At 42.7% G+C, this 50874-nt stretch carries 41 protein-coding genes; 2 read left to right on the forward strand and 39 right to left on the reverse strand.

Annotated elements, in window-relative coordinates:
• On the forward strand, nt 1–200 hold a 200-nt coding region (locus ACTNB8_RS11300), incomplete at its 5' end, for a hypothetical protein (RefSeq protein ID WP_441054728.1).
• Nucleotides 194–919: a LytR/AlgR family response regulator transcription factor gene (locus ACTNB8_RS11305; protein ID WP_441054730.1), complete on the forward strand. Its 726-nt coding sequence runs from the start codon at nt 194–196 to the stop codon at nt 917–919. The genes ACTNB8_RS11300 and ACTNB8_RS11305, both read left to right, overlap by 7 nt.
• Before the next feature lie 231 nt (nt 920–1150).
• Here ACTNB8_RS11305 and ACTNB8_RS11310 read toward each other — a convergent pair whose 3' ends face one another.
• From ACTNB8_RS11310 to ACTNB8_RS11500, 39 genes are all read right to left on the reverse strand, one after another.
• Entirely contained in the window at nt 1151–2542 is a 1392-nt protein-coding gene (locus ACTNB8_RS11310; protein ID WP_441054732.1) for an alanine/glycine:cation symporter family protein, read from the reverse strand.
• 214 nt (nt 2543–2756) lie between these two features.
• Nucleotides 2757–3422, reverse strand: coding sequence for an energy-coupled thiamine transporter ThiT (locus ACTNB8_RS11315; protein ID WP_441054734.1), 666 nt, complete (start codon nt 3420–3422; stop codon nt 2757–2759).
• A gap of 87 nt (nt 3423–3509) precedes the next feature.
• Nucleotides 3510–4145, reverse strand: coding sequence for a ribonuclease H1 domain-containing protein (locus tag ACTNB8_RS11320; RefSeq protein WP_441054736.1), 636 nt, complete (start codon nt 4143–4145; stop codon nt 3510–3512).
• Nucleotides 4146–4247: 102 nt separating this feature from the next.
• The gene (locus tag ACTNB8_RS11325) at nt 4248–4622 is read right to left on the reverse strand and encodes a RidA family protein (protein WP_441054738.1); all 375 of its coding nucleotides are present in this window, start codon (nt 4620–4622) and stop codon (nt 4248–4250) included.
• A 151-nt stretch (nt 4623–4773) separates the two neighbouring features.
• Complete coding sequence (locus ACTNB8_RS11330; RefSeq protein ID WP_441054740.1) at nt 4774–7119, reverse strand: transglutaminase domain-containing protein; 2346 nt, start codon at nt 7117–7119, stop codon at nt 4774–4776.
• A 10-nt stretch (nt 7120–7129) separates the two neighbouring features.
• Entirely contained in the window at nt 7130–8305 is a 1176-nt protein-coding gene (locus ACTNB8_RS11335) for a DUF58 domain-containing protein (protein ID WP_441054742.1), read from the reverse strand.
• Between the two features lie 7 nt (nt 8306–8312).
• On the reverse strand, nt 8313–9254 hold the full coding sequence (locus ACTNB8_RS11340; protein WP_441054744.1) for an AAA family ATPase: 942 nt from the start codon (nt 9252–9254) through the stop codon (nt 8313–8315).
• Nucleotides 9251–14647 carry a leucine-rich repeat protein gene (locus tag ACTNB8_RS11345; RefSeq protein WP_441054746.1) on the reverse strand — a complete coding sequence of 1799 codons (5397 nt, stop codon included), beginning with the start codon at nt 14645–14647 and terminating at the stop codon, nt 9251–9253. Before ACTNB8_RS11345 ends, ACTNB8_RS11340 begins: the two co-directional genes overlap by 4 nt.
• A gap of 6 nt (nt 14648–14653) precedes the next feature.
• Nucleotides 14654–16375 (reverse strand): hybrid sensor histidine kinase/response regulator, encoded by a 1722-nt coding sequence (locus ACTNB8_RS11350; RefSeq protein WP_441054748.1) that lies wholly within the window; start codon nt 16373–16375, stop codon nt 14654–14656.
• A gap of 61 nt (nt 16376–16436) precedes the next feature.
• On the reverse strand, nt 16437–17561 hold the full coding sequence (locus ACTNB8_RS11355; RefSeq protein WP_441054750.1) for a nitrogenase component 1: 1125 nt from the start codon (nt 17559–17561) through the stop codon (nt 16437–16439).
• On the reverse strand, nt 17558–18943 hold the full coding sequence (locus ACTNB8_RS11360; protein WP_441054752.1) for a nitrogenase component 1: 1386 nt from the start codon (nt 18941–18943) through the stop codon (nt 17558–17560). The genes ACTNB8_RS11355 and ACTNB8_RS11360 overlap by 4 nt, the downstream gene beginning before the upstream one ends.
• Entirely contained in the window at nt 18937–19704 is a 768-nt protein-coding gene (locus tag ACTNB8_RS11365; RefSeq protein ID WP_441054754.1) for a nitrogenase iron protein NifH, read from the reverse strand. The genes ACTNB8_RS11360 and ACTNB8_RS11365 overlap by 7 nt, the downstream gene beginning before the upstream one ends.
• 18 nt (nt 19705–19722) lie before the next feature.
• A complete protein-coding gene (locus tag ACTNB8_RS11370) occupies nt 19723–19983 on the reverse strand; it encodes a TM1266 family iron-only hydrogenase system putative regulator (protein WP_296156595.1) in 261 nt (86 codons plus the stop codon).
• 19 nt (nt 19984–20002) lie between these two features.
• Nucleotides 20003–21016, reverse strand: coding sequence for a hydrogenase expression/formation protein HypE (gene hypE / locus ACTNB8_RS11375; protein WP_441054756.1), 1014 nt, complete (start codon nt 21014–21016; stop codon nt 20003–20005).
• A 126-nt stretch (nt 21017–21142) separates the two neighbouring features.
• The gene (gene hypD, locus ACTNB8_RS11380) at nt 21143–22192 is read right to left on the reverse strand and encodes a hydrogenase formation protein HypD (RefSeq protein WP_441054758.1); all 1050 of its coding nucleotides are present in this window, start codon (nt 22190–22192) and stop codon (nt 21143–21145) included.
• Nucleotides 22189–22401, reverse strand: coding sequence for a HypC/HybG/HupF family hydrogenase formation chaperone (locus tag ACTNB8_RS11385; protein ID WP_296156600.1), 213 nt, complete (start codon nt 22399–22401; stop codon nt 22189–22191). The genes hypD and ACTNB8_RS11385 overlap by 4 nt, the downstream gene beginning before the upstream one ends.
• A gap of 17 nt (nt 22402–22418) precedes the next feature.
• On the reverse strand, nt 22419–24797 hold the full coding sequence (gene hypF, locus ACTNB8_RS11390) for a carbamoyltransferase HypF (protein WP_441054761.1): 2379 nt from the start codon (nt 24795–24797) through the stop codon (nt 22419–22421).
• Complete coding sequence (locus tag ACTNB8_RS11395; protein WP_441054763.1) at nt 24787–25848, reverse strand: nitrogenase component 1; 1062 nt, start codon at nt 25846–25848, stop codon at nt 24787–24789. Before ACTNB8_RS11395 ends, hypF begins: the two co-directional genes overlap by 11 nt.
• On the reverse strand, nt 25845–27131 hold the full coding sequence (locus tag ACTNB8_RS11400) for a nitrogenase component 1 (RefSeq protein ID WP_441054765.1): 1287 nt from the start codon (nt 27129–27131) through the stop codon (nt 25845–25847). The genes ACTNB8_RS11395 and ACTNB8_RS11400 overlap by 4 nt, the downstream gene beginning before the upstream one ends.
• A complete protein-coding gene (locus tag ACTNB8_RS11405) occupies nt 27128–27889 on the reverse strand; it encodes a nucleotide-binding protein (RefSeq protein WP_441054767.1) in 762 nt (253 codons plus the stop codon). Before ACTNB8_RS11405 ends, ACTNB8_RS11400 begins: the two co-directional genes overlap by 4 nt.
• 354 nt (nt 27890–28243) lie before the next feature.
• On the reverse strand, nt 28244–29803 hold the full coding sequence (cls, locus tag ACTNB8_RS11410; protein ID WP_441054769.1) for a cardiolipin synthase: 1560 nt from the start codon (nt 29801–29803) through the stop codon (nt 28244–28246).
• Nucleotides 29804–29940: 137 nt separating this feature from the next.
• Complete coding sequence (atpC, locus tag ACTNB8_RS11415; protein ID WP_441054771.1) at nt 29941–30342, reverse strand: ATP synthase F1 subunit epsilon; 402 nt, start codon at nt 30340–30342, stop codon at nt 29941–29943.
• A gap of 12 nt (nt 30343–30354) precedes the next feature.
• Nucleotides 30355–31749, reverse strand: coding sequence for a F0F1 ATP synthase subunit beta (gene atpD, locus ACTNB8_RS11420; protein ID WP_296156613.1), 1395 nt, complete (start codon nt 31747–31749; stop codon nt 30355–30357).
• 21 nt (nt 31750–31770) lie between these two features.
• Nucleotides 31771–32628, reverse strand: coding sequence for an ATP synthase F1 subunit gamma (gene atpG, locus ACTNB8_RS11425; RefSeq protein WP_441054773.1), 858 nt, complete (start codon nt 32626–32628; stop codon nt 31771–31773).
• Nucleotides 32629–32651: 23 nt separating this feature from the next.
• Nucleotides 32652–34181, reverse strand: a complete 1530-nt coding sequence (atpA, locus tag ACTNB8_RS11430) for a F0F1 ATP synthase subunit alpha (protein ID WP_296156616.1) — start codon at nt 34179–34181, stop codon at nt 32652–32654.
• A 65-nt stretch (nt 34182–34246) separates the two neighbouring features.
• Nucleotides 34247–34786 carry an ATP synthase F1 subunit delta gene (gene atpH, locus ACTNB8_RS11435; protein WP_441054775.1) on the reverse strand — a complete coding sequence of 180 codons (540 nt, stop codon included), beginning with the start codon at nt 34784–34786 and terminating at the stop codon, nt 34247–34249.
• Nucleotides 34783–35286: a F0F1 ATP synthase subunit B gene (atpF, locus tag ACTNB8_RS11440; RefSeq protein WP_441054777.1), complete on the reverse strand. Its 504-nt coding sequence runs from the start codon at nt 35284–35286 to the stop codon at nt 34783–34785. Before atpF ends, atpH begins: the two co-directional genes overlap by 4 nt.
• Before the next feature lie 57 nt (nt 35287–35343).
• Nucleotides 35344–35622: an ATP synthase F0 subunit C gene (atpE, locus tag ACTNB8_RS11445; protein ID WP_441054779.1), complete on the reverse strand. Its 279-nt coding sequence runs from the start codon at nt 35620–35622 to the stop codon at nt 35344–35346.
• A 91-nt stretch (nt 35623–35713) separates the two neighbouring features.
• Nucleotides 35714–36472 (reverse strand): F0F1 ATP synthase subunit A, encoded by a 759-nt coding sequence (locus ACTNB8_RS11450; RefSeq protein WP_296156623.1) that lies wholly within the window; start codon nt 36470–36472, stop codon nt 35714–35716.
• 44 nt (nt 36473–36516) lie between these two features.
• Nucleotides 36517–36933 (reverse strand): hypothetical protein, encoded by a 417-nt coding sequence (locus ACTNB8_RS11455; protein ID WP_441054781.1) that lies wholly within the window; start codon nt 36931–36933, stop codon nt 36517–36519.
• A 42-nt stretch (nt 36934–36975) separates the two neighbouring features.
• The gene (locus tag ACTNB8_RS11460) at nt 36976–37239 is read right to left on the reverse strand and encodes an AtpZ/AtpI family protein (RefSeq protein WP_296156625.1); all 264 of its coding nucleotides are present in this window, start codon (nt 37237–37239) and stop codon (nt 36976–36978) included.
• Nucleotides 37240–37527: 288 nt separating this feature from the next.
• A complete protein-coding gene (locus ACTNB8_RS11465) occupies nt 37528–40125 on the reverse strand; it encodes a zinc ribbon domain-containing protein (protein ID WP_441054784.1) in 2598 nt (865 codons plus the stop codon).
• 314 nt (nt 40126–40439) lie between these two features.
• A complete protein-coding gene (locus tag ACTNB8_RS11470; RefSeq protein ID WP_296156627.1) occupies nt 40440–41318 on the reverse strand; it encodes a methylenetetrahydrofolate reductase in 879 nt (292 codons plus the stop codon).
• A 75-nt stretch (nt 41319–41393) separates the two neighbouring features.
• Nucleotides 41394–42017: a methylenetetrahydrofolate reductase C-terminal domain-containing protein gene (locus ACTNB8_RS11475; protein ID WP_296156628.1), complete on the reverse strand. Its 624-nt coding sequence runs from the start codon at nt 42015–42017 to the stop codon at nt 41394–41396.
• A 1-nt stretch (nt 42018) separates the two neighbouring features.
• A complete protein-coding gene (gene rsxC, locus ACTNB8_RS11480) occupies nt 42019–43983 on the reverse strand; it encodes an electron transport complex subunit RsxC (protein ID WP_296156629.1) in 1965 nt (654 codons plus the stop codon).
• 330 nt (nt 43984–44313) lie between these two features.
• The gene (locus ACTNB8_RS11485; RefSeq protein ID WP_441054787.1) at nt 44314–46752 is read right to left on the reverse strand and encodes an RICIN domain-containing protein; all 2439 of its coding nucleotides are present in this window, start codon (nt 46750–46752) and stop codon (nt 44314–44316) included.
• A 108-nt stretch (nt 46753–46860) separates the two neighbouring features.
• Nucleotides 46861–47088, reverse strand: a complete 228-nt coding sequence (locus ACTNB8_RS11490; RefSeq protein WP_441054793.1) for a hypothetical protein — start codon at nt 47086–47088, stop codon at nt 46861–46863.
• A gap of 36 nt (nt 47089–47124) precedes the next feature.
• Nucleotides 47125–48900: a S8 family peptidase gene (locus ACTNB8_RS11495; protein WP_441054789.1), complete on the reverse strand. Its 1776-nt coding sequence runs from the start codon at nt 48898–48900 to the stop codon at nt 47125–47127.
• 94 nt (nt 48901–48994) lie between these two features.
• A complete protein-coding gene (locus ACTNB8_RS11500) occupies nt 48995–50689 on the reverse strand; it encodes a carbon starvation CstA family protein (protein WP_441054791.1) in 1695 nt (564 codons plus the stop codon).
• Nucleotides 50690–50874 lie beyond the last annotated feature (185 nt).

Below are 50874 nucleotides of genomic sequence, written 5' to 3' on the forward strand. Positions count from 1 at the left end.
CTTTATTCAGTTTTCAATGTGCAATTTTAATTTATATTGAACGCTCACAAGAGCATATCAATCTTTTTCTCATCAGATTAGATTATCCGAGTTTTCGGACAGTCTCCCCCGAAAAAAAAGTTTATAATAGTATAGACATTCAAAAGTTTTTTGAATTATTATATGAAAAAGAAAAATATTTTGGAGGAAGCGTATGTTAAAGATTGCAATCTGCGATGATAATACAGTTCAACTGCAGATCATTCAGGAGGAACTGAAGAAAAATATCGGCGAAGACCTTTCATATTCTGTAGATACTTTTGACGGTGAAACTGCTTTTGATAATATGCTACAGTCCGGTAGCTGCCCTTATAACATTGTTTTTATGGACATCGTTCTCGGTGACAAATCAACTTCAGGAATTGAACTTATACATAAAGTTAATTTTCTGAATCCGGCATGTCAGGTTATTTATATCAGTCAGTATCTGGAATTTGCAGCTGATGTTTATGATACACAGCATGTTTATTTTCTAAATAAAGACAGGATTTCTGAACTGCTCGGAAAGGCATTGACAGCTGCGCTGAAAAATATCTCACAGACTTCAAATGACAATTACTTATATTTCAATATCCGCAAAAAACAGTACAAGATTCCTCAAAACGATATCCTGTACATGGAGCGTAATCTCCGTGAAACCACGATCGTAACACGTACTGAAGAATTCAAAATCTCCGAGAAAATCGACCTGCTGCTCCAGCGGCTTCCGTCTTGTTTTGTTTCCTGCCACAGAAGTTACGCTGTAAACCTGAGACTTGTCAGTTCCATCCATCAGTATGCTGTGACTTTTCCAAACGGAAAATCCATTCCTGTCGGACGTACACACTACGCTGATGTGAAGAAATCTTTTGCTCTGATGAACAGCTATATAGGCTCATAAACAGAACAAAGCGGACAAGTCCGCTTCAAACTCCCTGAATCCCTCAATCTTTGAGGGACTTGTTACGCTTTGCGCGCCAGATGCAGTCTGCTTCAGCAGACACGTTCCTCATGCATCTGGTCGCATCCTCGCGGAGCGTTTTTATGTAATAGGAACATTACGGAGTAATTTCCTATTACATAAAAATACTCCCACAGGTCACACCTGCCGGAGTATTTTTCTTTTCTCTATTTATGCTTTTTTCTTTGATTTTTCGTATTTTTTCAGTTCTATCAGTGCCTTTTCTCCCTGTGGATAAAGTATGATAATATTAAATATAGTCATCAAGCCGATGCCCACATCTCCCAGATCCCATACAAAGGTATATGCGGCAAGTCCACCGATAAAAAGCATCACAAGTGCAAGAACTTTGTATGCTGTCTGCCATTTCCATTCATCGCCAAACAGATAGGCTACGTTACTCCTTGCATAAAACAGGATTCCAAGAAATGTTGAAAAACTGAACATAAACAATGTCGCCGCAATAAAAACAACTCCGAATTCTCCCAGATGATATTTCATGGCCGTCTGAAGAAGATCCATGCCGGAAAGCCCTGCTACCAGATCTTCCGGAGCAAGGAGCATGATAAATGCAGTACAGCTGCAGATCACAATTGTATCAATAAAAACACCCAGTGCCTGTACCAGCCCCGCTTTTACCGGACTGCTGCATTCTGCTGCTGCCGCCGCACATGGTGCAGAACCAGAACCTGCCTCATTTGAAAAAAGGCCTCTTTTTACTCCGTTCATAAGAACAGCCCCAAAGCCTCCTGCTGCTGCCTGTCTGATGCCAAATGCCTCCTGGAAAATTCTTGCAAAAACTCCCGAAAGACTTCCTATATTCATTATTATAATAATGACTGTAATTGCAAAATAAAGGACTGCCATCACAGGCACCAGAAGATCCAGAACTTTCACTGTCGCATTTCTACGAAGAACGATAACTGCTGCCAGTGCAACCAGTACTATAGTTGTATAAATCGGTGGAATTGAAAACGCATTTTTAAAAGAAGACACTACTGAGTTACTGATAACCTGGCTGATTCCACACCAGCAGATCAGGCCAGATATTGCAAACAGTACAGAAAGCACAACCTTTTTACGTTTTCTCCGCTGTTTTTCTTCCACATATGCATGAATATAATATGCAGGACCTCCATGGTAACCACCATACACAAGGTCTTTTTCTTTATATAGCTGTGCCAGAGTTGCTTCTATAAACGCTGTAGATGAACCAATCAGTGCTGTCACCCACATCCAGAAAACAGCACCAGCTCCACCTATCGAAACTGCCGCAACTACACCTACCAGATTTCCCATTCCAACCCGGGTTGCAGTGGACACGATCAGTGTCTGAAAAGATGACAGGCTGCTTTCGTTTTCTTTTTTCTCTACCAGAGCTTTCACCATATCCGGAAACAGACGTATCGGCAAAAAACGTGTCCGTATGGTAAAATAAATGCCTGTAGGTATCAGCAGGATGATCAGCAGTGATATTCCCAGGCTGTTCCCTCCAGGCAGGGGAATATGTATTAAATCTCCCCATAGAAATGAATAGATTTTTTCAATTAAAGTTACGATCATTACAAATATTTCCTCTCCCAATATTTATACATATAATATCTTATATCTGACAGGATTTCATACCTGACAGCTACGTATTCAGTATACCTGTGTCAGACTGTAAACACAAGCACTTTTGGGATTTAAAGGCCAATAACTTTAAATTCCTGAAAAACTTTTTCCACATTCAAAAAGGCACCCCATTTCTGAGATGCCTTTCGTCATATGTTCTGTCTCACTGCAGAGCAGCACGTTTTACCTGTGTCAGTGCCTTCGCAACCGCAGGTATGGAAATGATGATCACCGTGATGATTCCTTCTGCCAGAAGGTAGCTGTAGTTGTATACGATCGGGTATACAGCTGTCAGGGATTTCGGGAAGTTTTCCGGCATGTAGCTCATCCAGTAGAGATATCCGCCAAGTGCATGGAAAGCACCTCTGGCTATTACCGCCACTATGTATCCTTTCAGAAGTCCGTGGCTCTGTTTTGCAAAAAATCCTGCCACTCCAAGCGCAGCAAATGCAAGAATGTAGTCACAGCATACCTGGAAGAAAGACAACACATAAGGTTCCTGGATAAACTGCAGGATTCCGTAAGCAAGTCCTGCCATGATTCCTGTTCCCACACCGTACCAGTTGGCGATCAGGACAATAAACAGCATGCTGCAGAGTGTCACGCTTCCGCCCCATGGCAGTTTGAACAGTTTCAGATAAGAAGTAACAAAGGCAAGCGCGATCGCCACAGCGCAAAATACCAGCTGTCTTGTTGTCATTTTCTTCCTGTCTGAATTTTTGCCGGCAAAATAAATTGCAAGCAGAAACAGGATAATTCCTGCAATAATACTGACGGCATATCCGGCAGTTGTAAGTCCACCTTCTGTGTTTACCATAAACTTGAACATAAAAAGACCTCCCTCGTTTTCAATTGAAAATAATTTCAAGCAAAGCAATTATAATCGTCTTATCATTATTCGTCAATGTTGAATAATCTAATTAATTCCCAATGCTTCTTTTGCAAGCCTGTCTACCATATCATTATATTTATTGTTGGAATGACCTTTTACCTTGCGAAACTGAATATTTACTTTCTGCGATGCCTGTCTGTAAAAATCCCTGTACGCAATGGTACCCGGTTTGTTTGCTTTCCAGTCCCCGTTACACCAGCTTGCGATTCCCTGATAGTCATGATATATGATAATTGATGGAATCTCATGATCCAGTGCATACTGCATGGCTGCTTCGGAACCTTTGATCTCACCTGCTACATTGCGCATCTGTGCAAGTTCCGAATCTGTCATCTTATGTGAAAATTTTTCTTCTTTTCCGTCAATAAGAACCACCATTCCATAGGAAAATTCTTTTGTTGCTGCATGGTAACTTCCATCCACATAAATTTCCACAGCATCTTCTGCAATGCTGTATTCTTTATTTTCTCTGACTGTATCTGCATTTTTGCTGGTTCCGTCTGCTGTGATCCCCAGATATTCCTCTGCCTCTTCTTTTGTCCCGAAGCTTTTGTATATCGCTCCCGGGTATCCCATTACCTGTTTCTTACAGTCATCCCATGTCAGGAACATTCCTGTTTTTCGCCCTTGTTTTACCGCATAAAATTTCTTCTTTGCCATGTAGCCTCCTGGTTTTAATTTATCACCTCTGCCTTAGAAAAAAGGGGAGAGTTCGGAACTCTCCCTTCGCTTATCTGACTGTCTTCAGTTTCTCAGCTGTTTTTATTCTGCTACAGCGATTGCTTCTACTTCGCACAGAACGTTCTTCGGAAGCTGTTTTACAGCAACGCAGGAACGAGCCGGTTTGCTTGTGAAGTATTTTTCATAAATTGCATTGAATGCAGCGAAATCTGCCATATCAGCCAGGAAGCAGGTAGTCTTTACGACATTATCAAATCCAAGACCTGCTTCTTCAAGGATCGCTCCAACATTTTTGCAGGACAGCTCAGCCTGAGTTTCGATTGTTTCGCCTGCAACTTCCCCTGTTGCAGGATCTACCGGGATCTGTCCGGAAGCAAATACAAAATTTCCAACCATTTTAGCCTGAGAATATGGACCGATTGCTGCAGGTGCATTTTTTGTTTCAAGTGTTTTCATGACTAATTCCTCCATTTTTTATTGCTTTAAAAATAATTTTCTGTTTTTTTCATGATAACACTAAATTTTTGTTTAAGCAACAAAATTTCTTTGTATTATCATCAAATATTTTGTACTGTTTTTACTGTTCACTCCGTTCACAGCAATTTGGTCAAAATTCATCATACTTCGGCACTATATATATATATCGGAGCACCATTTTTTGAAAGCCGTTTTTGCCCTCATATACTCCGTTACACAGTAATTTCCTGAAACCTTCCAGTGTACGGTACTCGTAAACTTCCAGCTCCCGTCCGCCGAACCGTGCTTTCTGTAGAAGCATCACAACTCTCTTGTATTCTCCCTCTGAAATCATCGGCAGTTTCTCCGCTATCTCTTCCCACAGCTGCAACGGCTGTGTATAATCTCCGGTAATTCCTGCCAGCCCCATCAGACGTTTATACTCCATAATATAATTTTCCAGTTTTTCTTCTGTTGTGCCAGCTTCCTGTCTTCTGTTCCGGCACAGTTTAAGCCGTACACCCCTCAGTAATTCGAGTATCAGATAAATTCCAAGAAACAGGTACAAAAATAAAAGTACCACTGGTGGCATGTATTTAAGTATATCAGGCTTTGTTTTCCGTTTCTTTTCGCTGCCGGATTTGCCTCTCGTTCCTGAAGTATTTTCATCTTTTGTACTGAGTCCGTCATCTGATGATGAACTGATTTTATATGCAGGACGTCCCTGCACGATTTTGTCACTGTATGTCTCTACATAAAATCCTGGTACTACTTCCACTGGAAGCCAGCCTGCTCCGGCAACGTAAACTTCCACCCATGCATGTGCATCAGAAGATGTAAGTGTGATCTTTTTGCTCCCTGTATCTTTCATCTCCTGCGCTTCTGTTTCAGACAGATGATAACCTTCTACATATCTTGTAGGATACCCTGCTACTCTGTATGCCATAACTGCTGCTGATGCAAAGGATACGGCATTTCCCTTCCTGTAATCTGTAAGAAACCATCTGATAAAATCTTCTCCTGACGAAACAGCCTCCGGATTTTCTGTATATTCCAGATTCATACGAAGTTTCTGCCTGATAACAGTTGTCACCTGGCTGAAATCCGTTTTGTCGATTTCTTCATCTCCATAGAAAAATCCTGTCAGCACCGGTTTCAGCTCTGCATCTACAGTTTTATAATTATCTTCTGCAAATGAATGATATACAGATTCAGCTTTCAGATAGCTGATTTGATTTTTTTCAGTTGCGTTTTCCAGCCATTCAGCCGGATAAAAAGTTTCCGCAGACGGTGCCTCTGGCACCACCTGAAATGAATAAGAAGAGGCTCCAAAAAAAGCAGTTGAAAGTACATTCCAGTCTTTCTGGCTCTTTGTTCCGGATTTTTCCCATGAAACAACCTGTTCTGGAAGATACACATATTTTCTGTAAGCACCTGTGTTTTTCACAGAAATTTTTTCTGATGACTGAGAAATACCATTGTTCCTGGAAGTCAGCTCATCATATTTTTCATACTGTGCAGTCGGGCTGAATTCATTCTTATCAAGCCATGTGAGCATACCTGCATATTCATCCTGATAAGCCGGGGAAGCCAGCTCTGTCCAGTAATTTCCACCATATGTACCTCCGACAAAGCCCCGCAGATATAATTCTTCCGGCTGCTCCACAGTAATCTCCAGAGTTTCTTTATTACCTTTCAGAAGTCCTGATGCCTTTTTTAAGTTCCCCTGTGGCAGAGTATCCGAACCATATCTGAATTTATCAAACTCCTCTGCTACCTGTCTTTTCCATCTTTCAATTGACACCAGCTGATGATATCCTCCAACAGAAATAATCATTGCAGCTAACAGTGCTATCAATATAACTGAACAGATCGCGTCACCACTACCGAACCTTCGTTCCGGGGCACTGTAATAACTGAAAATCACCAGCATGCCTGCAAACAGCAATACACCGGCTGCCCACATACTGCTCAGTCCCAGAATGTACCCAAAGGCAAGAGGTGGGATACACCCCAGAAAGATTCCATAAAAACTCTTATTTCTCATCTGTCCGTCAAACCAGGACACAAGAACAACTCCTGCGAGTCCCCAGAGAAACAGAGATCCGATTCCTGCCCCACTTCCTACAGCAAGTTTCTGAAATTCTGTTCCGAAGCGAAAATTCCAAAGCTGAAGAAATATATCTGCGCTGTAGAGAAATCCCTGTATGATAAATGTAATTCCTGCAATAAAACAACCTGCACTTATGATATACAGAATCATTCTAAACCGTTCAGAGAGTTTTTCTGAATCTGACATTATATGCTGCAGTATCAGTACCAGAATTCCGGTTATTTCGGCTACTGCAAGACATCCATTCGAATATTCCAGATCCCTCAGTGCCAGAAGTATTCCGGTCAGGAGACACAGTATCAGTATTTTTTCCAGATATCCACTGTATCTGCGATCTGTATTCTTCTCGCTCAGAAGACTGATTTTTTTATAATTTTCTTTCATTATGCTATCCTTATATGACAATGCTGTGTAGCTTCTCCCGGTACTGTTCTGAGTCAACCGGTATTACGGAATATCCAGGCGTATCCACATAAGTACCCTCCATTCCCTGCGTGACTTTTATCACTGTGACATCTGCCTCACGGGAAAGCTGTTGAACTGCACCTTCCTCATATTCAGGTGTTATGTAAATTACTTTTGTATATTCATTTCTTCTGACCTGTCTGATGAAATGATAAATCACATCTCCGTTCTGCGTACTTTCTGTCACAGGTCTGCAGATCAGATTAAGGACCATCTGGTCATGTGTACTTCTGGAATTAACAGGTACTGTATAAAGTTCCCCCTCTATTACGCGACCCACATTATGTTCCATATTCATTTCCATCATACTGTAGCTTAAAGCGTCGGTAAGCGCCAGCACCGCATTATTTCTCTGGTTGGCTATCTGCTGACCGCTGCATATTTTCATAACATCATACAATATCAGAATATTATAGTTGAAAGGATATCCAAATTCACGAACCACAAGTTCATCAAACTTACTGGACAGTTTCCAGTGGACACTTCCCAGTGAATCACCCTCTGCATATTCCCTCAGACCTGACACTTCACTGACATCCTGTCCCTTACGCTCCTGATCATAATATTCGCCGAACGTCTGTGTTTCCGGTCTTCTTTCCAGTTCTGTAATAAGATGGATATCCGCCGGATAAACCAGGATTTCCATTGTCCTTCCTATCGTTTTTCGGATTTTCAAAAGTCCCGGAAGGTCATAAAAATCAGCATGTTTTACAGTTACCCAGACACTTCCACAGTCCTCAAGTTTAATAGGATACTGAAATTCCATCTTCCTTCCTCCTGATGGCTGAAGAAAAATTTCATGTTCTGTCTCCTCATTGTACATATTGTTCCTGACATTCACACTCAGTTTCACTGCACCTATTGGAAAAAAGCTTTGCTTTCTGATTCTCAGCACAAGTGGTATTGTATTTCGTACACGGCTGCTGTTTTGCATACTGCATTCTATCGTCAGTGAACTTACCGCCCCTGCGTGAATCAATGCCAGAACAACAGGCACAAGTATGAGACCGCCCATGAATACAAGTGCCTCTTTTCTGTTTGCAATGATATATACTGCCAGCATCACAGTTACTATTGTAATATACCATAATCGATGTTTTTTCATGAAACTTCTACCTTCTGCCAAGTGACGGAGCCTTAATACTGTCCAGAACTTTTTTCAGTATGTCTGCTGCCGTGATTCCTTCGATCTTCGCCTGTGGCCTCAATACAAGACGGTGGCAGCATACATCCTCAAAAACAGCCTGCACATCTTCGGGAATAACATAGTCTCTTTCTTTCAGAACTGCCCTGGCTTTTGCCATCTGAGCAAGTGCACTCGTACCTCGCGGACTTACTCCCAGTTCAACCATAGACTCCTGACGTGTTGCCTCACAAAGGTCAGCCATATAATAATAAATTTCATCGATAACTTTCACAGAATAGAGATAGCCCTGGATCGCTTTTACATCATCAACTGTCATCCTTGGGTGAACGATCTCCATATCTCCGATTCCATGTCTGTTTTTCAGAATCTCAACCTGGCTGTCCCGTCCCGGATATCCTATGCTTAACCGCACCATAAAACGGTCCATCTGCGATTCCGGAAGTGCCTGTGTGCCGGCTGCACCATAATGATTCTGCGTTGCTATACAGATAAATGGTTTCGGAAGTACATGAGTGATCCCGTCCACCGTAACACTGCCTTCCTCCATAACTTCCAGAAGAGCAGACTGGGTTTTAGGTGACGTACGGTTAATCTCATCACCCAGGAGAAGGTGGCAGTCTGCCGCACCTGGTTTATACTTGAGTTCTCCTGTATTTTTGTCATAGACGCTGAATCCTGTGATATCTGACGGCATGGTATCAGGTGTGAACTGTACTCGCTTATAGGAAAGTCCCAGTGCCCTGGAAAAAGCCAGCGCAAGAGTGGTTTTTCCGACACCCGGTGCATCTTCCAGAAGTACATGCCCTCCCGCATAAATTGCCATCAGCACTTTTTCTATAATTTCATCTTTACCAATAAAAACCTTCTTAACTTCTTTTATGATCTGTTCGGACTGTTCAATTATCATGATGCACCCTCCTTCGTGTTATTCTGTGCTGCTTCTGCCTGAGTTTCTGCATCTTTGTTTTCTTCTGTTTCGGGAACTTTTGTCACCTCCGGAGTAACAGCGGGGGGCTCTTCCGTTGTCTCTTCCTGACTTACTTCAGGCAAAGCCGTTGGTTCCGGCATAACAGTCGGTTCCGGGATCTGTTCCTGATTCTGATCACCGGGCTGCTCCTGTGCTTCCACACTTTCTGTTTCCTGCTGACTTTCAGCAGGAATCACAGTCAGCTCAGATATTTCTGTATTTTCTTCAACCTGCGGTACAGGCGTTAGTGTCAGCTCTTCTGAATCTTTTTGCGCTTCTTTCATCTCTTCTTCATATCTTTCCTTTGCTCCATCCGAAATAGAATCCAGAATACGAAAAGCCTCCTCCTGTCCCAACAGATCCGTCAGTTTCAGAAGATATGCCCTGTAAATTGAATCATCATCTTTCTGGCTGTTCGGCACAAGAAGACTGAAATTCTCCGGCATCGTACTAAGAGAAAATCCTCCCATCACAGGCGGCTCTGTGGCATTTACCACAAGAATATTCAAAACTGTACAGCCGTCAAATGCCCCTGCACCGATGGAAGTCACAGTTGCAGAAAGAAAAGAATCTGTAAGAGACGTACAGCCATTAAATGCTCCTGCTCCGATTTCTTCCAGATTTGAATATCTTCCCAGACTCCAGCTTGCAGAATTCTGCAGTGTGGTACAGCCTGCATAGGCATTCTCTCCAATACATTTCAGACCGCCAAATGCAGCTGCTGTTCCTCCTGTACGTATCAGATTCGGACAGTTACGAAAACAGTCTTTTGGATACTCTTCCACAGCTCCGTAAAAACTTACATATTTTAGATTATCACAATTCATAAAACATCCTTCACCAATGGAAGTCACATTTTTCGGAATTGATGGCTGTGCCAGAGAAGAACATTCAGAAAATGCATATGCCCCTATCGTTTTAAGGTTTGAATAGGAACTTGTGATCAACGTCCTCAGTTTTGAACAGCCATAAAATGCTCTGTCCTCAACAGCTTCAAGACTGCTTCTTGCTTTTGCAACCATGGCAACTGTACTCAGCTGCGTACAGCCTGCAAAGCATTCCTCACCCCATACTTTCACATCAGTACGGATATTTACTGCGTAATCGCCTTTCAGTGAGACACAGTTTTTGAATGCTCTTGTTCCGATCCTGTCGATCTGAGTATATACACCATTTATATTTGCGCCTAAATATACCTGTGTAAGATTCGGACAGTCCATAAAGGTTTCTTCGCCCCATTCAGGAATGGACCCCTGAATATCTATATAAATCAGATTCTGACAGCCTTTGAAGCAGCGGTCGCCCAGACTGACAGCCGTGTTATAACTTATTTTCAACTGTGTCAGTTTGTTGCAGCCGGCAAATGCATCGGCTTCAATCTGCACTGTATCTTCCGGAAGGACATATACTCCCTCCAGATCTGCTGAAGCACTGATCAATACTTTTCCTTCATCTGTTATTTTAAACATGACTCCCTGAATAATTTCCATTTTGTCATTAATTTCGCCCAGTATACCTGCTGTGGTGCCATCTCCATACACAGGATCCAGCACAGGTGTGTAGGCAGTCTGATACTCACTTACTTTTTCGTTATGCACCCAAATATGAAGAAAAGAAGGCAGACTCGAACCAAACACTTTTTCTCCTAAATCTACAACTTTTTCTCCCGGAAGCTGTACGATTGACAGATTCCTGCAGCCTTCAAAGCAGTAATCCGGCAGTTTTTGAAGCTCTTCAGGAAATTTAACAGTTGTCAGACTGGTACAGCCTTCAAAGGTGCCTTCACCCATCAGATTTAAAGCATTCAGGTTTCTGAGATCTATATTTTCCAGAGATGTACACTGTGCAAAAGCCTTGACTCCAATCATCCTAAGTGCACCGCTTCTTGCTGTAGCCTCTGAAAAAGTCACCTCTGCCAGCCTTCTGCAGCCATAAAAACAGTAGCGACTGACAGACTGAAGATTTCCATTGATTTTCACACTTGACAGCCCTGTGCAATTCTCAAAGCAGCCCTCTCCCATGATCTCAAGTTCATCCGGAAGTTCCATACTGCTGAGATTACGGCAGCTGTAAAAAGCCTGGCTTCCAAGTATGTGCAGATTATCAATATCTCCTGTCACCATCAGGCTGTCACAGCCATAAAATGCCCTGTCACCTATTTCTTCCACACCAGTCATATTGACTGTCATCAGATTTTCACAATTAAAGAATGCTTCCTGTCCTATGGTTTTTACTGACTCTGGCAGCCTGATATCTGATAACGCAGTACAGTTTCTGAAAGCTCCGCTACTCACCGTTGTAAGCTTCTGACAGTCCGAAAAATCAAAATATTTTATCTCTGTACAGTCCTCAAAACAGTTTTCTCCGATTTCCTGCATCTCAGTGGGAGACGGATCATAAATACCGGTCAGCTGGTTACAGCCTTTAAAAGCTTCTTTATAGTAAGCGATCGTATTCTCTTTGATATTTACCTGTTCACAATAATCTGTTGCCACATTCAGCAGTACATGGGTTCCGTCTTCGTTTGTTCCGTTAAGGATACCGTCCTCAAAAATAAAACTGTCAAATTCTTCCCCTGCTGTCATAAGTTCTGCGTTTTCAGGCAGTATGATTTTTTCGTCCTTAAAAAGTTCAGAGTTTTCTACAGCAACTGTCTCCAATGCAGTGCAGTACTCAAAGCAGTTCGATGATATACCACTTACTGAAGACGGTATATACACGATCTCCAGATTTTCACAACCTGCAAATGCATTCTCGGTAACAGCTGTAGTATTTTCTTTAATCTTGCAGGAAGTCCTTGTTTTCTGATACATCCTGATCAGTTTGTAACAAGTTTCTTTTCCTGATCTGATCTCCTGATATTTAACTCCGTCTTCATAAATATAGGAATCGGTCTCTGTATAAAGCAATTTCCCGGCAGTGCCCTCTCCGTATACAGGATCAAGTACTTCCGACCAGGAAGTCAGATAATCTTCATATGCGTTCTCATTTACATAAATCCGAATATCCGGTACTTTTATTCTCCTTCTGGGATCTCCAAATACTTTATCTGAAACAGTCACCTTATCCCCTGTCAGAGTAATTGTTTCAACTTCTGCCGGAAGGACAAGGCTTTCCTCCTGTAGTTCTGTAATACCACTGCCCAGAATAATATCGGTCAGCCCGTCACAGCCAGCCAGTGCGCCTGCTCCAATTGCTGTAACCGGAGCATCTATCGTTATCGACCCTTTTTTATCCTGAGGAACCCCTGCAAGTACATTTTGTTCTTTTTCATACACAAGTACCGGACCATTTTCCAGATATGTATACAAATCACTTTCGCCATTTTCGGAACCAAAAGTAATATTTTCGCATTCTCTTCCAAATGCAAACATATACGTTTTACATATGATGTCATAATCGGAATCCGGTACTGTTATTTTTCCTTTAAACCCGGTATCTCCTTTAAGTACCGGCGGATTTTCTCCTTCAAAATGGATTATCGCATCTTTTGAAAGTCCGCTGAAACAGCCTTCTTCCAGATATTTCACTGTATCCGGTATAGTCATTTCTTTACATCCAGATGGTATAGAAAGAAGTGTCCTGCCATCTTTGCTGTACATCAGCCCATCTTTAATAATGAAATCCTGAAAAGAAGTCAGATTGTCTTCCATCTCATATTCCGTAAGATCTGGAAGATTTTCAGTAATACTGTTTATATCAACTGTCTGTACACTCTGTGGGATTATGAGTTTCGTAACACCTTTATTTTTTTCCTTCAGGGCTATTTTTGTAACCCCCATCGGTACAGTGATCGTTGTATCTGTGCCTGTATATTTCTCAAATACCTGGTCACCTTTGTACTGAGACATATCATTATCATTCTGTGTCTCTCTGCGGATTTTGTAACCTTCCGGTACAGTTACCATTATATTGGCTACACTTCTGCCATTATTTCCCCAGTCATAGACCGGATAATAAACGTAACCTCTGCTGTCTTCTTTGACTCCATTAGCTACAAAAGAAAAACCTTCCAGCATTTTGGTCAGATATCCATCTGCGCCTTCCTCCAGGAAATCAACATTCTGATAACTTTCTCCAGAAGTCCAGTTTCTGAATACTTCCTTTATTTCTGTATTTCCCAGAATTGCTATCATGCGTCTGTGTATTTCCGTGAAATCCACTACACCTCCGCTGACAGGCTGACATTTCGCCGTGCCCGCAAGTGTCTGCAGAACTTCATAGGCCTCTTCTCCGATTGCAGTTTTCAGTGCTTTTCCCGGAAATGAAGTTATATAATATTTATCATCATTGGCAAAAGTAGCCATATAGTTTGGAAAAACAACGTACCCCAGCACTTTATAGGCAGCTCTGGCTGACTGCCCTCCATAGGTAAATACTGCTGTCGGATTTCCTGACTGATTCGTGGAAAAAGATACTCTGTATCCGTCCTTCCCTCCGCAGGAAAGTTCCTTTGTTACTGTTTTTCCCTTACTGTCTGTAAATGTGGCTGTAACCACTGCATCATCTGCCGAAAATTTATCCCCTCTGAAATAATATTCCTTTAAAATCCTGGCACTGATTGATTTCAGCTGCAATCCGTCATCTGTCACATATGGATCTCTTGGCTTCAGCGCCTCCGGAATCTGCGTTGGCACAGGAGTCGGTGTATTCGGAACAGGAGTTGGTGTATTTGAATTACTGTTGTCCGAATTGCTTCCTGGATTACTATTATTACTATTGCTTCCAGTATTCCCATTGGTTCCACTATTTTCTGTATTCCCATTGGTTCCGTTATTATCGTTTTTTCCGGTATTACTGTTACCATCATCATTTTTATCAGCTTTTTTGTTATTGTCAGTGCCTGAATCCCCGCTGTTGTTCCCTGCTCCGGAACCTCCGCTATTATTACTGTTTTCTGAATTCTGACGGTCGGTATTTTCAGTAGAAGCCGGATTCTGTGTATTTGTAAATTCAACGCCGTTTTTTTTATCGTTCTCTTTTGCAGGCTGGTTTTCATCTATAATACCGAGTGAATCCTTTGTTTCAGGCTGCTGTTTTTCTTCCTGTTCTTCTTCCTCAGTCTCCTCCTGAACCTGAATTGCCTGTTGTTCTTTGTTTCCTGATTCTTCTTCAGCGTTATTTATATTTTCGTCAGCAAGATCTACATCTTCTCCATTACCTGCCGTATAATCATAATCTGTAGTTTTGTGCCGGTTTTCATATTTTTCAAATTTTGCAGGATTAAACAGCGTTTCCAGTTCTGAAGCATTTCCAAGTGCCGTTGCTGCCACACCGAGCACTGCTGCACCTGTCACAGCTGTAATTACCTTCTTTTTGTTATTTCTGTTCATTTATTCTTAACTGCTCCTTCGTGTGCACATCTGTTCGCCGATAATTCTGCGTACTTTCTCATAGTCTACAGGTTTGTTGATATGTCCGTTCATTCCCACTTCTTTTGAATGTCTGCTGTCTTCCACAAAAGCATTTGCAGACATTGCAAAGATCAGAATATCCGAATCTTCACGCTGCATGTTTCTGATCACACTGGTTGCCTCCCAGCCATCCATTTCAGGCATCTGAATATCCATAAGGATCACATCATAATCTCCAGGTCTGCTGTCTGCAAACATCTGCACCACTTCTTTTCCGTCACAGGCTCTTGTAACAATCGCCCCTTCCATCGTAAGAATCTCCATAGCGATTTCTGCGTTGATATCATTATCTTCTGCCATAAGGATACGGATTCCTTTCATGGAAAATTCGTCAATTGCTTTCTGTCTCATCTGTGCTTCATAAATATTGGATTCGCCAATAACTGCATTATCCATCTGTTCAGCAACAGGAAGTGTAACATACACTGTAAACTGGGTTCCTTTTCCCTCCTCACTGTCTACAAGGATCTGTCCCTGCATAAGTCTGATAATACTGTCTGCAATCGCCATTCCAAGACCACTTCCACCATAGTTATGAGCAGTAGATGCATCTTCCTGTTCAAATGGTCTGAAAATCTTGCTGATAAAATCTTCTTTAATTCCTTTTCCTGTATCTCTTACACTGATCATCAGGTGAAGTTCTCCATCCAGTTTATCCATTTGACGGAAAGTAACAGTTACAGAACCACCTGCCTGAGTAAACTTATTCGCATTTGAAATAAAATTGATCAGCACCTGACTTAAACGCATTTCATCACCGATCACATATCGCACATCAAAATCCTGCATTTCAACTTTCCAGTGGATTCCCTTATCCTCTGCTGTACTCCTGAACATGGAATCCAGCTTGTCGGCAAGTGCCAAAAGATCAAACGGAACTTTTTCAAGTTTCATTTTGCCGCTTTCAATCCTTGACATATCAAGAATGTCGTTAATCAGATGAAGAAGAAACTGAGAAAGTTCTTCAATTTTGTCAAGATAATTTTCTGCCGAATCCCGGTCATTGATATGTACCCGTATCAGTTTCAGCATGCCGATGATACCATTCATGGGAGTTCGTATCTCATGTGACATCTGTGACAGAAAATCTGATTTTGACTGATTTTCTTTCTGCGCAGCCTCCAGTTCTTTCTGCATCTGTCTGCGCACTTCATATTCTTCGGTAATATCCCTGCAGGAAACCAGATAAATTTCCTGCTCCTTAAGTACTTCTACCGAAAGAGCCGCCTGTCTTTCCACTGTTTCTCCTGCCCGATGATAAGTTACCTCAAACTCTGCCGGCCGGTCTCCCTCCCAGACAGACAGTTCACGGATAATTTCTCTGTTCCTGCTCTGATCTGTCAGTCCTTTCAGGCATTCTATATCCATATATAAAGACCGGGCTGTCAACCCGGTCATTTTTTCAAAATTGGGGCTGACGTACAGAATTTTCAGGTCTCTTTTCCTGATGCACAGATAAAATTCTCTGTTCTCTTCAGCAAAAACTCCGTAAAACTTCCGCTCTCCAAGTACAGACTCCTCAATCTTGGCTGCTCTTCTTTTTTCTTTCAGATATAAATTCCAGATAATTATTACTGCGAGTACCGCTGCCAGTAATAATGACATAACTACCATATTGTTTCCAATATATTCCAAAATACCGCCCATATTGTATATTCACTCCAAGATAATATAATACAGAAATTATATCATCTCTTTTTCGAAGTGCCTAGATAAATTTTCCGTATTTTTTCGATATATTGGTAAGCTCTTTGCGATATATTCTTCCTGAAAATGCAATATGGGGCAACTTATAAAATTTTGCATTTGGCGGACACACAGGGTGGTACAATGGATCTGCTATGATTATCTTTGCCGTCTGCAGTGCTTTCTGTATCTCCTCCTCACCGCATACTGTCCTGTCATTTTCTCCCAGGATTTCTTCAGTCTCTTCAAGTGGACAGAGGACTCTTACCGGACAGTGATATTTCTGCTCTATTGCTGCTGCCAGACTTCCCATGGTTACCGGTTCTCCAATAATCATAATCTCTGGTTCCCCTTCAAGTCTGTTTTCCAGATATGGAATTCCTTCTTTTTTATCCAGCGATTCTGAAATTCTTTCTTCCAGTCCCCATAGTGGTGTTCCAGTCACATAAGGTGTACCAAATCTTTCTTTCAGTTTTCTGGCTGCACGAAGTCCTGTTGAACTTACCACAAGATTTACCTCAGCCTGTCCTGCTCTGGCAAGATTTTCAAGGTTATCCCCCATTGCCCATGTAGAAAACACTTTCCATCCACATTTTTCGATGTTTTCCTTCAAAATATCCACACAACACTGCGGACCGAAGTCCAAAGGGGTCACTCCCAGCAGATTTACGGTATGAGGATATATTTCTGAATCTTCTTTATCCGGAACAAGTTTTTCTGCCACTGCTTCCAGTGCCATTCCCGCTCCTCTGACATAATCATGCATTCCGTTTGTGGGCACTGCAAATGTCGGTATTCCGGTATCTTCCTCTATGATCTGTGCCAGTGCCGGAAAATCCGTACCATTCATATATGGGATCGGTGATCCTGCCAGTGCAATAAATTTCGGTTTCAGCTGTTCTGCCGCCTCCTCAATATCCCGGATAAATTTTTCATCATTTCCTAGAATGGCGTCAATTTCCGTAAGTCCGGTAATATAGATCAGACTGTCCTGATCATACCAGCGTATTTCATCGTGTGTATTATAAGTGGAATTACAGCCGGAAGGATCGTGCATTACTACCATACCGCCCAGTTCATACAAAGCGGAACATACACCGGATACATCGGCCGTGTAAACCGGTATGATTCGATATGCCTGTCTCATATGCAGCTTTCACACCCCCATCCTTTACGTACTACCAGATCCTCAGTATCTTTTTCATTCTGATATGCATCTGTCATAAGTTCGCATAACCGTCTTATTCCGTCAAATCCATAAAGCCCTCCGCCCTGAACCATGTTCACAAAATTACCGCTCCCTGTAAACCAGGCTGCTTTCTGCCCGATAGCAAGTATTTTTCTGTTATTTTTGCGGGAAAGAACCCTCATTTTTACCTGAATGGTTGCTTTCAGTTTCAGTTCAGGAAAATGGTCCTGGAGCCACAGGAAATCTGCCTGTTCTTCCGGGCTGATACTATCCAGATAAACAGTTTCCACATGAAAACCATGGGCAAGCAGAAGTCTTGCAAGGCCAAGCGGTCTGGGATGAAAAAGATAGTCCAGTGCTATCGGTGTATCTCCGATCACATCCTTTGCTTTCTTCAGCTCCAGTTCACACTTTCTGATTTCTTCTTCAACAGAGAATTTTCCGACACCTGTCCATTTATTTTCTGTGTTTTCCTGTGATTTACTGTCTGTGTCATTGGTGATTTCCAGCGTCTCTGCAAGTTTCCGGAGATTTCCACGGATTTCTTCGTAATCCCAGCTTCCGGGAAGATACAGATGTTTTCTGTGCAATCTCTCTGCAAGCATCTCTCCGCCATATTTCCCCGGTGGATAAACTGTCACAAATATACTTCCTGCGCCCAGTTTTTCATATTCTTCCCAGTTTCTGCACTCTGGAAGTTCGAGTACTTCATAATCATTCTGCTCCATCAGTCGTTTTATGTCACTGCTTTTGTCCAGAGCAAAATCACTGCCTGTAATTGTTATTGCATGGGAATTTTTTTCAGAAAAATTCAGTGGATCATACATGGCTTTGCGTAGTTTCTGGTCTGGGGTCAGACCATGTTTCTGCATGATCGGATCCATATAACAACGCACAAAATAAATATCCGGGAAACGTTCTTCCAGTTCTCGATATACCTGTTCCAGATCGCAGCCCAGAAAATGATGAAGGCACACTGTAAAAAGAAGCACTGCCTTTGGTTTCTTTTCCAGTCTGCTCAGTATATCAGTAACTCCTTCAATTGTAATGTCTTCCAGATTACCGTTCAGGAGATTTTCTTCTTCTACGATCACAAATGAAAATCTGTCTGCGGCATTCATTTCTGCCGCTGTAAGAACAACACCTCGCATACAGTTATCTGCACAGACATAAATCTGCCTTGCCTCCGGCATTAACATTCCTGTATGAACAATATTCCAGTTTCCATGTACCGGTGAATTAAATTCCAGTCCTGGCTCAAAAGGTACCGGAAATGATGCTTCTTTTATGGAAACAACAGCCCCCTCTTCGCTTATTTCTCCCCCAACTCTTTTCAGCATTCTTTTTCCTCCTGGCAGACTTTCAGAATTTCTTTTGCAAGTTTCCGGTATTCATCTGCCATCTCACTGTCCGGATATGCTTCAAGCAGGGTTTTTCCCTGTTCTTCTGCTTTGAGTACAAGTTCGCTGTGATCCAGGCTTCCGATAACTTCCGTATGAAAATCATCTGCGAGTTCTTTTACTTTTTCTTCTTCCCGTGGAACATTCCGACGGTTCAGGATAATTCCACCTAAGGATGCGTATCCTCTGTTTTTGAAATTATCTACTGCCATGGCAATATTGGCTCCTGCATGGATTGCCATATTTTCGCCGGAAGTGATAATGAATACTTTGTCTGCATATCCTTTTCGCATAGGCATGGAGAATCCACCGCAGACTACATCGCCCAGTACATCATAAAGGATTACATCAGGCTGATATTTTTCGTATGCTCCCAGCTCTCCCAGTTTTTCAAGTGCGGTTATGATTCCTCTTCCCGCGCATCCAAGTCCCGGTGTGGGACCGCCTGCCTCTACACAGACTACATTCCTGTAACCGGTTTTTATCATTTCCTCCAGTTTCATATTCTGTTTTTTCTGGTTATATAAATTGAGGACTGTTGTCACCGACTCACCATGACGGAGAAGAATAGTTGAATCTGCTTTGGGGTCGCAGCCAATCTGCATAACTTTCATACCCTGTTCGCTTAATGCTGCTGCCACGTTTGAGACTGTGGTGGATTTTCCGATGCCACCTTTACCGTATACTGCAATTTTGATCATTGTATTTCCTCCTGATTTTTATTCAGCTTTTGTGATCACGTTGGAATATGCGGTTTTTGTGGATACTCCTTTCAGGCGTCCGATTTTGCCTGACAGAGCGCTGATCACGTCCTGTGGTGCGTCTATGGCTATGCTGATAATGCTGATTTTTTTTTCGCGGTATGGTATTCCCATTCTGCCGATTATATGATCCCGGGCATCATAAAGAAGCTGATTGAGTGTTTCGATGGAATCGCTGTCTTCAACTATGATGGATATTACTGCTACTCTTGTGTCCATGGTTGTCCTCCTGCGTATATCAACATATCCTCGGCAGCAGCTCTCCACCCGGCTGTGGAAGCAGTGCCTGTGTTCCGATCTCAGTTGTCATAACTACCTTACCAGGCTGATCCGCAGTAACTTCTCCAATGATGGCTGCATTTGCTGAATACGGACATTTTTTCAGAGTTTCTACAATTTTTTCAGCTTCTGATTTCGGTGCCATAATGACCATACGGCCTTCGCACGCCAGATAAAGCGGCTCCAGACCCAGCATTCCACAGACCCCTTTTACCTCCGGTGCAACAGGCACTTTAGCTGCATCTAACCGAATTCCTACATTACTCTGGCCCGCAATCTCATAAAGCACTGTTCCTACACCACCTCTTGTTGCATCACGGATTACGTGAAGATCATGTGTAGTATTCATTACAGCCTCTACTGTTTTCCAGAGTGGTGCACAGTCACTTGTTACATCTGCATCAATACCAAAATCTTCTCTTGCAAGAAGAATTGTACAGCCATGCCGTCCGATATCTCCTGTAACAATAATGGCATCACCCGGTTTTGCATACGTACCGGCTACATTTACGCCTTCTTCAATCTGTCCCATTCCTGTTGTTGTAATAAAAACACCATCCACCTGGCCCTTACCTGCTACTTTTGTATCACCGGATACAATATGTACTCCCGCCTCTTTTGCCGTTTTTTCCATAGAAGCAGCAATCTCTTCCAGTTTTTCCATCGGAAATCCCTCTTCTATAACAAAAGCGCAGGTCAGATACATCGGTTTTGCGCCCATACATGCAAGGTCATTTACTGTTCCGCAGATTGAAAGTTTACCGATATTTCCGCCCGGAAAAAATGCCGGTGAAACGATAAATCCATCTGTGGATACTGCCATTTTTCCTTTCGGCGGCACCAGAACAGCAGCATCATCTGCTGTCAGATCATCATTGGCAAAATGTGCTGCAAAAACGCTGTCGATCAGTTCTGAAGTCTGTTTTCCACCTGCTCCGTGAGCCATTGTTACTGTTTTATCCTGAATCCCCATACCCTTGTCCTCTTTTCTCTCAATTTTTCTGTATACCTGCGGATCACTTCATTACCAAGTAATCCCACACTCCCGCAAACATTCGGAATCTGCTGATTTATTTTCAAGAATGCCGCTGCATTCTTGCTACTCCCTGTTATACATATAATATGCCGAACATGCCCCTTCATTTGACACCATACATGCTCCTACCGGATGCTGCGGCGTACATACTTTTCCGAATACTTTACAGTCTGACGGTTTGCATTTGCCCTGAAGCACATCTCCACATCTGCATGCAGGATTCGGTTTTCCCTTTATATCCGGCATCTGATATTTCTTTCTTGCATCAAATTCCTGCCATTTTTCTTTCAGCTGAACCCCTGACCCTGGTATTACACCAAGACCTCTCCATTCACTGTCACATGGCTCCATCAGTTCTTCCATCAGATGTTGTGCTTCCGGGCTTCCTTCTTCTTTTACTACTCTCGGATAGCAGTTTACAAAGAAAGGTTTTCCTTTCTGAAACTGTACCAGTGCCACAGCCAGTGCTGTAAGAAGTTCTTTTGCAGTAAATCCCGCAACCACTCCGCTGACTCCCTCTTCTGTAAGTTTTTTACAGAGAGCGGTTCCTGTGATGGCATTGACATGACCTGGATAAAGAAAAATATCTGCACTTCCTTTTAATGCCTCATAAGCATTTGGCATGGTTTTATTTGCCACTAGAAGAGAATAATTATCCAGTCCGTCTGCCCTTGCCTGTTTTACAGAAAGACAACCTGACGGTGTGGTAGTCTCAAAACCAACTGACAGAAATACTACCTGTTCATCAGGATTTTCTCTGGCATATTTTTCTGCATCTGCCGGAGAATAAACGATTTTTATTTTTGCTCCCAGTTCTCTGGCTCCTGCAAGACTCATCTTTGTTCCAGGTACACGGACAAGGTCTCCAAAAGTACAGATTGTTATATGTTTTTCCAGCGCAAGCCATACAGCTTCATCAATAAATCCCACGGGCGTAACACAGACAGGGCAGCCTGGTCCGGAGATCAACTCTACCTGCGGAGGAAGAAGTTTACGGATTCCAAGCCGGAATATCTCATGTGTATGGGTTCCACAGACTTCCATGATCCGCACCTTCGGGCCATCGTAATTTTCTATAATTTCTCTTGCCGTTCTTTTTTTCTCTTCGCTCATTGCAGCAGATCCTCCATAAGCTGATCTGTTTCTTCATCGTCTTCTTCTGTGATCTTTGCAATTGCAACACCTGCATGCACCATTACATAATCACCCGGTTCCAGATCATTAAGAAGCTGTGCGGAAACTTCTCTCTTTGCGCCTCCTGCATCTACTACTGCTGTTCCTTCACTGATTTTTACTACTTTTGCTGATAATCCTACACACATAATATTATCCTCCGCTTTTATACTAAAATCGACTTCTGTCGTTTATTGTTCAGATATTCCATTCCATATACAGCCTGCCCTAATGCGATTCCACCGTCATTCGGCGGTACCAGATGATGACGCAGTACTGCAAATCCCATTTCCACAAGGCTTTCTTCTGTCATTTCCAGAAGGAGACGGTTCTGAAATACGCCGCCGCTCAAGGCTGCTATATGAATGCCAGTATCATCCCTGCTGATTCTGCAGGCCTCACAGATCTGATCTGCAAGCCTCCTGTGAAAATTCCAGGCAAGTGTATACACATCTTCTCCGTTCAGTCTTTTTTCTGTAAGGTTTTTTACCAGTTCTGCTGTATTCAGAATCAGCATTTTCTCTTTATTTTCTGTGTCCTTCCATAAAATATCTGCTGTCTTTTTTTTCTGTGGCTGCTTTTCTTTGGAAATTTTTTTCATTTTTTCGTTAACTTTTTCGGCAGCAAACTCCAATGCCATAGAGGCTTCTCCCTCAAAAGTGGCACTCTTACTGATACCAAGAATAGCACTTACTCCGTCAAAAAGTCTTCCAGCACTCGTAGAAGTCACTGCATTGATACGTCTGTCAGACATAGTAAAGAGAACTTTCGCCTCCTGCTCTGTACAGAGTTCCAGTTTTTCTGCCAGTTCCAGAGTTTTTTCCCTGTCACCGGTAATACCGTAAAGCATGGAAGCTGCTATTCTCCAGCCCTCTCTTGCAGAAGCGTCACCGCCAACCTGTACAAAAGGTTCAATACTTCCCAGTCGTCTGAAATCCCTGTAATCACATTGGAGAATTTCTCCTCCCCATATAGTCCCGTCTGTTCCATAACCTGTTCCGTCAAATGAAACTCCAATTACCGGTTCCTGGCAGTCATTTTCTGCCATGCAGGACAGAATATGAGCATAATGATGCTGTACTTTCAGTAAAGGCAGCTCCAGTTCCTCTGCAACCATCGTAGAATTATATTTCGGATGCAGATCGCAGACTGCTGCAGAAGGTTCCACTTCCAGGAGCGTTTCCATACGCCCAATCGTTTCTTTCAGTGCTTTTACAGTTCGAAGATCCTCCAGATCTCCAATATATGGTGAGAGATAAAAACGATTATCCACACCTATGCAAAAGGAATTCTTAAGTTCTCCACCAATAGCCAGCACCTGTCCCTTCTGCTCTGTGGAAATCATTGATGGAAGGGGTGCATACCCTCTCGAGCGGCGAATCATATAAGGTTCCCCCTTATAAAAATCCATGACCGAATCATCTGCCCGTATCCGTATCTTCCTGTCATGAGAGAGCATACAGTCACAGAGATATGCAAGTTCTGCTTCTGCGTCCGAATCATCTCTGCAGATAGGTGCTCCTGAAGTATTCCCACTGGTCATTACCAGAAGATCAGGCATTTTTATTCCGTCATCGTATTGAAAAATCAGAAGCTGTACCGGCGCATAAGGAAGCATCACTCCTACTTTTGGATTGCCCGGCGCCACAGAATCACACAGTTTTCCTGAACCGGACTCTTTGTCCAGCAGAAGTATTGGTTTCTGGTGACCTGTGAGGATTTTTTCCTGTTCTTCTGATACCTGGCATTCTTTTTTTACAGTTTCAATGTCACGTGCCATAACCGCAAAAGGTTTCGCCGGTCTTTTTTTCAGAGTACGCAGACGGCTTACTGCCGCTTCATTCGTGGCATCACAACAGAGGTGAAAGCCTCCGATTCCTTTAATTGCCACAATTCCACCCTCTGCGATGGTCTTCCTTGTATATGTAATTGCCTCCCGGCCACGTTCCTCTCTTCCGATCAGATAAACTTCCGGTCCACAGTTATTACAGCATACAGGCTGTGCATCATACCGTCTCGTTTCCGGGTTATTGTATTCTTCCGCACAGGAAGGACACATTGGAAACTCTTTCATACTGGTACGCTCCCGGTCATAAGGCAGAGAATCCAGAATCGTAAGTCTCGGTCCACAGCAGGTACAGTTAATAAATGGATGAAGATATCTTCTGTCAGACGGGTTGAACATCTCTTCTTTACACTCATCACAGATTGCAATGTCCGGAGAAACAAATATTTCGCCCTTTGTTTTCTCACTTTCAATAATATCAAACTTCTGATATTCCGCCGGTTCACTTACTTTCTCAACATTCATTTTCAGAATTGCAGCCCTTTTGGGCGGCTTATTTTCGATATCGGAAATAAAACCATTCACTGCTTCTTCCGGTCCCTGTGCAAATATCTCCACATATGGTCCCTTATTACTGACATTTCCATGGATATTCCATGCCATGGCATGCCTTGAAACCGTTGGCCGGAAACCCACTCCCTGAACAATTCCATAGACACGTATCTGTTTTGTGACCTGTTTTGTCGTATTATCTTCCATAAAAATATCCCGTTTCTGTCAGTCTTCCTGACACTGCAAAATGTCTCACGTTTATAAATCTACCCGCTGCCTGCGGTGTCATCCGCTCCATGGCCGCATCTGCAAATATAAGGTCAAAATCATTATTTTTTATCAGTTCTGTATAATCATCTTCATCTCTCAGAAAAACATCATGTTCTTCCCGAAGTTCTTTTTGCATCATAAACCAGCTGGCCGTCTGTATCTCTGCAGCACCTTTTTTACGAAGCTCTTTACGGATAGAATCAGCAATTACCTGCTGATGTACGACAAGCACTTTTTTCCCTGCATAATCCATATCAGGAATCAGTTCCTCCACAAGAGGATATCCCACTTCATAGGCCGTCCCGAAAGTTTTCTTAAGATATTCTGCCGTCTTAAGTGCCGCCGGTGATACAACAATATTTCTGCTCACAGAAGAAGCTTTTTTTACTTCTTCCAGACCATCCCCCATTCCATAACATACTGCCCGCTGATCATATTTATCTTTAAAAAATTCTCTGATTCTGTCTGCCGCCCCAAGGTCACTGATATCCTGCGGTGTCATACCGAGAATTCCCACTCTTCCCTCATCCACCGGATATATTTCTTTTGCAAAAGTCTGAAAAAGTGCAAGCCAGGCTTTTTCTTCGCCGCTGTCGTACAGTTCCATTCCATTCGCATCCACTGTCATGATCGGAAGGTCTGTTTTCTTTTCGCTCATTCGTTTCAGTGCAAGATAATCTGTTCCGATAACTGCCGGAACAGGCGTCCCGATGATTGCCGCAAAAGATGCCTCGACCTTGTCTGCCGCATCTGCAAGCTTCGCAACCAGCCTGTCGTCCCGACCCAGGATTGCATCCATATCACGTAATCCGGCACTGAACACTGCACTTTTGTTTTGAAACCATCTCGGCTCATCAAATCCGCAGACATTTCCTGTACAGCCACCTGCATCGCAGATCACAATGATCCCGCCAAGTTCATAAAGCACAGACACTGCACCTGATTGGTCCGGTGCAAAAGGTGTCAGATATTTTCGTAAACCTCTCATTTCACCACCTCCGTCAATGCTTCAAATAAATGCCGAACTCCGGAAAATCCATAAGGCTGTGTGTCCTGATTCCACATCAGTCCCGGACAGTCCTGATGATAATAAAGCGCATCCTTGCCAATAGTAATATTTACACCACTTTCTGCCGGATCGTAATAGATCATGGTCGGTTCCATATTTGAAAAAACTTTTGTCTCAGGACTTAACTCTGCAAGTGATCTCATATAAACAAAGTTTTCAGCTGTGATCGTTCCGTAAATTTCATTCACCTGAAAACCATATTTCAGAAGTGCCAGAGAAAGCTCAAAAGGATCTCCGTTCATGCATTCCCCCACTGCAAATGAAGCGTCCGGTTTCTTTTTTCTGAATTCTTCTACCGCATTTTCTGCTGATTTTCGCACATTTTCTGTTTCAAATTTCACCCCGAGAACTTTTGCAAGTGCATGATACTGGCTGTCGATCTTATCTGTCTGATAAAGTCTCCGCAGTTCAATAAAAGGAATTTTCAGTCTGTTATGAAAATCTTCTGCTGCAAATCTTGCCTCCGAGTGAAGTACCAGATTAAAGTTTGCCTCAGACATATGCGTGTATTCCTCAAAATCTCTGCATCTGGAAATCTCATGTACTGTCTTTACGCCTGCTCCGTGAAGAAGATCATAAAGCTCACAGTCATCTGTAAGCGGTGAAAAAAATCCCAGCAGATTTACTACATTTGCTTTTTTCTTCTGCGGCTCCAGAAGAGAGTAAAGCGACTGTCTTACATGAACCATCGGAGGTTTTCTTCCCTCTCTGGTAAGCGCATACATATAACATGGTCGCACCGGTATTCCGGCCTTCTCTTCCGCCTTCCGACAGACACGCTCCATGTCAGTTCCAAGAAGTGCATCTACACAGGTGATGCAGATCATCACTACGGAAGGCTTCTTTTCACAGCATTCACATATCTCTGCAACAGCTTTTGGAATTTTTTTCAGGTGACGTCCTGTAACAATATCTGTTTCATCCATCATCAGATAGAAGAAACGGTTATCATATTCCCGCATGGAACTGATAAGAGAAGTATTTCTCCCACAACAACCGGGGGCTACGATCAGCATAATTGAATCAGGCACTGCAAGCCCGGCTCTTTTTACGCCGAAGCCTTCCGCTCCCGGAGAGTTGAATGCAAGTGTTGCAGGGGAACTGTAGATCAGATGCGTATTGGAGCGGAACTGATCCGGAATATTTTCCCTGCCTGCTTCCTGCAATTCTTTTACTGTACAAAAATAGGCATCTCTTTTCATGCGTCCTCCTCACTTCGCAAAAGCATTTCCGCAAGATCAAAAAATCTTCTGCTGATCTCTGAATCCGGATTGCCTTCGATCACTGTTTTTCCCATATCCTCATTTCGGATAATCTCATCACTTCTGGGAATTTCTCCCACAATGGGAATTCCGCTTTTTCTGGAAAATTCTTCTACTTTCTGGTTTTCGTTCTCTACATTACGGTGATTCAGCACAATACCGAATACTCTTGCATAACTTCTGTCTTCAAAGTTTCGCACTGCGCTTGATATATTATTAGCTGCATAAAGAGCCATTTTTTCTCCTGATGTGACGATCAGGACTTTTTCTGCATAACCTTCTCTGATCGGTGCTGCAAATCCTCCGCAGACCACATCTCCAAGTACATCATAAAGCACAACGTCCGGCTTATAGGTTTCAAACAGCTTAAGGTCTTCAAGAAGCTGAAACGTTGCTATGATTCCTCTGCCAGCGCATCCAAGTCCCGGTGTCGGTCCACCGGTCTCTATACAGAGGATTCCGCCATAGCCGATCTTCGATATGTCTTCCAGTTTTTCCGGTTCCTCATCTTCTTCTCTCATATAATTCATTACAGGCCTTAGTGGTTCCCCTCCCAGAAGATTAATTGTGGAATCCGCCTTCGGGTCACATCCGATCTGAATAACCCTTTTTCCCATAGATGCAAAGGCTGCTGCCAGATTGGAAGTCACTGTGGATTTCCCGATGCCGCCTTTTCCATAAATTGCAACTTTTAACATTTTATCCTCCCTCGATCAGAATCTGACAATTTTCTCAGAAAGCAAAAGGACTCCTCCACCGTCAGGGTAGAGAAGTCCCATAAAAAGTCACTTCATTTACAACTATTCCTGCTCGGATCTGTCCTTGCCGTCAGAGTCTGTTCTGTATCATTATCGTATATCCTGCTGTGCCTGTTCCCAGCAGCTGTTTCAGGTAATCTTTAAATTATCATTCGGGTAGAAGTATTTCATCCCGTCTGAGCAATAACCTGAACTATTTCTATTATCATAACGCAAAACAGCAGGGTCAGTCAACGCTAACACCTGCTGTTTCTGGTAATTATATATAATTTTTGCACATTTATTGTCATTTTTTTATAACAATTCCGCAAACAGTCTCAAAAACAACTGTCCCAGACGGAGATAAGCACTGCGACCAGAACAATATTTTTCTGTCACCTCACAACTTTCATTCATAACCTGTCTGAGGTCATCATGAATCTGTGTCGCAATATCATGATCAACTATAAAGCATCCATTCTCAAAATGATGATAAAGACTTCTGTAGTCCAGATTGATGGTTCCACAGGTTGCCATACAGTCATCAGCCACGCTCATCTTCGCATGACAGAAACCCGGTGTCCATTCATAGATGCGAACTCCATTTCTGACAAGGCTGTTGTAAAAAGATCTGGTAACACTGTAGACCATTTTTTTGTCAGGGATTCCAGGAGTAATGATCCGCACATCTACACCTCGCTTTGCGGCCAGTGTCAGCGCATGTGTCATCTCATCTGTAATGATCAGATATGGCGTAATAAACCAGCAGTATTTTTCTGCTTTATTTACCATACTGATATATACTTCTTCACCAACCTGTTCATCATCCAGCGGGCTGTCTGCATAAGGCTGAATAAACCCGTTCTGTTTTGCATGATATTCATATTCCGGCAGATAAAGGGAAAAATCTGTATCGTTTCTGTCTTTGTCGCTTACTGCATTCCACATCTCCAGAAAAGTAACAGTAAGCGAGCGTACTGCATCTCCTTCCAGCCGGATTCCGGTATCCTTCCATGTTCCGTAAGGATGTGTGATATTAAAATATTCGTTTGCAAGATTATAGCCACCGGTAAATCCTACCTTACCGTCAATTACTGTAATCTTACGGTGATCCCTGTTATTCAGAAAAACATTCAGGCCCGGGGCAAAAGGGTTAAAAACTCTGCACTGAATTCCCACTGCATTCATTTTTTTGATAAAATCTGTATTAATAAAGCCTATCGAACCCATATCATCATAAAAAACCCTGACCTCCACGCCTGCCCTGACACGTTCTTCCAGAACTTTCTGAATTTGATTCCATGCTTCTGCATCTTCAATTGCATGATATTCCATGAAAATAAATTTCTCAGCTTTTTCAAGATCAGCAATCTGTGCCCGTAATCCTTTCACTGCCTGATCGTAATAGGTAACATCTGTATTCTGATAAACCGGATAAAAAGCATTCCTCTGTATATAATCTGCAATATTTCCTGCTTTCGGAACTTTTTCATGCAGTTTCTGACTGATATTTCTGTTTTCCGGCAGAAGTGGAAGGAGTTCATTGTCAATATCCCGATATCTCTTTTTCATACGGTTTGTACCGCCATTAAGTCCTACAAGAAGATATAAGGTCACTCCCATTACCGGAAATACCAGCATCAGAAGTATCCATGGCATTTTTATCGTTGCAGTCACAGGCGAAGCATACATATTCAGAATAATGATCAGCGCAAGCACCCTTGTTAAAATATTGATTGCTTCTGCATACCTGTTCAGTCTGGTGAACAGCGAAACAATAAATATAACTTCCAGCAAAATACACAAAACTGAAAATACAAGTCTGGTAACACCATTCTTTGTTTTTGCCCTGCCTTCCACAGTTGTAGTTTTCATGAAAGATCTTCTCCTTTTTCTGGCTTTTGTCATTAAGTTTTTTCTGTGATAGACATCATAGCACTTTAACCCAAATACGTAAACATAAAATTCAGGGAGAGTCATTAACCCTCCCTGAAACATTTAAAGACATATTTTTATTGTTTTACACTGAGACGCACCAACGCCCTCTGAAGTTTTGCTTCGGCTATTTTATACTCATGGTCTGTGAGTCCGCCTTTGGCGATCATGGCTTCTGCTCTCTTCTTCGCTTCTTCTGCCCTTGGGACATCGATATCTTCTTTCCATTCCCAGGTAGTTGCGAGAAGACGGCAGGTTCCATTCATTACAGAAAGCATTCCGCCAATGCAGGCAGCAGTCCGTCTTGTTCCATCCTCCATCACTACACTTGCTTCACCCATACCAAGGGCTGTACAGAAATTACAGTGTCTTGCAAGAATGGCCAGATCACCACTGATACTTCTGCAGACTACGCGCTCAACATTACCTTCATAAAGCAGTCCGTCCGGTGTTCCGATTCGTAACGGAAAGGTACTCATAGGACACCTCCTTTACTGCTTCTTCGCTTTTTCAAAAACTTCATCAATAGTTCCTGCAAAAAGGAAATAGCTTTCAGGAATGTCATCGCATTCTCCGTCAAGGATCATCTTAAATCCTCTTAAGGTCTCTTTCAGAGGAACATATTTACCAGGCATACCTGTAAACTGCTCTGCAACAGAAAAGCTCTGCGACAGGTATCTCTGAACTTTACGGGCACGGTTAACTGTACGTTTATCTTCTTCTGACAGTTCATCCATACCCATGATAGCAATGATATCCTGCAGTTCTTTGTAACGCTGAAGAACTCTCTGTACTGATCTTGCGATTTCGTAATGTTCTTTTCCTACGATCTCAGGAGAAAGGATACGGCTTGTAGAATCCAGTGGATCAACTGCCGGATAAATACCCTGGCTGGAAATCTCACGGGAAAGTACTGTTGTTGCATCCAGATGTGAGAATGTAGTTGCAGGAGCAGGGTCTGTCAGGTCATCGGCAGGTACATATACGGCCTGTACGGATGTGATGGAACCCTTTCTTGTGGAAGTGATTCGCTCCTGTAAGTTACCCATTTCTGTTGCCAGTGTCGGCTGATAACCAACGGCTGACGGCATACGTCCAAGAAGTGCAGATACTTCTGAACCAGCCTGTGTGAAACGGAAAATATTATCAATGAAAAGAAGTACATCCTGGTTCTTTTCGTCACGGAAATATTCAGCCATGGTAAGACCGGAAAGTCCTACTCGCATACGTGCTCCCGGCGGCTCATTCATCTGGCCGTAAACCAGAGCTGTTTTATCGATAACTCCGCTTTCTTTCATTTCATTATAAAGGTCATTTCCCTCACGGGTACGTTCTCCAACACCTGTAAATACAGACAGACCACCATGGGCTGTTGCTACATTGTGGATAAGTTCCATGATAAGGACAGTTTTTCCTACACCAGCTCCACCGAAGAGACCAATCTTACCACCTTTTGCATAAGGGCAGATCAGGTCAACAACCTTAATACCTGTTTCCAGAATTTCTGTTGCAGGCATCTGTTCTTCATAAGAAGGAGCAGGACGATGGATAGACCAGCGTTCCTTTGCTTCAGGAGCCGGCTGATTATCTACCGGATCTCCAAGAAGGTTAAATACTCGTCCCAGGCAGGCATCACCTACAGGAACTGTGATGGGGCCTCCGGTATCAAGTGCCTTCGTTCCCCGGACAAGACCGTCAGTAGAGTTCATGGCAATACATCTTACGACATCATCACCAATCTGCTGAGCTACTTCGGCTGTCAGCTTTGCGCCATCATGTTCAATCTCTATGGCATTGAGAAGAGCAGGCAGTTCATCGTGCGCAAAGCGGATGTCCAGAACCGGACCGATGACCTGTACTACTTCGCCAATGTGTTTTTCACTCATGTTTTAAGTCTCCTATATATTCTAAAGCCCTTCCGCACCTGCGACAATCTCCGTGATTTCCTGCGTGATGCTGGCCTGTCGTGCCCTGTTGTAATACAGATTCAGTTTATCGATCATCTCTTCCGCATTACTTGTAGCTGCATCCATGGCCATACGTCTGGCTGCAAGTTCACTGGCAGTACTTTCACATATACCGCCATAAACAATTCCTGCCAGATATTCCGGAACAATGGCATTAAATACAACTTCTGCTCCCGGCTCATAGAGAATAAGATTTTTACTCTCCACTTTGCCGCCGCTTTCTTCTCTGATATCTGTCATCGGAAGCAACGAAAATACTTCCGGCTGCTGAGAAAGCATGGACGTAAATACTGTATAACATAATTCAATATGACCAAATGTTCCTTTTTTGAATTCTTCGCAAAGCAGATTTGCGATCTCAAAACAGTCAGCAACAGACACAGCTGCAACTTCGGCAAACTGTTCTGTCAGGCTTTCGATTCCTCTCTGTTTGAAATATTCTACTGCTTTTTTTCCTATTGGCAGCACCATATAGTCCTTGCCTTCTGCTGACGCTTCCAGACATTTGAAAAGATTTGCATTATATCCTCCTGCCAGACCTCTGTCACCGGCGATCACCACATAACAGGTTCTGGTGCTGGAAGCTTCTCTGGCATAAACTGAGGAAAAATCAATGTTCTCTCTTGCAATCTCTTTCAGAGTCTCATGCAGTTCGGTAAAATAGGGACGACAGGTTTCTGCCCGTTCTTTTGCCTTACGCAGTTTGGAGGATGCTACAAGCTCCATGGCTTTGGTAATCTGCATGGTACTCTGTACACTTTTGATGCGCAGCTTTACCGCTTTCATGTTTCCGGCCATATAACCATACCCTCCTAATCACATTATTTGTCAGGTCTTGAATTCAGGAAATTTTCTGTATAGGTTTCCAGTGCCTGGCGCAGTTTTTCTTCAGTTTCCTGCTCAAGTTTGCCGGTAGAACTGATCAGCTGCATTGCTTCCAGTCCGGCTGCATCTGTATCCAGGAATGTATATAATCCTGATTCATAAGCGCTTACATCTTCAACCTTAACTGTCTCAAGAATACCTTTTGTTACCGCATACAGGATCGCTACCTGTTTTTCTACAGGTACCGGTGCATTCTGATTCTGTTTCAGAACTTCTACGATTCGAGCACCCTGTTCCAGACGCGCCTTGGTGTCAGCATCCAGATCCGATCCGAACTGAGCGAAGCTCTGCAGCTCACGATACTGAGAGTAGATCAGTTTCAGGGTTCCGGCAACTTTCTTCATTGCTTTGATCTGCGCATCTCCACCAACTCGTGATACGGAAATACCAGGGTTTACAGCCGGCATGATTCCTGAATGGAAAAGCTCTGTCTCCAGGAAAATCTGTCCGTCTGTAATGGAAATTACGTTTGTCGGGATATAGGCAGATACATCTCCTGCCTGTGTCTCAATGATCGGCAGCGCTGTCAGTGAACCACCGCCATGTTCATCGTCAAGCTTCGCAGCACGTTCAAGCAGTCTGGAGTGAAGATAGAATACATCTCCAGGATATGCTTCACGTCCCGGTGGACGACGGATCAGAAGAGAAAGTGCACGATAGGCAACCGCATGTTTACTCAGATCATCATAAATGATCAGCACATCTTTTCCCTGATTCATGAAATACTCACCCATTGCACAGCCTGAATATGGTGCAATGTATTGCAGCGGGCTGGATTCAGAAGCTGTAGCTGCTACAACGATTGTATAATCCATAGCACCGTTTCTGGTAAGATTTTCTACCAGGGATGCTACAGTAGATCTTTTCTGTCCGATTGCAACATAGATACAGATGACATCTTTGCCTTTCTGGTTGATAATTGTATCTGTTGCGATCGTAGTCTTTCCGGTCTGACGGTCACCAATGATAAGTTCACGCTGACCACGTCCGATAGGAATCATTGAGTCAATTGCTTTAATACCGGTCTGAAGAGGCTGATATACAGATCTTCTCTCACAGATTCCCGGAGCCTTGCTCTCTACCGGGCGAAATTCTTTTGTATCAATCGGTCCTGCTCCGTCAATAGGCTGACCAAGAGCATTTACTACTCGTCCGATCATTGCTTCGCCTACCGGTACAGACACTACCTTGCCTGTACGTTTCACGGTCTGACCTTCACCAATATTTTCATCTGAGCCAAAAATTACAATGGAAACACTGTTCTCTTCGAGGTTCTGAGCCATACCGAAATTTCCGTCTTCAAATTCCAGCAGCTCACCGGCCATACAGTTTACAAGACCGCTTGCCCGGGCGATTCCATCACCAACCATAAGAATAGTTCCTGTTTCATTCTGCTGAATCGCATTTTCATAATATTTTATCTGGCTTCGGATGACTTTGGATATTTCTTCAGGTTTTAATTGCATGTGTCCATTCCATCCTTTAACATTTTATAGCATAACTATTTACTGCCTTTACAGTCACTTAATTACTACACCACTACTGTATCCAGTTTTTTTGATATATCTGAAATACGCCCCTGCACAGTTCCATCCAGCTGTTTTCCTTCCATCTCCACACGGAGACCGGCAAGAACTGTCGGATCTGTCTTCTGAGTCAGATGGATTTTCTTTCCGCTTACCTTCTCCAGTTTGCCCTTCAGAGCTTCCATCTGTTCTTCTTTCAGTTTTACTGCACTGGTCACTACAGCTTCCACAATACCATGATCTGAATTATATCTTCTGGTAAATTCATCACAACATCCTGAATATTCTCTGAGAATTTTCTTTTCACACAGGATCTTGATAAAATTCAGAAGGTATGGCTCAACCTGTTCCCCGAAAGCTTCATCTATAAGTTTCAGTCTTTCATCCTGCGGAATTGCCGGTTCTCCCAGTAATTTCAGATATCCTGGATTTTCACGGAAAATCTGTCTGATTTCATTCATCTGCTCCATGATCTGTCCATCGAGCTTTTCTTCGGCGGCAAGATCGTACAGACTGCCGCCATATACTTTGGCAGCTTGTGTCATGATGCCTCACCTACATTCTCAATAAAATCATTAATCAGTTTCGTATGATCTTCTTCATTGATTTCGCGTTCGATTACCTTACCGGCAATCTCAACAGCCATACCGCCGATTTCACCTTTGATCTCATTGACAGCTTTACGTTTCTCCTGAGCAATATCTTTCTCTGCCTTTTCTTTCATGGCAGTTACCTGGCTGGTAGCCTCTTTCAGCATTTCCTCGCTCTGAACAGCAGCTGTTTTCTGTGCTGCAGTAACGATCTCGTTTGCTTTGTTTCTGGCTTCCTGCATGTTCTTTTCGTACTCAGTTTTCATGGCCTGTGCTTCTTCTTTTGCCTTCACTGCGTCCTGGATCTCTGCGTCAGCTTTTGCTTTACGCTTGTCCAGCATTTCATTGATCGGCTTAAAAAGGAAGCGTTTAATGAGATACACCTGAATAAAAAGGTTGCAAATCGTCGCTATAAAATTCCACGGCACAATTCCTACTAATTCCTGTACCTGCATGTTTGTAACCTCCTGTCCTTCTACGCTACGGAAAGCATTCTGTATTTATGTTTCCGATTATCCCAGGAAGTTCATGAACATGCCAGGTGCTACGAAAATAAGGAGCAGACCGGTTACGAAACCGTAAATACCGGTTGTCTCTGCGATAGCACAGCCAAGGAGCATGGTAGATGTAACATCACCTTTGCATTCCGGCTGACGTCCGATTGCTTCCAGAGCCTTCGCAACTGCATTACCTTCACCAATACCAGGGCCGATACCTGCGATCAGCGCACATCCTGCTCCAATTGCACAACCTGCTAATGCGATACCTTTTGCTAATAACTGAAAATCCATAGTAAAACCCTCCTGTAAATTTAATTTGATTATCCCTTAACTGTCTGGACAGTTATTCTTCGTTACTGTGAATGTATTTGAACAGTAACAACTATTCTTCTGCTGCATTTGCAATATACATTACTGTCAGCATACAGAAAATAAATGCCTGCATAATTCCTGAGAACCAGTCGAAATATACAGATAAGATGGCCGGAACACCTACATCAAGAATTGGTATCTGTGACAGTACATCACCTACAAGTCCTGGGATCAGTCCCAGAAGTGCGGAACTCGCCACAGCCAGTGCTCCATAAATAAGGCCATTGATAACAACACCTGAAAGAATATTTCCGAAATGACGGCATGCCATGCTGACAGGCGTCGCCAGTTCAGACAGAACATTAAACGGTGTCATGACCGGGATCGGCTGTGTAAATCCTTTCAGATATCCGCCAAATCCTCCGGTTTTGATCTTCTGCGCAGTGATCATAATAAATACAACTACTGCCCAGGCTGCTTCTGTTGACAGATCCGCTGTCGGGCTTCTGAGTCCCACAAGACTGATCAGGTTTGATACAACGCTTGTTGCAAAAAGTGCTGCTACAAAAGGAATCATGTATCTGAACTTTTCACCCATATTGCCTATAACAAACTTGTTCGCTGTCTCTACCAGCATTTCCGCCAGTGCCTGCCGTTTGGAGATATTTTCTTCTTTCAGATCATGTGTAAGCCATATGCACGCTCCCGTTATCAGAAGCATGACCAGCCAGCTGATCACCATGGTCTCGCTGATCTTCAGCGGTCCCAAAAACGGCAGATCAATGGGCAAAGTAAACAGTATCTTCGCCCCGCTTATATCCAGTTCCATAAGTTAATTCACCTCCTGTCTGTTCTGGATTCATTCTGTTTTATTTACTGTTTATGAAAAATCCCCATAATCTTTATTCCCGTTCCAGGAAATAAAAGAGGGGCAATTCCTGCCACAAAGTGAAAACATGGTGCTATGATCGCTATGATCACCCAGAACACCTGCATCATAAATCTCTGGGAGTAGCTTGCCCTGATCTTCATTCTTGCTGTTCCCTCATCATCTGCAGATGCTGCCTTCTGAACTGCAAGCCCCATCATAAAAAAATTCAGGACTGCCACTGCACCACCTCCGATACCGCCAAGTATAACGGTATAATCAAAAGGTACTTTTGCCGGCATTGTTAAATGAAGGACTGCAAATAATATCCACATCAGGATCAATCCCACCACTGTGATAGCCACAACCCTTTTTGTCTCCTTTTTTACAGCCGGCTGAACATTCTCCAATATACTGCTCATATTTCCCATTCCTTTCATTTATTCTGTCCTGATCTTCGTTGTCTATGAATGTTTATTAAAAAACACTTTATCTTTTTTATCTGATTTCTTCTGCTGCCTGTTCACAGAAAGATAAAACTTATAAGCTACAGTCCCGGATCCTCCCATTCCGAAGAAAAATCCCGGGATGTAAATCCAGCCTCCCACACCTGTTTTCGCAGTAATGAACCAACAGAGTGCAAGGCATAACAGAAGCGGTGTTATAAATGACAGTCCAAGCTGAGACAGCATGGTAATGTTCTTCATAATCTCTGACCACTGTTTCAAAATCCGTTCTCCTTTTCACAAAATCAGGTTACCGCTTACTATGTAAACAGTGACCAAAATGTTTCTGTCTATTATTTTTCGCATAGTCAGATTTTACCACATTCATCATTTTTTCTCAATGGTTTTGTGCAATTCATTCAAATATTTTTATTTATCAAGAAATCTTTTTGTTAGAATTATAACATTTTTGTCTTTTGCATGTCAGGATTATAACATTAATGTTCATAACCGTCATGGCACAAAAAAGCAGCCCTGTCCCAAAATGGAACAGAGCTGCCTTTTTGTCCGTTATTGATAAATTCCGTATCCGTCATAGTCCAGCTGGTCATATGTAATTACATCAACATCACCTTCAGGGAATGAAAGAAGCATGCTTTCTTTTGTGTTCAGGTTAGCCCAGCCTACCTGTTTATTTCCAACAATAAAGCCGTATACATCTGTATCTATGTAAATATTTCCCGGCAGGTACAATACTACCTCACCATTCTCATCATATAATTCAAATTTATCCTCATCGCCTTCGTCATCATCATTATCATCATAAGGATTCGGAGTTGTCCGCATCATCAGGCCATATGAAGTAAGTTTATATGTCTGATCAGACTTAAATTGAACCGGTTCCATAGTCTTCTCAAACTTATCGTCCAGTACATAATACCAGCCTGATCTGGTCACGATCCAGTAGTGGTTATTTGCATAAAGAATGTCGTTTACACCACGGCCTTCTTCCACAGATGCGGCTTTTTCTCCATCCTTGTCATAAATGATATCTTCATAGAGAATATAATCATCATTCAGCCATGTACCGTTTCTCAGGATTTCCATCTTCGGATCCTGATTTTCTTCATCAGAATAACTTTCATCTTCAGAAACAGCCTGCGGATTTGCCTCCTGATATTCTTCTTCGGTCAGAAGTTCACCTGTTTCCATATCGATGTATCCTTCTTGTTCCGTTTCCGGCTGATCTTCATAACCACATTTGTACCAGTAATATTTCGTCTGCAGTTCTCCGCTGAAAGAAGCAAACCAGTTATCCTCTCTGTCACTTGTATTTCCGATGTCACTAACCTGAATACTTCCACTTTCCAGAAGTTTCTTCGTTGTTCCATCCGGTTTCACCAGTTCCAGAACCTGATAGTCGCCATGATCATAATCATTAAGGAATGTCTTATGAAGAATATTTCCGCTCGGCGTTACATTATAGTATCTGGATTTGTTACCGTTTTCGTCCTTTTCCTCATTTCGGAACAGTTCTTTACCTTCCCTGCTTATGATCAGGTTATGCACACAGTCATCGCTGTTCACATCCCCGATTCCCAGAGAAACCATACCATCTTTCGTGATTCCGGCAGTTGCGCTGTTCCTGGTCGAATCAATGGTACTCAGGAATGAACCGTATGTATTTCCGTCTTTATCCACAATACTGTAAAGATACTGGCCTCCAAGACTATATCTCAGATTATCCGCTTCCTCCCTGGCCTTCTCTGCTTCTTCATCATCTGCATCATCGCCCTCATCAACTTCCAGATTCAGAAGTGCGTTTACCTCTTTTTCATCTGTGATTCCCAGCTTGTTAAGTACTACTGTCTTATAATCAATTTCTTCCTGTTTGGTATTCTCTATTGCCTCATCCAGTGCCTGCTGGCGTCCTGCCAGTTTCTCTGCAAGCACACAAAGGTCATAAAGATTATCCGATGTTGCATCCACACATTTACTAAACAGCTCGACGGCATCACAATTATCGAAACCTTCATCCAACGCTGACTGTCTTTGCGCATAAACTTCATTTCTCAGATCATAGCTTCCAAGAGATTCCACTTCATACAGCAGATCATTGATCGTTCCAAGTGTCCGTACCAGTGCATAATTCTCACCTACAACTACCGGCATCATGGCATCCTTTCTTGTTGTATCATTTGCATGATCTGACCAGATTGCAATAGCAGCCAGAGCATTCAGTCCGACTTCTTCAATTCCGCTTCTTATTTCCTTTCCAAGTTCATTGTCCGCCAGTATTGTTCCGATTCCCTTATCCACAAGATAATAGGACAGTGGACTGTCTGTATAACGGGTTGCCACATCATCTGCCACTACATCTTTCAGATTTGGATCAAATTCGTTTATCGCCTGATATGCATTTTCCATAGTTCCCATCATGCTCAGCCAGGATTCTCTTGTCTCTTCATCTTTATCATAATTCTGTACAGTTTCCTCAACTGCTGCCGGCAGGAACTGCTTTTCATCATTATAAAATTCTTCGTAGATTTTTTTCAGTTCTTTCTTCTGATCAGATGTCAGTCCATCCGGCAAATCCATAGAACGAATATCAACATCTTCGCCATTTTCCGCTGCCTTTTCACAGAGCTCATAATATTCATTGATATATTTCTCGGAATTTGCATGCTGATATTCTGAATCAGAACTTTCCCCACCGTCCTCTGTATCTTCAGAATCATCATAGGTATCGTCAGAAACATCCTCACTGCTGCTGTCTTCGGAGTCTTCATATGTTTCTTCAGAATCTGATGCGTCTGAATCATTGTCTTCTGTTGTTTCCTGTGATTCAACACTCTGATCCGTTGTTGATTCTACGGTTGTGTCCTTTACATCGGCTTCTTTTTTACCACCGCAGGATTTCCCCAGCAGAATGATTGCCAGAACAAGCAGGGCCACACCACCGATCATGATCGGATTGATTTTCGTTCCTTCGGAATTATTTCCGGTTCCATGTACGGAACTATCAGCTTTCTTTCCGTTTCCTTCCGGATTTTTTGCAGTTTTCTGCTGTTTTGGTGCATCACCTGACATATCCAGCTTTGCACCGCAGTGAGGGCAGAACTTTGCACCTTTCTTTTGAATTTCCTTACCACATTTTGGGCATTTCATTGTTTTTCCTCCTTCATCTCCTGTACTCTTTTAATGTATAGACAATGTATGCCAGTAAAAAGTTTTATATTATTTCAATTATTTATAAATTTATATGATACAGATGTCCCAGACATTAAGAACGCTGTCATCAATTTCTTCAATATTATCAACTGATATATTTTCATAACTGTTCTAATGTAGAAATAATATCACAATTTTAACTGTGAGAGAAGTTGTTTCGTCAAAAAAAGAGCTGCCCGGCCTCATCTGCAGATTTTGCATGAGTATTCGGACAGCTCCGTGATCATTTCAGATCAGTTATTACATTTGAATCAGATTCCTGCCTGTTTCAGCAGTTCCGGTACTTTGGATTCCCAGCCAAGAGCCATGATATGTACACCCTGGCAGTATGGTTTACATTCTTTAATGATACGTGCGGCAATTTCCACACCTGTAATACCGGCTTTTGTTCTTTCTTTGTCAGCTTTCAGTTCTTCGATCATTTCGTCCGGAACATGAACACCTGCAACATTGTTGTTCATAAATCTTACCATACCTACTGATTTCGGAATGATAATACCAACCTGAACAGGTTTGCCGAACTGTTTAGCTTTTTCCATGAATTTGATGAATTTCTCCGGTTCAAATACAGCCTGTGTCTGGAAGAAATCAGCACCTGCTGCAACTTTTCTTTCCATCTTTGCAAGCTGTGCATCAACAGAATCACTGCATGGAGATACAACAGCGCCTTTTGCAAATTTAGGCGGTTCACCTACAAGGTCATTACCTCCAAGATCTTTGCCTGATTCCAGAAGTCCCACAGTATGAAGAAGAGAGACAGAATCCAGATCAAATACAGGTTTTGCCTGTGGGTGGTCACCCATCTTGGTATGGTCACCTGTCAGACAGAGCACATTGTCGATTCCCAGCATAGCTGCGCTGAGGAGATCGGACTCAAGAGCAATACGGTTTCTGTCACGACATGTCATCTGGAAGATAGGATTCAGTCCTGCATCTTTCAGGACTTTGCACATTGCAAGAGATCCAAGACGCATAACAGAAGACTGATTATCAGTAATATTGACTGCATGAACATCTTTCAGATAAGTTTTTGCTTCTTCTACCAGTTCATCAACATGAATCCCTTTCGGCGGTCCTACTTCTGCTGAAACTACAAATTCACCACGATCAAATAATCCTTTAATATTCATTATACATTGCTCCAATCATTATAAAATTTAAAGTAACCGTTCGGTATCTTCACAGTTACGAGTCAAAATGTATGTTTACTTAGATACTTCATCATCTGTTGCAAAGTTATGAATCTGTGTCGGGCATTTCAGAACATCCAGACGTCCCAGTGCTTCCAGTCGTCTGTAGATACGTTCCCATCCACATTCCATTTCAGGATCAACTTCACATTTACCGTTTTTGGTTCCACCACACGGTCCGTTTACAAGGCTCTTTGAACATGCTGTGATCGGACAGATTCCTCCTGTCAGGTTCAGATAGCATTCACCACACTGGTCACAGTCATACTCTAACGGTGTAACACCCTGGAATCCGGGAACCGGATATGTATCACAGGCCGCACAAACCTTTTTATTATCCAAATATTCGGCAACTGTCTGTACTCCTACACCACAGGAGAATACCAGCACAATATCTGCTTCTTCGATCTTACTCATATGTTTCTGGAGACGCAGCTGCATATTTTCCGGATTGCAGATATAATCAGTTGTAAAAATTCCTGTTACTTTTCCTTCAGCGGCAAGTTCTTTCTGAAGTTCAACAGCTTCTTTTTCCGGAAAATGCACTTCTTTACATCCGTGGCAGTTAATGATAAAAACCTTTTTGCCATCAACCAGTGATGTAATCGTTTCTTTTTCTTTTAACTGGGTAATCAACATATCACTTCATCCCCCTTACTGCATTTTTTCCGGCTTTGATCTTAGTAACGATCGGAATCTTGGAAGAACAGATATACTGACAGCATCTGCATTCAACACAGTCCATAACATTTCTGTCTTTCATTCCCTGCCAGTTCTCTTCATTTGCATATTTAACAAAATACAGCGGTGAAAGTTCCATCGGACATACATCCACACAACGTCCACATTTGATACATGGCTGCTCTTTTGTCTCATCAGGAGCAATGGCGATAATACCATTAGAGCCCTTCATCATCGGTACATTAAGGTCTGTAAGCGGGAATCCCATCATCGGTCCGCCCATTTTAACCTGAACATCATCATCAGTAAATCCACCGCAGTAATCAATCAGTTCTTTTACGCTGGTACCAATCTTGATGATAAAGTTTCCAGGATTTTTGATCTTTTCGCCTGTTACAGTTGCAACACGCTCGATCAGAGGCATACCTGTCTGGATTGCATCAGAAATTGCCTTAACAGTACTGATATTATCTACAATAACACCAACATCTGCCGGAAGACCGCCGCTTGGAACCTTTCTGCCCATTACACGCTTAATAAGAGTTTTCTCAGCGCCCTGTGGATATTTGGTTCTCGCAACAAATACTTCCATATTTCCGATATCGGCAACTTTTTCTTTCATTAATTCAATTGCATCCGGCTTATTGTCCTCGATAACAATGATACCCTTTTCAGCACCCGTTGTCTTGAGCACAGCTTTCAATCCGAAAATAATATCATCAGCATATTCCAGAAGAACTCTGTGGTCTGCTGTCAGCAGAGGCTCGCATTCACATCCGTTAAGAAGGATAGTATCAACAGGTTTGGCTGGTTTCAGTTTGACACAGGTCGGGAAACCGGCTCCGCCCATACCAACGATTCCTGCTTCTTTTACGATTTCTATGATCTCATCCGGTGTAAGGCTGTCCAGATCTCCATGAGGCTGTACGGATTCGTGCAGAGTATTGTTTCCATCCGATTCGATGACAACTGCCATCACTTCACTGCCTCTTGTTCCATGCATACGTGGTTCAACTGCTACGACTGTTCCGCTTACGCTGGAGTGTACCGGAGCACTGATAAATCCTGCTGCTTCGCCGATCTTCTGTCCGACTTTTACAGTATCGCCTACCTGAACGATCGGATTTGCCGGAGCGCCCAGATGCTGTGACATGGAAATCACAACCGTCTTCGGATCCGGGAATTTCTTCAGGGCAATATGTTCGCTGAATTCCTTGCGTTCTGACGGATGAACTCCACCATAGTAACCGTCCAGTCTGTTATCTCTGATAGATTTTACGTAATCGTTGATTACTTTGAAATTAACCTTGGAATAGTCACGTACCTGAACCGGCTGGTTAAGGAATTCTTCAAGACGTCCCTGTTTTGCCAGTCTCTGATAAATTTTTTCCCATGCACAGTCTTTGTTCGGATCTACCTCACATTTTCCATTCTTGGCGCCACCACACTGTCCATTGACAAGGCTCTTCGAGCAATCAACGATAGGACAGACTCCTCCGGTAATATTCAGATAACACTGTGCACATGCATCGCAGCTCTTCTTCGTAAGCGCCATGCCATGATGTCCCCGGTAATTAAGTGAATTGCTGGCTGCATAAACCGGCTTGCCTGCCAGATCTGCGACAGTCTGGATACCAAGGCCACAGGAAATCACGATAACATTTTCTGTTCCTTCCGGAAACAGATCCTGTAATTTTCTTTCTGTGTGCATCTTATTACATAAAAAATCTACCTTTGTACTGCCAGTGACTGTCTTACCCTGTTCTGCGGCAAATTTCAGAAATTCATCGCAGTCCGGCTCGTCAACGGTGTCAAATTCCTTGAAGCACTTGTTACAGGCAATGACGAACAGATTGTCTTTGCCTTCAAGCAATGATGTAAGTTCTTCATTGCTTTTCAACTGATACTTAGTATAGTTCTCCAATTGCTCACCTTCCTTACAAAATAGTTTAGAACCTTTGTAATCATCTGATTTTATTTTTCCTTTCCCCTCCACACTACTAAGAAAAAAAAATAACAATCCTCCGACCAGGTTCTTCAATTACTGTCTATTTAAATGTATCACAAGTCAATCATATTATCTAGTTTTATTGTGTAATTTTATCAAAAAACATATTTTTTTTACTTCATCTTACGAAAATTAAGAGTGTTTCTTCGTTATTTTTTCTCCAAACATGTTATTTCTTTGTCAGTATATAGTGTCCAACAGGCAAAAAGAAACCCTGCCGGACTTCTCCGACAGGGCAGATGTGTTTTATTTTTTTACTGTAACTCTTATTTTTACTGTTTTCTTTCCTGATTTGACAGTGATTGTTGCTTTTCCGGCTTTCTTTGCTTTGATCACGCCGTTTTTGGATACGGTTGCTACTTTCTTATTAGAAGATTTATAAACAACTTTATCTTTGGAAGTAATCGGTGCAATCACCGGTTTCAGTTTCAATTTCGCTTTTCGTTTTAGATTAACTTTCTTCGGAAGATTTGTTATCTTTAATGTGGTAACTTTCTTCTTCTGAACATTTACGACAACCTTTACGATTTTACCGGAAGCAAGTCTCATTGTAACAACAGCCTTACCGGTCTTTTTAGCTTTCAGTGCTCCGGACTGACTTACTGTCAGTACTTTATTATTTGATGAAGTACAGCCTATGATCTTATCATTACCAGCCAGACCTGACAGTTTTGCACCCTGTTTTACCTGGATTGGAAGTGTTACAGTAGATACTGATGCAGTTCCTGTTGATGCCGTACTGGTTGAAGCTGACGATGCTGACGGCCTGGAAGGTTTTGATGTTGATGGTTTTGTTGATGGTTTTGCCGGTGCTGATGGATTTGTCGGTGCTGATGGATTTGATGGTTTTGTCGGCTGCTCTGGCTCGCCTGTGCTTCCGTTCTCTCCAACTACCTTAATAGTACAGCCATAATATTCACTGTTTCTGTTTCTCATGATGATCACTGTATCTCTTCCCGGCTTGAGAGCTGTTATCATATAATCATCCCCTGCAGTATTTCCTGCTACAGAAATCACATCACTGCTCTTTGGTCTCAGGATTTTGCATCCGATAAATGTTTCTGTTCCGCCTCTCAGTGAAGCGAAGCTTTTTGTCTCGCCCACTTTCATTGTAAATACAGTGCCTACTGTTTTTGTAAAGAATATATTGGTTATTGCCCTGTTATTGGAAGAATCATATGCACTGATCTGTACTCCATGTCTGTCTCCAAACAGGCCGCCCTTAGTCAGGGAAAGTGTGACTCTTACCTTTGTGTCTGATATCGCTTTATATTCGTAATATGCGTTTCCGAATACATAACTGTTGTCTGCTTCAACATCTGTCAGCGAGAGTGCACTCCACCTGGAGATTTTGGAATCTTTGTTATCTGTTGCTTCTGCTTCCACCACTACCTGTTCATCATTCTGCTGGACAACCCGTACATCTTTGAAAACAGGAGCTACATTATCGTTTCCCTGCACTGTGAGTGTTATACTGCCACTCACCCTGTTGTTATACGCAGAGACAGCTCTGATTGTTACAGTTCCGGCTCTTAATGCAGTTACTGTACTTGACTGGTCTACTGTTGCAACAGTAGGATCCATGCTTTCCCATTTGACAGCAATGTTGCCGGTCGGACCTGAATAAGTTACCTTTAACTGATTTTTGTCGCCTATCTGAAGTGTCGTTGTACCTGACAGGGATATTGCTGTCGGTCCTTTGTTCACACTGGTATAAATTGCAAATTTCTGGGAAGTTGATCCATTTGCAGTATAAATCTGGATATTAGTACCTGGTGTTTTATATCCGCCTGCGGTGTCCAGGCGCAGAGCCATGGCACATTTAGGCGCAAGTTCATAATTTCCATCTGTTCCGAAAATATACCATTTCTGTGCCCCATTATCTGTTCCCAACTGCTGATAAACACCTACGTTGGTTCCCGCTGCTGTTCCTGCATTTGTGACATCCAGTGCCCTTCCGTCATAAAGAGAAGTTATTATATAAGAGCCATCCGACTGTCTCTGGAAATGCCAGTGGAATGATGCTTCTGCTTTTTCTGTGTCCAGTTCTACATTATTGTCTTTTGCACGGATCGGGATCCAGCCATCATTTCGCAGAATAATAGCATCAAAGGAATCTCCCTTATTCACATAGTCTGTACGCATGGAAGCACCCCAGTTCGGACGGATATAGCATGCCACGCCGTCTTTGGTTCTCTGATAATAATGAGCTGCTGGACCCTGTCCGGCATTTGTTTCTACTGTAGAAATCGTGCCATCAGCATTCACACCTTTGATGATTCCGATATGTCCATATGTTCCATTTGCATAATGTCCCCCGCCAATTGACGCTCCTGGTCCCCATACTACGACATCTCCGATCTGCGGAGAATTTTTATCCCATATACGTGTCCAGCCTGATGGAAGATTATTACTTCTATAATCACAGGCATTTCCTGACGCACGGCTTACTCCCAGATAATCGTAGTAAGCAAGGATCAGATCCACACACTGGCAGCCATAAGCTCCATCCATGTCTCTGCACCAGCCTTCATTTGCCCTTGCACATGCCCAGTTGGCTCCATCTTCTTTTGTTGCCGCTGAAACAGTCAGTGTACTTACGAAGCACATTGTTATGAGCATAAACAGTCCCACAATACCGTATCTGCATTTTTTTGATACGTTCACACTCTCTCTTTCATACATTTCCCTTTACTCCTTCATGAATTTTTTTCAGGTTTTATACCTCTTATGCAAAAGTATACATGGCTTTGAAACATTTGTCATCATATATGTTTAATAATGTAAATTTTCTTATTTATCTGCATTGAAGACGTACTTATCCAGTCTGTCAAACGCTTCCTGCACTCTGCTGAGCGGCAAAGCCAAATTCATACGGATTGCACACGGATGCAGAAACATTCTTCCGTCCTGCCAGATTAAATGTTTTGCTTGGAGCATAAACCGCTTATGCGGACTGCAAAATACTGCCACATGAATGCTGTTGGCTTTGATCTTCGCATCCATGTCTTCGAAATCCATTCTCCAGACTCCATTTTCATCTTTCTTTAACGGTCTTTAAACATTTACAAGACTACTTTCCAAACATAACCGTCCCCACCCCACGCTTTCATTCGGATACTCATCAAATCCGGGCAGCGGCTGGGCACCTCTTCTTAAATATGCTTTCACCTTTTCTCCCCAGAGAAACGGATCGTTTCTTCTTACAATTCCCCATTCCATCATAAGCGCAGCTGAGCCTGTGACAAAGGGCGTGGCAAAGGAAGTTCCTGTTACATTTACATATCCTCCCCCCGGAGCTGATGCTGTAATATCAACCCCCGGTGCAACCAGATCCGGTTTTGGATATGAAAGCCCACCGCCACCCCGTCCGGAAAAATCCGCATAGGCATTCAGTCTGGAATCATATGCACCTGCTGTGATCACCTTTGCTGCAGTAGACGGAATCGTTAACGTTTCACTGACTGTTGGCTGATAAAATCCTGTAGCGGAATTCAGCACTTTTCCTCCTGGAAGCCACAGATCATAATTTCCCTCCCTGATACGTCTGCCACGTAAATGTATCTTCCAGATTCCGCTGGTGAGATATGTTCCTGCCGGAATAAAATCAAAATAAATTTCCTGAGTTACCTGAAATGGTCCCGGCTTTCCATAATAAATCAGCAGATCTGTTTCCCCTGCATGATATCTTTGTGTTCCAATTTTTTCGGAAAGTGATGGCAGTACTTCTCCTGATGGCGTTTCCAGATAAATTTCAATTTCGTCCGCATATGCTTTCCATAATTGCACATTCAAAGTTGTTTCATAGGAACCAATGCTCATTTCTATCGTTTTTATTTGCCCCTGCCTCACCAGTCCTGAGGTATGTATTCTGTCATTTCCATTATTCCCACTTCCTGCACAAATAACAGAACGTCCCACATTCGCTGCATTGCTGATGTATGTTTCCAATAATGAGTCACCGCGATGTGATCCATAATTATTTCCAAAACTGATATTTATGGCAATCGGTTTTCCTATCTTCACCGCCTGCCGCACGAGATAATCAATTCCTTCCATCAGTTCTGTTGTACGTGGAAAGGAATTTTCCCTGACATTTCCCATCTTCACAACCAGCAGGTCACTTTCATAGGCTACGCCGCGATTCACTCCATCAGATGCCCTTCCATTTCCTGCTGCAATGCCAAGCACCGCTGTCCCGTGCCCGCTGAAATCCCTGGATGGTATTACCGGCGCTTCCTCGATATGAAATGCAGCAAGGCGCCTGCCCTCAGTTTCACCAAGTGCAAGCGCCTTATCTATTTCTTCTTTTGTATATTCTGTTCCTGTTGTATATCCTTCTGGTGGATTTCCAGCCAGACTCTGATCCCACAACCGTAAAATCCGACTGCTTCCGTCTTCATTTCTGAAATCCGGATGAAAAAAATCCACACCGGAATCCACAACTCCTACGAGGACACCTTTTCCTGTAAGTCCCGATGGTATTCCTGCCACGGATTCTCTCTGAATTTCCGAAATACAGCTTGCCTCTCTCGCCTGAAATGTTTCAAAATAAAGTCGTTTTGGCTTTTCGATAAATTCTATCTGCTCCCTGTCTGAATAAGCATCTATTTCAGTTTCCGGCATAGTCACCACCGCATAGCCGCCCAGTAAAGGGACTACCTGAATGCCGTTTCCCGCCAGTCCACCCTCCGGTCCGCTATATTTCACAATCACATCCCACAACTGCGTTTCGGAATTAAATCCTACATTCAGATTTTCTGATTTTGTCCTTTCCTGTGGCGTTGCCTCCATTGCAAGATTGAGAAGATTATCTATTTTCTGATCTGGCATAAGTCCCTCATTTTCACAGAAAAAGGTGTCTGCCCAGGTTTTCTCCAGGTATAGACACCTCATCGTTTATTTTATTATATGTTCTGCATCAGTTTTATGCAGTTACTTTTTTATCATCTTTTTCAAGCAGTTTCTTCACGCCCTGGATTGCTACGATCACACCAAGTATCAGCAGCAGTACTGCGAATACAAGCTGTAAAGTATTTCCAAGATCAAGGCCTGTTGTAACAAGTGCTTTTGAAAGTTTTGTGATTGTCATTCCAAGTGCAGTAAATGTAACTGCCATCATAAATACCATTGGGATCCAGAGCATGCAGCCCTGACGTTTTGTTTTCTTTAAGAATACTGCGCAGGCTACAAGTGCAAGTACAGATAACAGCTGGTTTGCTGATCCAAACAACGGCCAGATTTCTGCATATCCGACTTTTGTCAGCATGTATGCAAGTACAAGTGTGATAACAGTTGCAAAATATTTGTTTGTTACTACCTTCAGGAATGGGCTCATATTTTCTTCATCAGTATCTGAATCCATGAAAAATTCCTGGAATGACAGACGACCTACTCTGGCTACAGAGTCAAGGGAAGTCAGCGCAAATGCTGATACAGCAAGGTTGATCAGAGTAAATACAAGTGAATGTGGCAGTCCAAGTACTGAAAGGAAGTTTGCAATTGCGCCTGCAAAAATCTGCGGCTGTGTTGTAAGTCCCTGAGCTGCTGCCTCACCGTCTGCAAATGATGCAACTGCGATCAGTGCGATGATCGCAAGCATACTTTCCATAAGCATTGCTCCGAAGGAAACAGGAAGCATGTTCTTTTCATTTTTGATCTGTTTTGATGCTGTTCCTGAAGATACCAGTGAATGGAATCCGGAAACTGCACCACAGGCAATTGTTACAAATAAGATCGGGAACATATACTGTCCGTCAACATTGAAACTTGTAAATGCTTTCAGGTTACATGCCGGATTTGCAACAAATACACCGACAACTGCTCCGATGATCATGAATATAAGCAGATAACTGTTCAGATAATCACGTGGCTGAAGCAATGCCCATACAGGCGCAACACTTGCAATCAGGATATATACAAATATAATGATATGCCATGTTCCAAGGCTTACATACATTGGAAAGTTAAGTCCAAGTGCGATTGCAGCTACCAGTAATACGATTGCTACAGCTGTATTGATCCATTTATTAAATCTTGTATATTTAAGGAAGAAACCAAGGACAACAGCTTCTACTATAAATAACATGGAAGTTGTTGCAACTGCTCCGTTTGCTGCTACTTTTGAAACAACTCCTGCATCGTTTGTTGTAAATCCGTTAAAGGTTCCTGCTACAACATCTGCAAATGCAGCAACAACAAGGATACAAAACAGCCAGCAAAACAGAAGAAATAATTTCTTTCCTAATTTTCCGATATACGCTTCAATGATATATCCGATTGTACGTCCTTTGTTTTTTACGGAAGCATACATAGATGCAAAATCCTGTACAGCTCCAAAGAACACACCACCGATCAGAATCCAGAGTAAAACAGGAAGCCAGCCGAAAATTGCCGCCTGGATAGGTCCATTGATCGGACCGGCACCTGCTATTGATGCAAACTGATGTCCAAATACTACGTTTGTGTCTGCCGGTACATAGTCAACTCCGTCTTCCATTTCATATGCCGGAGTTTTTGCCTTTGGGTCAATTCCCCATTTGTTCTGGAGATAACGGCCATACAGAAGATATGCTCCACCAAGCACTACAATGGCTATTATCATCATTGTTATTCCACTCATAATCTCGCTCCTCTTTCTTTCGTGTATTAATGTATAAAAAACGCCTTTGCTATCCTTTCGGATAACAAAGGCGGCAGACTGTAGACAAAGCCCTGCTTTTGCAGGGTTTTGCTATTGTTGGAACCGCTTTTCTGATATAATAAATATCAGAAGGGCGGTGTTTTTTATGATGACGAAAAATGCAG

This window comes from Blautia sp. HCP28S3_G10 (assembly GCF_052065235.1).
GTDB lineage: Bacteria > Bacillota > Clostridia > Lachnospirales > Lachnospiraceae > Blautia_A.

Excerpts from the sequence above, each read along its gene's own strand:
- ACTNB8_RS11335 (WP_441054742.1), bottom strand. The coding sequence starts at position 8,305 with ATGAAAAAACATCGATTATGGTATATTACAATAGTAACTGTGATGCTG.
- atpE (WP_441054779.1), bottom strand. The coding sequence starts at position 35,622 with ATGGATTTTCAGTTATTAGCAAAAGGTATCGCATTAGCAGGTTGTGCA.
- ACTNB8_RS11455 (WP_441054781.1), bottom strand. The coding sequence starts at position 36,933 with ATGAGCAGTATATTGGAGAATGTTCAGCCGGCTGTAAAAAAGGAGACA.
- ACTNB8_RS11395 (WP_441054763.1), bottom strand. The coding sequence starts at position 25,848 with ATGAGAGGTTTACGAAAATATCTGACACCTTTTGCACCGGACCAATCA.
- ACTNB8_RS11315 (WP_441054734.1), bottom strand. The coding sequence starts at position 3,422 with ATGTTCAAGTTTATGGTAAACACAGAAGGTGGACTTACAACTGCCGGA.
- ACTNB8_RS11330 (WP_441054740.1), bottom strand. The coding sequence starts at position 7,119 with ATGAAAGAAAATTATAAAAAAATCAGTCTTCTGAGCGAGAAGAATACA.
- ACTNB8_RS11500 (WP_441054791.1), bottom strand. The coding sequence starts at position 50,689 with ATGAGTGGAATAACAATGATGATAATAGCCATTGTAGTGCTTGGTGGA.
- hypF (WP_441054761.1), bottom strand. The coding sequence starts at position 24,797 with ATGGAAGATAATACGACAAAACAGGTCACAAAACAGATACGTGTCTAT.
- atpG (WP_441054773.1), bottom strand. The coding sequence starts at position 32,628 with ATGGCCGGAAACATGAAAGCGGTAAAGCTGCGCATCAAAAGTGTACAG.
- ACTNB8_RS11350 (WP_441054748.1), bottom strand. The coding sequence starts at position 16,375 with ATGGGCGGTATTTTGGAATATATTGGAAACAATATGGTAGTTATGTCA.
- atpD (WP_296156613.1), bottom strand. The coding sequence starts at position 31,749 with ATGAGTGAAAAACACATTGGCGAAGTAGTACAGGTCATCGGTCCGGTT.
- ACTNB8_RS11365 (WP_441054754.1), bottom strand. The coding sequence starts at position 19,704 with ATGATCAAAATTGCAGTATACGGTAAAGGTGGCATCGGAAAATCCACC.
- ACTNB8_RS11305 (WP_441054730.1), top strand. The coding sequence starts at position 194 with ATGTTAAAGATTGCAATCTGCGATGATAATACAGTTCAACTGCAGATC.
- hypD (WP_441054758.1), bottom strand. The coding sequence starts at position 22,192 with ATGAGCGAAGAGAAAAAAAGAACGGCAAGAGAAATTATAGAAAATTAC.
- atpA (WP_296156616.1), bottom strand. The coding sequence starts at position 34,181 with ATGCAATTAAAACCTGAAGAAATATCCAAAGTCATCCGAAGCCAGATA.
- ACTNB8_RS11370 (WP_296156595.1), bottom strand. The coding sequence starts at position 19,983 with ATGGACACAAGAGTAGCAGTAATATCCATCATAGTTGAAGACAGCGAT.
- ACTNB8_RS11490 (WP_441054793.1), bottom strand. The coding sequence starts at position 47,088 with ATGGATTTCGAAGACATGGATGCGAAGATCAAAGCCAACAGCATTCAT.
- ACTNB8_RS11355 (WP_441054750.1), bottom strand. The coding sequence starts at position 17,561 with ATGAGACAGGCATATCGAATCATACCGGTTTACACGGCCGATGTATCC.
- ACTNB8_RS11450 (WP_296156623.1), bottom strand. The coding sequence starts at position 36,472 with ATGGAACTGGATATAAGCGGGGCGAAGATACTGTTTACTTTGCCCATT.
- ACTNB8_RS11345 (WP_441054746.1), bottom strand. The coding sequence starts at position 14,647 with ATGAACAGAAATAACAAAAAGAAGGTAATTACAGCTGTGACAGGTGCA.
- atpF (WP_441054777.1), bottom strand. The coding sequence starts at position 35,286 with ATGCAGGTACAGGAATTAGTAGGAATTGTGCCGTGGAATTTTATAGCG.
- ACTNB8_RS11325 (WP_441054738.1), bottom strand. The coding sequence starts at position 4,622 with ATGAAAACACTTGAAACAAAAAATGCACCTGCAGCAATCGGTCCATAT.
- ACTNB8_RS11475 (WP_296156628.1), bottom strand. The coding sequence starts at position 42,017 with ATGTTGATTACCCAGTTAAAAGAAAAAGAAACGATTACATCACTGGTT.
- atpH (WP_441054775.1), bottom strand. The coding sequence starts at position 34,786 with ATGACACAAGCTGCCAAAGTATATGGCGGCAGTCTGTACGATCTTGCC.
- ACTNB8_RS11485 (WP_441054787.1), bottom strand. The coding sequence starts at position 46,752 with ATGTATGAAAGAGAGAGTGTGAACGTATCAAAAAAATGCAGATACGGT.
- cls (WP_441054769.1), bottom strand. The coding sequence starts at position 29,803 with ATGAAAACTACAACTGTGGAAGGCAGGGCAAAAACAAAGAATGGTGTT.
- ACTNB8_RS11320 (WP_441054736.1), bottom strand. The coding sequence starts at position 4,145 with ATGGCAAAGAAGAAATTTTATGCGGTAAAACAAGGGCGAAAAACAGGA.
- ACTNB8_RS11360 (WP_441054752.1), bottom strand. The coding sequence starts at position 18,943 with ATGCTGAAAAGAGTTGGGGGAGAAATAAGCGAAGAGGGGGCTGTTGTT.
- hypE (WP_441054756.1), bottom strand. The coding sequence starts at position 21,016 with ATGGGGATTCAGGATAAAACAGTAACAATGGCTCACGGAGCAGGTGGA.
- ACTNB8_RS11340 (WP_441054744.1), bottom strand. The coding sequence starts at position 9,254 with ATGATAATTGAACAGTCCGAACAGATCATAAAAGAAGTTAAGAAGGTT.
- ACTNB8_RS11495 (WP_441054789.1), bottom strand. The coding sequence starts at position 48,900 with ATGCCAGATCAGAAAATAGATAATCTTCTCAATCTTGCAATGGAGGCA.
- atpC (WP_441054771.1), bottom strand. The coding sequence starts at position 30,342 with ATGAGTACCTTTCCGTTACGAATCGGAACACCGGACGGACTGCTTTAT.
- ACTNB8_RS11400 (WP_441054765.1), bottom strand. The coding sequence starts at position 27,131 with ATGAAAAGAGATGCCTATTTTTGTACAGTAAAAGAATTGCAGGAAGCA.
- ACTNB8_RS11385 (WP_296156600.1), bottom strand. The coding sequence starts at position 22,401 with ATGTGTGTAGGATTATCAGCAAAAGTAGTAAAAATCAGTGAAGGAACA.
- ACTNB8_RS11470 (WP_296156627.1), bottom strand. The coding sequence starts at position 41,318 with ATGAATATTAAAGGATTATTTGATCGTGGTGAATTTGTAGTTTCAGCA.
- ACTNB8_RS11465 (WP_441054784.1), bottom strand. The coding sequence starts at position 40,125 with ATGAAATGCCCAAAATGTGGTAAGGAAATTCAAAAGAAAGGTGCAAAG.
- ACTNB8_RS11310 (WP_441054732.1), bottom strand. The coding sequence starts at position 2,542 with ATGATCGTAACTTTAATTGAAAAAATCTATTCATTTCTATGGGGAGAT.
- ACTNB8_RS11405 (WP_441054767.1), bottom strand. The coding sequence starts at position 27,889 with ATGTTAAAAGTTGCAATTTATGGAAAAGGCGGCATCGGGAAATCCACA.